General features: G+C 68.1%; 61 protein-coding genes and 3 tRNA genes (1 of these 64 running past the window's edge). 45 read left to right on the top strand and 19 right to left on the bottom strand.

Going from position 1 to position 54763, the window contains the following annotated elements; all coding sequences use genetic code 11:
- Positions 1-60 precede the first annotated feature (60 nt).
- Positions 61-1146 carry an HWE histidine kinase domain-containing protein gene (locus O5O54_RS13230; protein ID WP_279482271.1) on the bottom strand — a complete coding sequence of 362 codons (1086 nt, stop codon included), beginning with the start codon at positions 1144-1146 and terminating at the stop codon, positions 61-63.
- A gap of 325 nt (positions 1147-1471) precedes the next feature.
- Here O5O54_RS13230 and O5O54_RS13225 point away from each other — a divergent pair, with 325 nt between their 5' ends.
- The 10 genes from O5O54_RS13225 (at position 1472) to O5O54_RS13180 (ending at position 10405) form a co-directional block, all read left to right on the top strand.
- On the top strand, positions 1472-1927 hold the full coding sequence (locus tag O5O54_RS13225; RefSeq protein ID WP_279482270.1) for a hypothetical protein: 456 nt from the start codon (positions 1472-1474) through the stop codon (positions 1925-1927).
- A gap of 82 nt (positions 1928-2009) precedes the next feature.
- On the top strand, positions 2010-2474 hold the full coding sequence (locus O5O54_RS13220) for a hypothetical protein (protein WP_279482269.1): 465 nt from the start codon (positions 2010-2012) through the stop codon (positions 2472-2474).
- A 6-nt stretch (positions 2475-2480) separates the two neighbouring features.
- Positions 2481-2696 (top strand): hypothetical protein, encoded by a 216-nt coding sequence (locus O5O54_RS13215; protein WP_279482268.1) that lies wholly within the window; start codon positions 2481-2483, stop codon positions 2694-2696.
- Between the two features lie 166 nt (positions 2697-2862).
- The gene (locus O5O54_RS13210) at positions 2863-4410 is read left to right on the top strand and encodes a DUF6508 domain-containing protein (RefSeq protein WP_279482267.1); all 1548 of its coding nucleotides are present in this window, start codon (positions 2863-2865) and stop codon (positions 4408-4410) included.
- 128 nt (positions 4411-4538) lie between these two features.
- A complete protein-coding gene (locus O5O54_RS13205; protein WP_279482266.1) occupies positions 4539-5132 on the top strand; it encodes a terminase small subunit in 594 nt (197 codons plus the stop codon).
- A 2-nt stretch (positions 5133-5134) separates the two neighbouring features.
- Positions 5135-7273, top strand: a complete 2139-nt coding sequence (locus O5O54_RS13200; protein ID WP_279482265.1) for a terminase gpA endonuclease subunit — start codon at positions 5135-5137, stop codon at positions 7271-7273.
- A 5-nt stretch (positions 7274-7278) separates the two neighbouring features.
- Positions 7279-7521 carry a hypothetical protein gene (locus O5O54_RS13195; RefSeq protein WP_279482264.1) on the top strand — a complete coding sequence of 81 codons (243 nt, stop codon included), beginning with the start codon at positions 7279-7281 and terminating at the stop codon, positions 7519-7521.
- Position 7522: 1 nt separating this feature from the next.
- Positions 7523-9118 (top strand): phage portal protein, encoded by a 1596-nt coding sequence (locus O5O54_RS13190; protein ID WP_279482263.1) that lies wholly within the window; start codon positions 7523-7525, stop codon positions 9116-9118.
- Positions 9119-9244: 126 nt separating this feature from the next.
- Positions 9245-9766, top strand: coding sequence for a PRC-barrel domain-containing protein (locus O5O54_RS13185; protein WP_279482262.1), 522 nt, complete (start codon positions 9245-9247; stop codon positions 9764-9766).
- Between the two features lie 153 nt (positions 9767-9919).
- Positions 9920-10405 (top strand): hypothetical protein, encoded by a 486-nt coding sequence (locus O5O54_RS13180; RefSeq protein ID WP_279482261.1) that lies wholly within the window; start codon positions 9920-9922, stop codon positions 10403-10405.
- A gap of 14 nt (positions 10406-10419) precedes the next feature.
- On the opposite strand, the gene O5O54_RS13175 is transcribed toward O5O54_RS13180, so the two are convergent.
- Entirely contained in the window at positions 10420-11307 is an 888-nt protein-coding gene (locus tag O5O54_RS13175) for a sensor domain-containing diguanylate cyclase (RefSeq protein WP_279482330.1), read from the bottom strand.
- Positions 11308-11336: 29 nt separating this feature from the next.
- Complete coding sequence (locus O5O54_RS13170) at positions 11337-11603, bottom strand: hypothetical protein (RefSeq protein ID WP_279482260.1); 267 nt, start codon at positions 11601-11603, stop codon at positions 11337-11339.
- A 167-nt stretch (positions 11604-11770) separates the two neighbouring features.
- On the opposite strand from O5O54_RS13170, the gene O5O54_RS13165 reads away from it, so the two are divergent.
- The 16 genes from O5O54_RS13165 (at position 11771) to O5O54_RS13090 (ending at position 23762) form a co-directional block, all read left to right on the top strand.
- Entirely contained in the window at positions 11771-12241 is a 471-nt protein-coding gene (locus O5O54_RS13165; RefSeq protein WP_279482259.1) for a hypothetical protein, read from the top strand.
- A 121-nt stretch (positions 12242-12362) separates the two neighbouring features.
- Entirely contained in the window at positions 12363-13493 is a 1131-nt protein-coding gene (locus O5O54_RS13160; protein WP_279482258.1) for a hypothetical protein, read from the top strand.
- A gap of 43 nt (positions 13494-13536) precedes the next feature.
- Positions 13537-13905, top strand: a complete 369-nt coding sequence (locus O5O54_RS13155; RefSeq protein ID WP_279482257.1) for a head decoration protein — start codon at positions 13537-13539, stop codon at positions 13903-13905.
- 38 nt (positions 13906-13943) lie between these two features.
- Complete coding sequence (locus O5O54_RS13150) at positions 13944-14942, top strand: major capsid protein (protein ID WP_279482256.1); 999 nt, start codon at positions 13944-13946, stop codon at positions 14940-14942.
- Between the two features lie 78 nt (positions 14943-15020).
- The gene (locus O5O54_RS13145; protein WP_279482254.1) at positions 15021-15338 is read left to right on the top strand and encodes a hypothetical protein; all 318 of its coding nucleotides are present in this window, start codon (positions 15021-15023) and stop codon (positions 15336-15338) included.
- A 4-nt stretch (positions 15339-15342) separates the two neighbouring features.
- Positions 15343-16119, top strand: coding sequence for a hypothetical protein (locus O5O54_RS13140; RefSeq protein WP_279482253.1), 777 nt, complete (start codon positions 15343-15345; stop codon positions 16117-16119).
- The gene (locus O5O54_RS13135; protein ID WP_279482252.1) at positions 16116-16346 is read left to right on the top strand and encodes a hypothetical protein; all 231 of its coding nucleotides are present in this window, start codon (positions 16116-16118) and stop codon (positions 16344-16346) included. Before O5O54_RS13140 ends, O5O54_RS13135 begins: the two co-directional genes overlap by 4 nt.
- Positions 16346-16696: a hypothetical protein gene (locus O5O54_RS13130; RefSeq protein ID WP_279482251.1), complete on the top strand. Its 351-nt coding sequence runs from the start codon at positions 16346-16348 to the stop codon at positions 16694-16696. The genes O5O54_RS13135 and O5O54_RS13130 overlap by 1 nt, the downstream gene beginning before the upstream one ends.
- A 71-nt stretch (positions 16697-16767) precedes the next feature.
- On the top strand, positions 16768-17229 hold the full coding sequence (locus tag O5O54_RS13125) for a hypothetical protein (RefSeq protein ID WP_279482250.1): 462 nt from the start codon (positions 16768-16770) through the stop codon (positions 17227-17229).
- A gap of 12 nt (positions 17230-17241) precedes the next feature.
- Positions 17242-18054, top strand: a complete 813-nt coding sequence (locus O5O54_RS13120; protein ID WP_279482248.1) for a hypothetical protein — start codon at positions 17242-17244, stop codon at positions 18052-18054.
- Between the two features lie 67 nt (positions 18055-18121).
- Positions 18122-18571 (top strand): hypothetical protein, encoded by a 450-nt coding sequence (locus O5O54_RS13115; protein ID WP_279482247.1) that lies wholly within the window; start codon positions 18122-18124, stop codon positions 18569-18571.
- Between the two features lie 23 nt (positions 18572-18594).
- Positions 18595-18780 carry a hypothetical protein gene (locus O5O54_RS13110; protein ID WP_279482246.1) on the top strand — a complete coding sequence of 62 codons (186 nt, stop codon included), beginning with the start codon at positions 18595-18597 and terminating at the stop codon, positions 18778-18780.
- Positions 18777-21212, top strand: coding sequence for a phage tail tape measure protein (locus tag O5O54_RS13105; RefSeq protein ID WP_279482245.1), 2436 nt, complete (start codon positions 18777-18779; stop codon positions 21210-21212). Before O5O54_RS13110 ends, O5O54_RS13105 begins: the two co-directional genes overlap by 4 nt.
- Complete coding sequence (locus tag O5O54_RS13100) at positions 21209-21736, top strand: hypothetical protein (RefSeq protein ID WP_279482244.1); 528 nt, start codon at positions 21209-21211, stop codon at positions 21734-21736. Before O5O54_RS13105 ends, O5O54_RS13100 begins: the two co-directional genes overlap by 4 nt.
- On the top strand, positions 21733-23532 hold the full coding sequence (locus O5O54_RS13095; protein ID WP_279482243.1) for a hypothetical protein: 1800 nt from the start codon (positions 21733-21735) through the stop codon (positions 23530-23532). The genes O5O54_RS13100 and O5O54_RS13095 overlap by 4 nt, the downstream gene beginning before the upstream one ends.
- On the top strand, positions 23529-23762 hold the full coding sequence (locus O5O54_RS13090; RefSeq protein ID WP_279482241.1) for a hypothetical protein: 234 nt from the start codon (positions 23529-23531) through the stop codon (positions 23760-23762). Before O5O54_RS13095 ends, O5O54_RS13090 begins: the two co-directional genes overlap by 4 nt.
- Positions 23763-23786: 24 nt before the next feature.
- Here O5O54_RS13090 and O5O54_RS13085 read toward each other — a convergent pair whose 3' ends face one another.
- Entirely contained in the window at positions 23787-26141 is a 2355-nt protein-coding gene (locus O5O54_RS13085) for an EAL domain-containing protein (protein WP_279482240.1), read from the bottom strand.
- A 233-nt stretch (positions 26142-26374) separates the two neighbouring features.
- Here O5O54_RS13085 and O5O54_RS13080 point away from each other — a divergent pair, with 233 nt between their 5' ends.
- Positions 26375-26716, top strand: coding sequence for a hypothetical protein (locus O5O54_RS13080; RefSeq protein WP_279482238.1), 342 nt, complete (start codon positions 26375-26377; stop codon positions 26714-26716).
- Here the strand turns inward: O5O54_RS13080 and O5O54_RS13075 are convergent.
- The gene (locus O5O54_RS13075; protein ID WP_279482237.1) at positions 26682-27044 is read right to left on the bottom strand and encodes a hypothetical protein; all 363 of its coding nucleotides are present in this window, start codon (positions 27042-27044) and stop codon (positions 26682-26684) included. The two genes, O5O54_RS13080 and O5O54_RS13075, sit on opposite strands and share 35 nt — an antisense overlap.
- Positions 27045-27426: 382 nt before the next feature.
- Between O5O54_RS13075 and O5O54_RS13070 the strand changes: the two genes are divergently transcribed.
- The 7 genes from O5O54_RS13070 (at position 27427) to O5O54_RS13040 (ending at position 32611) form a co-directional block, all read left to right on the top strand.
- The gene (locus O5O54_RS13070) at positions 27427-27747 is read left to right on the top strand and encodes a hypothetical protein (protein WP_279482236.1); all 321 of its coding nucleotides are present in this window, start codon (positions 27427-27429) and stop codon (positions 27745-27747) included.
- 186 nt (positions 27748-27933) lie between these two features.
- Complete coding sequence (locus O5O54_RS13065; protein ID WP_279482235.1) at positions 27934-28188, top strand: hypothetical protein; 255 nt, start codon at positions 27934-27936, stop codon at positions 28186-28188.
- Entirely contained in the window at positions 28188-29924 is a 1737-nt protein-coding gene (locus O5O54_RS13060; RefSeq protein WP_279482234.1) for a hypothetical protein, read from the top strand. Before O5O54_RS13065 ends, O5O54_RS13060 begins: the two co-directional genes overlap by 1 nt.
- 93 nt (positions 29925-30017) lie before the next feature.
- Positions 30018-30275, top strand: coding sequence for a hypothetical protein (locus tag O5O54_RS13055; protein WP_279482232.1), 258 nt, complete (start codon positions 30018-30020; stop codon positions 30273-30275).
- Positions 30272-31405 (top strand): N-acetylmuramidase domain-containing protein, encoded by a 1134-nt coding sequence (locus O5O54_RS13050; protein ID WP_279482230.1) that lies wholly within the window; start codon positions 30272-30274, stop codon positions 31403-31405. The genes O5O54_RS13055 and O5O54_RS13050 overlap by 4 nt, the downstream gene beginning before the upstream one ends.
- Positions 31406-31582: 177 nt before the next feature.
- On the top strand, positions 31583-31789 hold the full coding sequence (locus tag O5O54_RS13045) for a hypothetical protein (RefSeq protein ID WP_279482229.1): 207 nt from the start codon (positions 31583-31585) through the stop codon (positions 31787-31789).
- A gap of 63 nt (positions 31790-31852) precedes the next feature.
- The gene (locus O5O54_RS13040; RefSeq protein WP_279482228.1) at positions 31853-32611 is read left to right on the top strand and encodes a hypothetical protein; all 759 of its coding nucleotides are present in this window, start codon (positions 31853-31855) and stop codon (positions 32609-32611) included.
- A gap of 108 nt (positions 32612-32719) precedes the next feature.
- Here the strand turns inward: O5O54_RS13040 and O5O54_RS13035 are convergent, their stop codons facing one another.
- Positions 32720-33274 carry a hypothetical protein gene (locus tag O5O54_RS13035; RefSeq protein WP_279482226.1) on the bottom strand — a complete coding sequence of 185 codons (555 nt, stop codon included), beginning with the start codon at positions 33272-33274 and terminating at the stop codon, positions 32720-32722.
- A gap of 268 nt (positions 33275-33542) precedes the next feature.
- Between O5O54_RS13035 and O5O54_RS13030 the strand changes: the two genes are divergently transcribed.
- The 4 genes from O5O54_RS13030 (at position 33543) to O5O54_RS13015 (ending at position 36359) form a co-directional block, all read left to right on the top strand.
- Positions 33543-34160 (top strand): hypothetical protein, encoded by a 618-nt coding sequence (locus O5O54_RS13030; protein ID WP_279482225.1) that lies wholly within the window; start codon positions 33543-33545, stop codon positions 34158-34160.
- Between the two features lie 121 nt (positions 34161-34281).
- A complete protein-coding gene (locus O5O54_RS13025) occupies positions 34282-34461 on the top strand; it encodes a hypothetical protein (RefSeq protein ID WP_279482224.1) in 180 nt (59 codons plus the stop codon).
- Between the two features lie 379 nt (positions 34462-34840).
- Positions 34841-35356: a hypothetical protein gene (locus O5O54_RS13020; protein ID WP_279482222.1), complete on the top strand. Its 516-nt coding sequence runs from the start codon at positions 34841-34843 to the stop codon at positions 35354-35356.
- A gap of 70 nt (positions 35357-35426) precedes the next feature.
- Positions 35427-36359: a nucleotidyl transferase AbiEii/AbiGii toxin family protein gene (locus tag O5O54_RS13015; protein WP_279482221.1), complete on the top strand. Its 933-nt coding sequence runs from the start codon at positions 35427-35429 to the stop codon at positions 36357-36359.
- 250 nt (positions 36360-36609) lie between these two features.
- On the opposite strand, the gene O5O54_RS13010 is transcribed toward O5O54_RS13015, so the two are convergent.
- The 7 genes from O5O54_RS13010 to O5O54_RS12980 form a co-directional block, all read right to left on the bottom strand.
- Entirely contained in the window at positions 36610-36939 is a 330-nt protein-coding gene (locus O5O54_RS13010) for a hypothetical protein (protein WP_279482220.1), read from the bottom strand.
- A gap of 97 nt (positions 36940-37036) precedes the next feature.
- A complete protein-coding gene (locus tag O5O54_RS13005; protein ID WP_279482219.1) occupies positions 37037-37165 on the bottom strand; it encodes a hypothetical protein in 129 nt (42 codons plus the stop codon).
- Between the two features lie 161 nt (positions 37166-37326).
- Positions 37327-40575 carry an N-6 DNA methylase gene (locus O5O54_RS13000; protein ID WP_279482218.1) on the bottom strand — a complete coding sequence of 1083 codons (3249 nt, stop codon included), beginning with the start codon at positions 40573-40575 and terminating at the stop codon, positions 37327-37329.
- Between the two features lie 134 nt (positions 40576-40709).
- A complete protein-coding gene (locus tag O5O54_RS12995; protein ID WP_279482217.1) occupies positions 40710-41750 on the bottom strand; it encodes a DUF433 domain-containing protein in 1041 nt (346 codons plus the stop codon).
- A gap of 607 nt (positions 41751-42357) precedes the next feature.
- Positions 42358-42681, bottom strand: coding sequence for a hypothetical protein (locus O5O54_RS12990; protein ID WP_279482216.1), 324 nt, complete (start codon positions 42679-42681; stop codon positions 42358-42360).
- Positions 42682-42785: 104 nt separating this feature from the next.
- Complete coding sequence (locus O5O54_RS12985; RefSeq protein WP_279482215.1) at positions 42786-43091, bottom strand: hypothetical protein; 306 nt, start codon at positions 43089-43091, stop codon at positions 42786-42788.
- Between the two features lie 457 nt (positions 43092-43548).
- Positions 43549-43625: transfer RNA gene (locus tag O5O54_RS12980), tRNA-Pro, on the bottom strand.
- Between the two features lie 118 nt (positions 43626-43743).
- On the opposite strand from O5O54_RS12980, the gene O5O54_RS12975 reads away from it, so the two are divergent.
- Positions 43744-43818, top strand: a tRNA-Gln gene (locus O5O54_RS12975).
- Between the two features lie 9 nt (positions 43819-43827).
- On the opposite strand, the gene ade is transcribed toward O5O54_RS12975, so the two are convergent.
- Positions 43828-45543 (bottom strand): adenine deaminase, encoded by a 1716-nt coding sequence (gene ade, locus O5O54_RS12970; RefSeq protein WP_279482214.1) that lies wholly within the window; start codon positions 45541-45543, stop codon positions 43828-43830.
- 148 nt (positions 45544-45691) lie between these two features.
- Here ade and O5O54_RS12965 point away from each other — a divergent pair.
- Positions 45692-45764 (top strand) — tRNA-Ile (locus O5O54_RS12965).
- Positions 45765-46228: 464 nt separating this feature from the next.
- On the opposite strand, the gene O5O54_RS12960 is transcribed toward O5O54_RS12965, so the two are convergent.
- The 5 genes from O5O54_RS12960 to O5O54_RS12940 form a co-directional block, all read right to left on the bottom strand.
- Positions 46229-47572 (bottom strand): AarF/ABC1/UbiB kinase family protein, encoded by a 1344-nt coding sequence (locus tag O5O54_RS12960; RefSeq protein ID WP_279482213.1) that lies wholly within the window; start codon positions 47570-47572, stop codon positions 46229-46231.
- A gap of 4 nt (positions 47573-47576) precedes the next feature.
- Positions 47577-48071, bottom strand: coding sequence for a DUF427 domain-containing protein (locus tag O5O54_RS12955; protein ID WP_279482212.1), 495 nt, complete (start codon positions 48069-48071; stop codon positions 47577-47579).
- Entirely contained in the window at positions 48068-48430 is a 363-nt protein-coding gene (locus O5O54_RS12950; protein WP_279482211.1) for a DUF393 domain-containing protein, read from the bottom strand. Before O5O54_RS12950 ends, O5O54_RS12955 begins: the two co-directional genes overlap by 4 nt.
- 379 nt (positions 48431-48809) lie before the next feature.
- Positions 48810-49424, bottom strand: coding sequence for a class I SAM-dependent methyltransferase (locus O5O54_RS12945; RefSeq protein ID WP_279482209.1), 615 nt, complete (start codon positions 49422-49424; stop codon positions 48810-48812).
- A gap of 12 nt (positions 49425-49436) precedes the next feature.
- Positions 49437-50351 carry an NAD(P)/FAD-dependent oxidoreductase gene (locus O5O54_RS12940; RefSeq protein ID WP_279482208.1) on the bottom strand — a complete coding sequence of 305 codons (915 nt, stop codon included), beginning with the start codon at positions 50349-50351 and terminating at the stop codon, positions 49437-49439.
- A 129-nt stretch (positions 50352-50480) separates the two neighbouring features.
- Between O5O54_RS12940 and O5O54_RS12935 the strand changes: the two genes are divergently transcribed.
- The 5 genes from O5O54_RS12935 to otnC all read left to right on the top strand — a co-directional run.
- Complete coding sequence (locus O5O54_RS12935; RefSeq protein WP_279482207.1) at positions 50481-50978, top strand: Rrf2 family transcriptional regulator; 498 nt, start codon at positions 50481-50483, stop codon at positions 50976-50978.
- Between the two features lie 314 nt (positions 50979-51292).
- Entirely contained in the window at positions 51293-52039 is a 747-nt protein-coding gene (locus O5O54_RS12930) for a FadR/GntR family transcriptional regulator (RefSeq protein WP_279482206.1), read from the top strand.
- A gap of 22 nt (positions 52040-52061) precedes the next feature.
- On the top strand, positions 52062-52970 hold the full coding sequence (gene ltnD / locus O5O54_RS12925) for an L-threonate dehydrogenase (RefSeq protein WP_279482205.1): 909 nt from the start codon (positions 52062-52064) through the stop codon (positions 52968-52970).
- Positions 52971-52973: 3 nt separating this feature from the next.
- On the top strand, positions 52974-54245 hold the full coding sequence (gene otnK, locus O5O54_RS12920) for a 3-oxo-tetronate kinase (RefSeq protein WP_279482203.1): 1272 nt from the start codon (positions 52974-52976) through the stop codon (positions 54243-54245).
- Positions 54242-54763: the 5' portion of a 3-oxo-tetronate 4-phosphate decarboxylase gene (gene otnC / locus O5O54_RS12915; RefSeq protein ID WP_279482202.1), read on the top strand. 126 nt of this gene lie beyond the right edge of the window; the window shows 522 of its 648 coding nt (coding positions 1-522); the start codon lies at positions 54242-54244; its stop codon lies beyond the right edge, outside the window. Before otnK ends, otnC begins: the two co-directional genes overlap by 4 nt.

Genomic DNA, 54763 nt, shown 5'->3' with positions numbered 1-54763 from the left:
CCCTAAGCCGTCGGGAGGTTAAAGAGTTCAACTGAAAAGGAAATCTTCGCCTCCTGCGTCTCACACGCTACCTTCGAGGCTGTATTCTATGCCCTCAACCGGATACGCAAGGTTAGCGGTGCCGGAGAAATATGTGGGCACGACACGAGCGGTCAACCGCGACCCGAACCCTTGCCTTTCCGGAGCAACGACGGGCGGGCCGCCGCTTTCCCTCCAAGTGAAGCGGAAGCGGTCCGCACCGTCCTCCCACGCGATGAAGACGTGCCCGTGCTCGTTCGACAGGGCGCCGTACTTCGTGGCGTTGGTCGCCAGCTCGTGGATGGCAAGCGCGAGGCCCATCGCCTGCTGCGCCGTGAGGGCGACAGGCGGCCCGGCGACCGTGAAGCGATGCCCGCCGTCGTGATGGGGTGCGATGGCTGCGGAGACGACGTCCGCCACCTGCGCCGTCTCCCAGTTCGTCTCCGTCAGCATGTCCTGCGCCCGGCCGAGAGCTTGGATGCGCTCGGTAGCCCGACGCGCCGCGTCGTCAAGCGAGTCCGCGTTGCGCAGGCTCTGCGTCACGACGGCCTGTACCATCGCGAGCGTGTTCTTCATCCGGTGCGACAACTCCCGCTGGAGGACTCGCTGACTGCGCTGCCAGTCGCGCTGGTCGTCCAGCAGCCGCTGCATGGCCGCCACCTTCAACGCGGAGTCCAGATGGTAGGCGATGAGTTCGGCGAACAACTTGAAGCTGTTGATGATCTGCGGCGTCTTCAGTGTCCGGGGGTTTGGGTCGATCACACATAGCGTGCCGTAGACGGTCCCGTCGGGCAGCACGATAGGGAACGAGGCGTAGCTCTGGAAGCCGTACATGACGGGCGACGGGTGGTCGCAATAGGCAGCGTCCTCCGCAGCATGCTCGATGATCACGGGCTCTTTCCGCAGTCGGATCTCGCGGCAAAAGGTGGTGTCGATCTTCAGCTCGCTGCCCGGCACTAGGCCGAACCCCGCCTCGTCGCGCGTGGAGCACGCGACCCAGCGATCCGCCGTCACCCGAGCAACGACGCCGCACCCCATTCCCGTCATCTGGCACACGACGTCAAGGATCGACGGCACCGCCGGGATGCTGGCGATCAGGTCGAGGTCGGGCTGGAAGTCGTGGGACACTCGATGCTCCGGAGGGAGTTTGCTGGCCCATGCATAGCAAATCGAGGGGGATTCGTAAGCATTGCCATCCCCTGCGGGTCGGCATTCGGAAGGGCGTCGCCCCCTTTCTCACATTCCGAAAAATCCATCTGGCGGACTTTTCGGAATGTGAGACCCGGCACGGCTCGGTCAACGGATTGCGCGGCGGACCCACCGGGCCGACGTGGTCGCCTTCTCAATGGGCCGAACGTCATCACGGCGTCGTGATGGCTCCCGTCCCATCCTCGTTTGCACTCGGCTTCGCCGGCAACCACGCTTGTCTCCTGTCGAGATGAGGGAGACATCGATGAGCGAGAACCACGTGTACACCTGGGACGACGGCAGCGTCATCACCGAGAGCGCGACCGTGACCATCATGGCCACCATCCGGGGCGTGCCGCGCGCCTTGATGACGACGAGGCTGGAGGTCGGTTCCTCCTTCCTGCACTACGTCGGACGGGCGGCCTCAGAGGACTGCTACGGGATCAGGACGATCCGCGAGGCATTCGCCGCCCGCCTTGCCGCCAAGTACCCCGGCGCCGGCCCGGTCGAAACGTCGGCTCGTGCCAGTCTCGTCTACGAGGGGTTCGGACCGCCTCGGGCGGACGGCGGAAGGCTGTCCGCATACGTCTACGAGCACCTGGAGGTGCCTTGCCTCGCGCGTGAGGTCGAGGCGGCGCGCAAGCGGCTGGACGCGGCCTTCGTCGCGCAGCTCAAGACGGCAGCTATGGAGCGTAGCCGAGAGGTCCGCGAGGCGGCCTGATGCAGCACGCGCCGCAGGCCGGGCGCCGTTGCGCCAGCCTCCGCCGGCAAGCAGGCTTGATCCTCAAGACGAGGACGATGCCATGGACGACCTGACCGCCATTCCCGACGACGCCGCCGATGAGGTCTCGCAGGAGGACTTCATCGATTGGCGCACGCGCTGGGCGAACGCCGACCGCGTGTGGGACATTCCGGTCAACCAGTTGTTCCCCGATGCGGGCAGCTTGATGGGGGACGACCGCATGGTTCTAAGCGGTCGCCCCCTCGTCCATTGGCAGCGCAACCATGTCGTCTGCGCCGACGGCTTCCGCATGTCCGTCCAAGACAGCCCGATGATGTACAGCGTCTACGACAATGACCTCGTGTGCACGCACGTCGAGGTTGGCTTCCCATCGGAGCCAGAGCCCCTACTGGCGAGGTGGGCAGACGACGAGACCGCCCCTACCCAGACGGTCTACGGCTACGTCTCGATCCAGACCGTTCTCGCCGTCATCGAGAAGCACGGCGGCCGTGTCCGGTGGTACAACCCGCAGCGGGTCGAGGGTTGAACGCGGATGAGAGCGACGAGCGAGGGTGTTACCGACATCGACTGGTGGCAACGGTTCGGCGCCGTCCCAAGGCACAGCTTCATCCCCGTCAACGGCGTCGTCCGGCGGGTCGATGACCGTTGCGGCGCGTGGATCGCCCAGCACGAGGCGGCCGAGATCGTGGACGGGATGCTCGACGAGATCCGGGAGCTGCGCGCGGCGCGGGACGGCGCGTCGGGGTAGGCGCCGGGGGTCCCTGGATGGGGGCGCCCGTGGGGGTTAGTTTGCGGCGGCACCCGGTCGCCGTTCAGAAATTTTGGAAAACTGTTCCAGCATCAAGGTCGCCGCCGGAGGCTTCCCCGCCGTCCTTCCGTCCGTAGAATGTCCCGCAACGCAAGGGGATGACGGCATGGGCGAGGCGACGGACAAGCTGATCGAGTTCTGGGGCGGCTTCGAGGGCGGCCGCCACTGGGTCCATCCCACGGATGAGGCAGTCCTTCGGCAGGCGCGTTACGTTGAGCGCGTGCGCTGGGACGCCCCGGAGAACCAAGCTGCCGTCATCGCCGAGTTCCGCCGCGAGCGGTCCCGGCTCCAGGCATCGCTCGTCCCGCAGCCGTTCGTCGGCGACCTCCGCCGCGCGGACATCGTCCTGTGCCTCTTGAACCCCGGCCTCGATCCCGGCAACTGGCTCGATGAGGGCGACAGGACGGTGACGCGCGCCCTGAAGCTGGCCGGGCTCCGGCAGTCCCCTCTCGCGTCGCCCTTCTGGTCCATCGATCCCGAGATCGCGAACGCGGGCGCCTTCAGGTGGTGGTGGCCGAAGTTCGCCGCGCTCGCCGACGGGCTGGTCGCCGACGGCTGGACGTTCGACGAGGCGATGTCGTCCCTCGCGCAGCGCGTCGCGTGCGTCGAGATCGTCGCCTACCATTCCCGGACGTCGTCCCCCATCACGGCAGACCTCATCGCGGCGCTGCCGTCGTCCCAACTCGCGATCGAGTTCGTCCGGGAGCGGGCGGCCGAGGGCGCGCAGGTCGTCTTGTTCCGCAGCCACGCCGGCTGGGGCCTCGCGGACGACGGCGACCGGATTCGGCTGGTCACCGACTCCATGCGGTCCATCAACGTCGGGCCGGACACCCAGGCCGGCCGGATCATCCGGCGCCGCATGAACCCCGACCTGACAGCGCTCGCTCCGTTCGCCGAGACCTTTGCGGCCGACGGCTTCCGCTTCGGCGATTGGGGCGGCGGCCAGCCGATGGACGGCGGCGCGATCCAGATGCCGTTCTTCTCGCTGTCGGAGCCAGCGCAGGCCTTCGTGCAGGCGGCGTACGACGGCGGGTGGGTGCCGTCCGACTTCTCGTGGGGCGACTGGCATGGCGGCGAGGAAGCGACCCGGCTCCGGCGCGACCCCGGCGCCGTGGAGGCGGCAGGCGTCCGTCAGCTCGCGAAGCTTCTGACGACGCTGATCCGGGGCGACCGCTTTTCGGAGGGCACGCTCGCGTCCGCGTTCGAGAGCGGGCTGCTCCCGCGCATCCTCCGACGCGTCGCGGAGCTGGCAGCCCTCACGGGGCAGACGCCCATGGCGCTGCCCGACCCGTGGTTCGCGCTGACCGTCCACGACGGGGCGTCGCTCGAGATGCCGGGCATCTACGAGTGGATCATCGAGGGCGTTGGAAGCTACGTCGGTCGCTACACGCGCGGCACCCGGCCTACGCGGGAGTACAGCCGGAACGTCGGCAACCTGTTGGGCGGGCGGGGATACCGCGCGGGGAACGCGACCGGGTTCCGGCGCATCCATGTCGCGTTGGCGGACGCCGTGCGCGCCGGGCGGGGCATCGAGCTGCACATCCTCGAGAACCCGGCGGCGGGGGACATCGGGGCGCGGGAGATGGCGTTGATCGCGGAGAGAGGGACGCTGAACGGTACGGGGCGGCCGAGCGGGGGCGCGGCGCCGGAGTAAGGGGTAACGGGCGCCCTCACCCCGTCGCCGTCAACATTCTTGGTTTCGGCGGTTCGGCATCAGCACCCCGCCGTCGAATGTTGCACGCGGACGTGTCGGCATCCCCTGAGAACAGGGGATCCCGCCGCATGCCCAAGACCGCCAAACAGCCCGAGGGGGTGCTGAACCCGACCGACGTCGGCACGCACGCGGCACCCTCCCGCCGAGACGCCGCGCGCGGCCGGCAGATGTCCCTCTCGCAGATCGCCGGCGCCCTCGACCGGGACCGCAACACGGTCAAGAAGTGGCTTGACCAAGGCTGCCCCTTTGTCGAGAAGGCGGACCGCGATACCGGGCGGGAGTGGGCGCTCGATGTCGCTGAGGTCGTCCGCTGGTTGGAGCGCCGTTCCGCCGAGGCCGCCGCCGAGAAGCTGGGCGCCGGGCCGGATGGTGCGGTCACCGAGGGCGAAGCCAAGCGGCGCCGGGCCGTGGCGCAGGCCATCATAGCTGAGGCCGAGGCGGCGGAGATCATGGGCACCCTGTCGCGCACCAGCGTCATGCTTGATCGCGTTGCCGCCGACTACGCGGAGATCCGGGGCCGCCTGACGGGCATCGGCGACACCGCCGCCGGCCAAGTCGAGCGCAAGGTCGCCAAGCGCGTGAAGGAGATCGTCGACGAGGCGGTGTCCGGTGCCCTATCCGCCCTGCGCACGGACGGCGGGGCGGCCCCGTCCGCCGGGTGACCATGTCGGCGGTCGCAGACGAGATCCGGCTCGAGAGCCTCCCCGTGCACACGGGCGAGGCCGCGTTCGCGCGCGCCATGGATTCGTTGCGCAACGACGTCCTCCAGATCCCGCCGCCCCTCCTGCCGTCGGAGTGGATCTCGCAGAACGTGCGACTCGCGAACGGCGAGTCCTCGAAGTCGGGTCAGGTCACGCTGCGCGGCTACCAGCGCGAGCCGGCCAACAGGCTGATGGACCCCGACTGCTCGCAGGTGACTGTCCGAAAGGGAACGCAGGTCGGCTGGTCCATGCTGACCAGCTTCCTCACCTGCTACTCCGTCACCTACCTCGGCTCGCGCGTCATCTACGTGCAGCCGACGGACGACGACGCGCAAGGGTTCTACGACGAGAACATCGACCCTCGGACGAGGGACATCCCGGCGTTCGCGGCCATCATCCGCACGCCCGCGCGCGGGCAGCCGCAGGACAAGTGGGATCTCCACATGTACCGGAACGGCGGCATCCTCTACATGCGCGGCGCCGCGTCCGACGACGCGGCCCGGCGCATCAAAGGCAGGCATATCTTCTGCGACGAGGTCAACGCCGAGGCTTGGCAGGGTCGCGGCGGCGAGAAGGACCAGGGCAACAAGTTCGACCTGTTCCGCGAGCGCGGCACCGACTTCTGGGACTCGAAGGTCTACGCCGGGTCCTCGCCGACGCACCGCGACACCATCGGCGAGAAGGCGTGGCAGGAGTCGACGAAGGGCGTCTACCACGTTCCTTGTCCGCACTGCGGCCAGTTCCAGGAACTCGTCTGGGGCGGTCCGAAGATCAAGCACGGGTTCAAGTACGACGTCGACGCGCGCGGCGTCGTCACCCGGTGCTGGTACGTCTGCGTCCATTGCGAGAAGGACATCGACGAGACCGAGAAGGTCCGGATGGACGACCTCGGCCATTATGTCCACCAGATCCCCAAGGTGCCGGGCAACTACGGCTACCACTGGCCGCAGTGGCTCTCCCAGGCGCCGAAAGCGAACTGGGCGAACATCGCGCAGCGCTGGCTGGCGGCGCAGGGCGACCCGGAGAAGCTGAAGGCGTGGATCAACAACTTCGCCGGGGAGCCGTGGGATGACCTGTCCGGCGGCGGGATGGACGCCGACGCCGCCCACGCCATGACGGTGCCGTACCCCGCCGAGGTGCCGGACGACGTCGTGGTGATGACGGCCGGGGTCGACACCCAGACGAACAAGGAAGGTTCCGAAATCGAGACGATCGCCTCCCGCGAGGTAACCGTGGTCGGCTGGAGCCGTCACGAGATGCCGCGCGTCATCGGACACTGGATCGTCGCCGGGGAGCCGGGAACGCCAGATGCCGACGCCGCGCTCGACGCGATCCTCCAGCGCGGTTTCCGGAAGCGCGACGGTTCGGAGCACTTCGTTCAGGCAAGCGCCAACGACATGGGCGGCCATTTCGGGGACGCGACCAAGCTGTACGCGCACCAGCGCATCAAGCGAAACGTCTGGGCGATCAAGGGGAAGAACAACGCCTTGGGCAGCCGCTCTCCGGCGGTGTGGCCGAAGAAGGTCTCGCGCGACAAGGCCAAGGGGATGTCGTTCTACATGATCGACACCCAGCTCGCGAAGGACGCCGTCGGGCGCAAGCTGAAGGTGACGGGGCCTGATGGTCCGACGTTCCCGTCGTCGCTCCCCGAGGATTACTTCAAGGGGCTGACGGCCGAGAAGTTCGTCGTCGACAAGCGCGGCCGCAAGTTCTGGATGCGGAAGTCGAAGGCGAACACCGGGGAGCCCTGGGACTGCCTCATCTACTCCTACGCCGCGCTCTGCGGGCTGAAGCAGTCCTTCCTGCGCTGGCGCGACTTGAATGTCGCAGCGGACCGAGCCGGGATCAGCAGGGATCCCGCCCACGACCCGGAGACGGGCGAGATCTCCGACGCCTACGGAGGCCCCGACCGTAGCGCGCAGGCCGAGGCGACGGACATCGAACCCGCCACCGAAGCGCGCGATGCGGCACCTGCCGCGCCGCCGATGGCACCCGTCCGTGTCGCGGCGTCGGAGCCTCCGGCACCGCCGCCGCCACCGCCCTCCCGACCGCCTCCGGTGGTCCGCCGCCCGCGCGCGATGCGCGTCTCGAGATGGGGATGACCCGCATGCGCCTGTTCAGAACCTGGACCCGAGACGAACTCGTCGTCGCCATCCGCGGACTCGAGGAGGGCCTGACGACGGGTGCGCAGTCCGTCGGCTACTCGGCGGCCGGCACCGTCGTCTACGTCCGACGCGCCGACGCGATCAGCGTGCTGCGCGACCTCTACGAGCGGCTCGACGAGTGTGACGGCGCGCAGCCGCGTCCCCGCGTCCGGCACGTCCGCCCCATTCCCCTGAGAGGCTACTGACATGGCGAAGGCCAACCGCTCCATCGGCGAGGCCGCTTCCGCTCCGGTCGCTCCGTCCCCGCCCGCCCGCGCGACCCGCGTCGCCAGCCGGGTGATGTCCTCCATGCGCTCGGCGTTCTTCGGAGCGTCGGCGATGTTTCGCGCGGGTCGGACGGCGTACGAAGCCGCCTCCCGGTCGCCGCGCGTTGAGGCCTCGGCCGACGTCGGCCCGAACGGCGCGCTCGGAGAGCACGAGGTCATCCGGCGCCGAAGCCGCCACACCTACCGGAACGACCCGCTCTACCGACAGGCGATGCGCCAGGTCGCGAACAACGTCATCCACTACGGCGTAAAACCCATCATTCCGTACCCCGACCTCGCCGAGCTTTGGGAGGACTGGGTCGAGCAGGCGGACTCGCGGGGGCAGCTCGATTTCTACGGGATGCAGTGGCATGCCGTGTTCACCGCCTCGCTGTCCGGCGAGGTGCTGTTCCGGTTCCGCGAGCGCCGCGACGACGACATGGACGCCGTGCCGCTTCAGTTGCAGATGATGGAAGGCGACCACCTTCCCCTGACGCTGACCCAGCAGGCGGCGAACGGAAACTGGATCGTCGGCGGCGTGGAGCGCGACGCCATCGATCGCGTGACGGCCTACCACATCTACCGTCACCACCCGTCCGACTGGACCGGGCGCACCAACGCACTGATGCCCGAACCTGTCCCGGCGCGCGACGTCATCCTAATGTACCTTCCGGAGCGGCCGGGCGACACGCGCGGCGTGCCGTGGGCGGCCCCGGCATTGAATACCTTCGACGCGCTGCGGACGTACGACATCGCGGAGCTGGAGCGGAAGAAGGGCACCTCCACCTACGGCGGCTTCTACGAGCGGCCCATCGATGACGACGGCTCGGTGCCGGGCGCGCTGCCCGCCGACGACGAGGGGGCGATGCTCCAGCCGCTCGAACCGAACACGTGGGTCGAGCTGCCGCCCGGCTACAAGGTCACCTTCTCGCAGCCGCCGTCTTCGGACGCAAACTACGGGCCGTACCGCCGCGAGAACATCTCGATGGCGGCCGTCTCGGTTGGGCTGGCGTACGAGCACCTGACGCTCAACTTCGAGAAGGTGTCGGACCGCCAGTACCGCGCGATGATGCTGGAGGTCGGGCGCCTGATCGAGAGCCTCCAGTACCACATGGTCGTGCAACAGCTTTGCAAGCCGACCTGGAGGCGGTTCGTCGAGACCGCGATCACGTCCGGCAGGTGGACGCCGCCCGTGAACGCCCGCAAGCGCGACTACATGCGCGTGGAATGGGTGTCCCCGGCTCGCGGTCACATCCACCCGGTGCAGGAAGTCACCGCCGTCGCCGCCGCCATCTCGGCCGGGCTTCTGTCGCGCAAGCGCGGCGTCGCCCTCATGGGGGACGATGTCGAGAAGATTGACCTCGAGAACGCGCGGGACAAGGCGCGGGCCGACAAGCTGGAGCTGGCCTACACGGTGTACCCGGGAGCAGATGCGGCGGCCCCGGCGCCATCGGATCCCGGCCAGCGGGTCAAGGACATCGTCGAGGCGGAAATCTCCGAGACGGTGGAGAGGATCGAGGAGGCGGAGGCGGCGTAGCGGCAGGGCGCCGGACGGCCTCCCGCGTCCGTCGCCTTGTGGCAAAAATGTGAACCATTCCGCCGCGCGTTTGTTGACGAAGGGAAGCCGGGCCACAAGCGATCCGGCCAACCTTTGGAACTCACGATGAAATTTGCCCTGACCGCCGCCGCAGCAATCCTCGCCGCCTCGTCCGCGATGGCGCAGACGGCCACCCCGGCGGCCCCGGCGACCACCACGACGCCTGCCGCTCCTGCCGCGACCACGACGCCCGCCGCCCCGATGGCGACGGCTGCCCCGGCACCCGGAGCCACCACGGGCGAGATGTCCGGCGGCATGATGATGGGCACCTCGGCCACCGTCGCCCTGAAGTACGTCACGATCTCGGAAGCCGACATCATGGCGTCGCGCCTCGAGGACCTCGACGTCTACAACAACCAGAACGAGGACATCGGCGAGATCGAGGACCTCGTGATCAAGGACGGCAAGACGATCAGCGGCGTCGTCGTCAGCGTCGGCGGCTTCCTCGGCATCGGCGACCGCTACGTGCTTCTCGACCCCTCCAGCATCGTGCTGGCTGACCAGAACGGCACGCTGCGCGCCATGGTGAACACGAACAAGGAGGAGCTGACCAACGCTCCGACGTTCTCCTACGAGAACCGCGACTGACGTTCCCCGATGGGACGCGTTGGACGGGCGGCATCCGATTGGGTGCCGCCCGTTTTCGTTTGAGGGAGAGAAGCCGGCAACTTGATGGATTGCGGAAACACCGCCTTACGACGTCCCGGGGCAAGGTCTGACAAACCTTTGCTCGGAGTCTCAATGCGCGCAGCCGTCGTCCTCCTCGCCCTCGCCACCCTCGCTTCCTCCATGCCGGCCTCGGCCGCGTCGATGAAGTCCACCTACACCGACGTCGCCTCCTGTCGCAGCGTCGACATCCGCGAGGACGAGTTTGCGCACTTCTGCCGGGGTCCGGACGGGCTGGCGGCCGTCCTCTACTACGCCGACGGGCGGGCGGCAGCGACCTTCGGCCCGGCGGCCAAGGGCAAGCGCGATGAGGTCCGCGACGGCGCGGGCGGAGAGATGGAGCCGCTCGGCATTGGGGCGACGGGCGCGCCGTTCGGCGGCAAGATCGAGTGGGTGTCCGCCGGCGGCGGCGCGCCGTGCGCCGCGATCGTACGGATGTCGCTGGAGGCGGGCAGCCGCCTTGTCGTCACCTCGCTCGGCGGCACGCCGGAGCGGGTCGCCATCGTGAAGGCGAATCGTGAGGCACAGGCGGCGGCCGCGAAGGCTTGCGGCGATGGTTGATAAAACAGATCGGGCTAGACGCGGCGACGGCGCCCATCAAAATCGTGACGGCCCGAGTTTGTCCCTCGGGTTGGGCCAGGCGACGACTTCCGCGCCTTCTTGGCCCGGTACATCTCGACGTCGGCATCGACCAAGGCGGCGTCCAGTTCGGTGCCGGGGCGCCAGATTGCTCCGCCGACGCTGACGCTGATCGTGTCCGGGTGGTCGATGGAACCCGCGCCGGCGGAGACGGCCGCGACGATCGCCTCGACGCGCGCCGACAGCCCCGTCGACGTCGTCTCGCGGAGCAGGAGGTGGAACTCGTCGCCCCCCACGCGGGCCACGGTTTCCCCCGCTCGGCAGCAGGACGCAAGCGCGTCGGCGACGCACCGGATCGCCTCGTCGCCGACGCGGTGGCCGTGGGCGTCGTTGATGCCTTTCAGGTCGTCCAGGTCCGCGACGAGGAGTGCGAACCCGGCGTTGGTGTACACGGCCTCGGCGGCCGCATCCTGCGAGATGACGTCGAAGAGACGTCGGTTCGCCAATCCGGTGAGAGGGTCTTGGTGCGCGAAGGCCGTCAGCTCGGCATGCCGCCGCTTGATCCCTGTGATGTTCTGGGACACCGCGACGATGCGCACGACCTGCCCTGTGACCGGGTCATGCTCCGGAGAAAGGGTTGTGCGAAACCACCTCCGGCCGTCGATCAGGTCCGCGTAGTCCTCGAACTCGCATGCCACGCCCGACCTGACGCATGCCTCGTAGCGCGCGGTCAAGAGGTCGGCCACTCGGCCGCTGAGGCAATCGCCGAAGAGCTGCCCGATGATGCGCGAGGACGAGAGTCCGAACTCCCGCTCCGCCGCCTCGTTCATGTGGGCAAACCGGAAACGCGCGCCATCCTCGACGTCGACGACGAACAAGGGCACGGCCAATGCGTCTGGATCGAGAGAGGGTTTCAACGCGAATTGTCTCCGTGTCCGTCCATCAGTTTAGGCGCTAAATCGTTAACGCTTCCTGATGGATTCTCTTTGCTGAGTTTACGCCCCTCTGATGTCAGTCCGACCGTACCGTCCGGCAGGTCATCCGCGAGCCCCCGCTCCCCGGCATCGCGGATGGCGCCTTCGAACCCGGCTCCGTAGACCTCTTTGATCTTGGAGCGCTTGGCGCGGCCGTCTCGCTCCTCGTAGTCGACGATGATGCCTATCAGTCGTTCGACGGTCATCGAGCCCCTCACGCCGCATCCCGATGGAGCGACACTAGATTCCCGTGTTCCACTTAAAGCAAGGACACGCCCATGCCCGTCGTTTCGGTAGCTAGCGATCGCACGCTTGTGATTAGGTCCCTGCCCGCCGGCGCCTGACGCTTGAGAAGCGACAGGGGAGACGCACCATGCTCACGACATCCACGACCACGACGGCCACCTTCGACCTCGGACTCTTCCTCGCGGACGACGAGTACGACGCGCACATGGAGTCCATCGCGGCGGAGATGGCCGCGTTCTCGGGCGGCGTCGAGAAGAGCCGCGACGTCCACTTCCACATCCCCGGCAACGAGGACGGACAGGAAGCCTGCAAGGCGAGGCTCGCTCACCACGGGGTAACCCTCGCCGCCGCCGACACCGAGGCGGCGGAGTGGCCGCAGGAGCTGCGCGACGTCCTCTTCGCCATTGTCGAAGACGTTCACGCTCGCCGCCTGCTGGGCAAGCGCTGGCAGCGCGTCGGCGAGGCGGTTACCCGGCTCCCTGCGGCCGTGCGCCAAAAGCACCCCGGCTACGCGCAGGTGGCCTTCGAAGTGGTCGAGGGGCACCGGAGCCGTCTAAACGTTGACCACCGCAGAGCGATGTACGCTTTCGGCTTCTGAGGCGCCGGGCGGCCCCGCGCACGCCCTCCGAAAAAATATGACGGCGGCCTCGGGGTCGCCGTCGAAAGTTGCGCCGGGCGGCGGCTGACTGGCCTCACGATCCCTTCGTGAGGCCTTTTTCGTGCCGCAGCCCGCCACCCCGACCGCCGCCCTGATGTCGACCCGCGCCCTCTCGCGCGGGCCGTCGAGCGTCGTCGTGGAGGCCCGGACCTTCCAGGCGATCCTCACCAGCGAGCATCCGGTCAGGACTTGGATCCCGGCCCCGACGGGCGACGACTACATCGAGGTCGACGAGGTCCTGCTGACCTCCGGCGTGGACCTCTCCCGCGCGCGGGGGATGCCGCTCCTCGACAGCCACTGCTCGTGGGGCATCGAGCATCACCTCGGGCAGGTCGACGAGATCCGCGCGGAGACCGTCGCCGGGCTGGGCGACTGCATCGTCATCTCGGCGCGCGTGAAGCCGAGCCGGGCTGAGATCGTCGCCGAGATGGCCGAGGGTTTCCACCCGAACCTGAGCGCCGGGTACGTGGTGCATGAATACGAGCTGGTTGCCCGCACGGGCGACGTTCCGCTGGCGCGCGCGACGCGCTGGACGCTGCTCGAAGCCAGCCTCGTGCCCATCGGTGCCGACCCGAACGCGAGCGTCCGTTCCGGGGCGAAGCCCGCCCATTCCCCGCCGACCGTGCGCATGCTCGCAGACCCGGCGACAACTCCCAAGCAGGAAGACACCGTGGACCTCGAAGCCCTTCTCGCTGCGGCCGAAGCCGCCCAGACCGCCGCCGACGAGGCCGTCGCCGCCCTTCCCGCCGACATCCCCGCCGGGACCGACGCCGCCATCTCCGCGCGCGCCGCCGCCGTCCGCCTCCGCGCGCTCGGCGCCGCCGAGCCGAAGGTCGAGAAGACCGACGAGGACGAGACCGACGAGGAGAAGGCGAAGGCCGCGAAGGCGAAGGCCGACAAGGAAGCCGCCGATAAGGCCAAGGATGCCGAGACGGCCGACGAGAAGGCGGAGCGCTCGCAGTTCGCCGCGATCCGGTCGGTCGCCCAGTCCTGGGGCGCCGACGTCCTGAAGCTCGCCGACGACCTCGCGGCTCTCGGCACCCGCAGCGCGGAGATCCGCACGGCCGTCCGCGCCGAGGTCCTCAAGCGTGGCGCCTCGACGCCCGCGCCGGAGGTCAAGCCCGCCCCGAAGCAGGCGGCGACCGAGATCCTCGACACCCGCGCGCTCTACGCCGCCCTCAACAAGCGCTGACCGCCAGTCGCGCTGAACCCCTTTCCCCCGGAGATATCATCACATGGCCGACTGGCTCACTCCCTACAACCCGGACGAAGCCTTCCTCCTCGCGGAGGCCAACGGCTTCCGCTCGCGCGGCAAGGTCGTCCTCAAGGCAGGCGCCGACTACCAGGCGGGCACCGTGCTCGAGGCCGAGGAAGTCGCTGGCGACCCGACCGGGTTCGCGATCCCGTACGTCGGCGCCGAGACGGCTTTCGTCCTCTGCCGCCACGTGGACGCGACGGACGCCGCGCCGCTGACGGGCGTCGAGGCGGCCGTCATCGAGTCCGATGCCGAGGTCAAGCGCCACGAGCTGACGCTCCCGACCGTCCCGGCGGCCGCCGCCTCCGCCGTCGCCGCCCTCGCGGCCGTCGGCATCAAGGTCCGCTGAGCGCGGTCCTCCCCCACATCCTTCAGGAGACGCACGCCGTGCTCAACCATTCCGATCTCTTCACCTTCACCACGCTGACGAACTCGATCAACAAGCTGCCGAACGCCCCCGAGGATCTCGGCCGCTGGTTCAAGTGGCACGCCCAGGGCATCACGACCCTGACGGCCACGATCGAGGAGCGCGACGGCGTCATCGGACTCGTCCAGTCGCAGCCGCGCGGCGCCGCCCCTCAGTCGACCAGGCGCGACACCCGCCGGGCGAAGGCCATTCCGGTCCCGCACTACCCGCTCTACGACTCGGTCCTCGCGACCGAGGTCCAGAGCGTCCGCGCCTTCGGCTCCGACAGCGAGATGGAGACGGTCGCCGGGGCGATCGAGGACAAGCAGATCGCCATGCGTCGCGACATGGAGACGACCCACGAGTACCAGCGCGCCGGCGCGCTGAACGGGCTGCTCCTCGACGCCGACGGCACGGTGCTGGCCGACTGGTACGACTTCTTCAAGAAGCCGAAGACGACCCACGTCATCGACCTCACGAACCCGAACACCGATGTCAGGTCGGAGGTCATCAAGGCCGTCCAGAAGGGCGAGCGCGCGTTGGGCAACCTCCGTCCGCGCCGCTGGAAGTGGATCCAGGGTTCGGACTTCCACCTGGCCTGCATCGGCCACGCGTCGGTCAAGGCGTCGTACGACCGCTGGAACGACGGCGCTGCGCTCCGCGAGGACCTGCGTGAGGCGGGCTTCATGCTGGCGTCGAACGTCGAGGTGATCAGCTACCACCGCGGCTACATCGTCACGCCGAACGGCGAGATCCGGTTCATCGCCCCCGATGAGTCCATCCTGGTGCCGGACCTCGACGGCCTGCTTCAGGTCCGCTACGCGCCGGCGGACACCGTAGAGGCGGCGAACACCATCGGCCTCCCGCTGTACATGTCGGCTGAGCCGAAGCCCTTCGGGCGCGGTGTCGACCTCTGCGCCGAGTCGAACTCGATCCACTACTGCACCCGCATCGAGTCGATCGTCCACATCCGCAGCTAACGGCTGCGGATCGCCCGGGGCGGCGCGCCCTCCTCCAGCGCCGCCCCACCTGATCTTCCGACATCCGGAGCCTGACCGATGGCCGCGTCGCCCCGCGCAAAGCTGGCTCTCGCCGGCCCGAACTTCTCCCCTGTCCCCGCGATGCCGCTCGGCGGCCCAGTCACCGTGTTCGACGTCGCGTCGGGCGCGGCGACGTCGCATGCCGTCGGCACGGAGACGACCCTCGTGCAGCTCACCACCTCGGCCGACGTCTACTACGGCGTGGGCGGCCCGGCGAACGCGGGCAGCCTGCTGCTCTACGCCAAGGGCACCGCCACGCACGCCGTCTCCCGCAACGCCGAGCTGTCGTTCCGCGCGGTCTCCGGGTCGGCGACGGTCCGGCTGCTGGAGGCCTGACGCGATGATGAATCCCAGCTATCCGCCGGGTGGCGACGGGGGCGGCTCCGGCCCGGCGCCCGGCGGCGGCTTCATGCGCCGCCGCTTCCTCGGAGCCGAACGCATCCTGTCGTCGGGCACGTGGGACAAGGCGACGGCCCTAGCCGCCCCCTATCTCGTGGGCATCCCGTCGACCGCGCTCGAGATCGAGGTCGAGTGCGTCGGCGCGGGCGGCGGCGGCCAGAAGCTCCGGCAGTACGGCGGCGCTGGCGCGACGCCCGGCACCATTGCCGTCGACACCTTCTCCGCCGACGACTTCGGGGTCACGGAGCCCGTCAGCATCGGTGCTGGAGGGGTCCCCGGGGCCAACGGCGGCTGGACAAGATTCGGGAACTTCGTCCAGGCGGCGGGCGGGCTTGTATCTGGCGGCCCCGGCCAGGCGATGCCAGGGTCTGAGCAACCTGTCGGACAGAGCTACAGCGCGGGGTTGGCATACGGCCCTCGCGGCCCCGGGGCGGGCGGCGGCACCTACTACAACCCCATCGAGCAGACCTTTGGAGGCGCGTCCAACTCCTACCGCCCGCGGCACTCGCTCAATGGCGGGGTCAACGGTCAGTCCGGTCTCGATGCCCGCGATCACTGGGAATACGGTTCCGGTGGCGGCGCCGGACTCGACAGCTATGCGGCGGGTAACGGCGGCGCGCCCGGGGGCGGCGGCGGAGCGTCGTCGTACGGCATGCCCGGTACGGGCGGCCGAGGCGAGGTCCGCCTACGCTACTACGTCTGGGAGACAGTCCAGTGAGCGGTACCGTGTACCTCGTCGTCGACCGCGAGAGCGGCCTCGTCACCAACGCCGTCGTCGGCCGCGCGCCGTCCGACGACGAGACGCTCGTCACCCGCCGCACGGGCAAGGCGGCAGACGCCTGGATCGGGTGGACCCGAGCCGCCGACGGCACCTACTCGCCGCCACCCCAGCCGCCCCAGCCCGAGGTGCCGGGCGAAGCCCCCGCCCCGCAGGCCACCACCTGATGCCCGCCACCGTCCTCCAGCCGATGGCCCGCATCTTCCTGGCCGCCTTCCGAGACCGGGCGGCCCCGCCCGTCCTCTGGATCCGCCACGACGACCCGACGCCCGTCAGCATCCCCGCGCTCTTCAACGCGGAGTACGCCCCGGTCGACCTCAGCGGCGCGCAGATCGCCGACGCCCGCCCGACGCTGTCTGTCGCGGTCGCGGACGCCCAGCGGCTCGCGCCGGGGCGGCCTCTCAAGTCGGTATTCGACAACCGGGACTTCATCATCGTCGGCGGGGTTTCGTACGGCGTGAGCGACTGCGAGCCGGACGGCGGCGTCATGATCTCGGTGCCCCTCTACGCGAAGTAGCCGCGCGATGTCGAAAGTTGCGCCGGGGCAAGGTCACCATCCGGAGACCAGACACCCGACCCCGGCCGCCCTTGCCTCACCTTCGCACCCTCGTCCGCACCGCCGTCATCGACCGCTTGAAGGCGGCCGTGCCGTCGGTCGGCGGCCGCGTGCATGCCGGGTCGCGCAAGCTGCGGGACTTCCAGGCGCACGACTTGCCCATGGCGGTGGTCGTCGTCTCCGAGACCGCGCCGTCGGATCATGTCGGCAACCGCCCGCGTCGGGTTCGCCGGAACATCGTCGTCGAGGTCGAGCTGGTCGTCGACGTCGGCACGACGGACGACCTCGAGGCGGCGCTCGACGACGCGTCGGTCGAGGTCGAGGCCGCGCTCGCGGGGCCGGACTTCCTGCCCTTCACCGTCGCCGAATGGCGGCTGACGACCACGTCCCCCGGCTTCGGTGCTGGGGGCGGCGATGCCGTCTACGGCGTCCTCACCCTTTCGTACGCCCTCGCGGTCACGTCGACCGAGGGGCGGCCCGACACCCACCGCTAAAGGACTTCCCGCATGGCCGTCAGCTCTGGTTCCGCTGTCTTCACGCCGCCCCCGATTGAAGGTCTGTTCTGCCCGCGTGGGCAGCTCACCATCAAGCCGCTCGGCTCGGACCGGGAGTTCGTGTTCTCCGAGGTCGTGGAGTTCTCCTCGGAGACCGAGCTGACCGAGTCCGAGTTCAGGTCGAAGTCGTTCCCGCGCTCGCGGCTCCGGAAGAAGACCGTCTTCGCCGACAGCCTGACCCTGTCGATGACGCTCGCGACCATGAACCGCTACACGCTGGCGGCGCTCTTTATGGCATCCGCCGAAAGCAACCTGGTCCAGACCGCCATCGAGTCCACGACCCTCGAGTTCGAGGACCCGCGTGTCGGCGACATCTTCGACCTCGAAGCCTTCGACGCGACGGTCGCGTCGGTGACGGACGGCGCGTCCGGGACGCCGAAGGCGTACGAGCTGAACGTCCACTACACCTTCGACGTCGCCTCCGGTCGCCTCGAGGTCATCCGCATCCCCGACGGCGCGGTCACCACCAACATCGCCATCACCTTCTCGGCGGCGGCCATTCCGGAGTCGGCGGCCCGGCAGGCATTCGGCATCCTTTCGACGCAGGGGCTCCGGTGCAAGCTCACGTGGCGCGAACTCGGCGCGGAAGGCCCATTCAACTGGCTGGCCGAGTTCTGGGATGTCGAGCTGCGCCCGTCCGAGGGCTTCGCCTTCGTGGGCGGCGACGAGTTCTCGAACTTCGGCTTGAACGGCTCCGTCTACGCCGTGAACGGCAAGCCCGCCGGGCAGGAATACGGCCGCGTGGTCGTCATTCCCAAGACCTGACCGCCGCCCACCGCCGGGCGGAGCGAACCGCCCGGCCCGACATCATCACCATCCTGGAGGGGATACCTTGACAGACGACCTTCTCGCCCAGCTCGAGGCCGTAGCCTCGTCCGGCTTCCAGCCCGTCACGGCCGGCGCCCTGACCGTGCCGCTGCGCCCCGTCACGCTCGTGGAGTGCCTGCGGATCCTGCGGCGCTTTCCGGCGCTCAAGGCGGCGCTCATCGGAGGCGAGGCCGATGAGGCCTCCATCCTCGACGTCCTCCTCGACAGCGGCCCCGAGGCGGTCGCCGCCCTCGTGGCGGCGGCGGCGGGCAAGCCGTCGGCGGACTATGAGGCGGTCATCGCGCGCCTGCCGGACGACGTCCTCATCCCGCTCGTCCACGCGACGATCCAACTGACGGCACCGGAGGGCATCGAGCCTTTTTTCGCTCGGCTGACCAAGCTGGCGGGCGTCGCCGGGATGGCCGAAGCCCCGGCAGCGGCGCCCGCCGGCAAGCGTATCCGCAAGGCCGCCTAGCCGACGACACGCTAACGGTCCTCGTGTCCGTCGCCTCGCGGCTTCGGGCGGCGGGCATGCCGGACCCCGGCTCTCTGTCGCCCAAGCAACTCGCTTGGGAAGCCCGCCGCCGGGCGGATGACGACCGGGCGGACCTGTATCTCGCGGCCGTCGCCGCCGCCGTTGGCACCAACGGCGACAAGGCAGCCTGGAAGGCCATCACGCCGTGAGCATCTCCTCAACCATCAGCGCGCTCCTCCAGCTCACGGGCCTCACCCAGGCTGCGGCGGGCTTGGTTGCGTTCGCGCGGAAGGTCAAGCAGGCGGCGGGCGCCGTCGCGAACGCCGCCCGCGCGGCTGGCCGTGCCCTGAGGCATGCCTTCGGTCCCGCGACGCAGTTGATGATCCGCGCGACGGCCGCCGCCCTGAAGAAGGTATCCGGCGCCCTCGACCGCGTGACGCGAGCGGCGACCCGCGCGGGCGTCCGCATGGCCGTGACGGGAGCGAAATTCCTAGCCATCCTCGCCGCGATTGCCGTCGCGGGCACGGCGGCGGGCGTCGCCGTCGCGGGCGTCGCCGGGCTTGGCGCGGGCGCCCTCGTCGGAGGCGGCTCGGCGGCGATTGCCGTCAACACCGTCAACAACCAGCAGGTCGCCGAGACCGAGACGGGCGCGAGCCGCGAGAACGCGACTGGCCTGTCCGGTGCGGCGACCACATTCGGGTTCGAGGCCGGGAAGGCAGAGGCGGCGGTCACCTCCCTCCGGGACAAGCTGCGCGACGCGGCGGCGGGAGGCGAGAGTGCGGCCCTCTTCGAAAAGATGGGCGTCGAGGCGACGGACGCATCCGGAAAGGTGCGCGACACCGTCGACGTCCTAAAGGACCTCGACCTCGCCACGAAGCGGCTCTCGGCGAAGGACCGGACCAAGGCGTTCGCCGATGTCTTCGGTGACGACGGCGCCCAGATGCAGAAGTTCATGGATGGAGGCGGCGCCGCCAGCATCGCGGCCGCGTCCGAACGGGCGAAGGGATTCGGCGCCATTGCGACCGATGCCGACGTCAAGATGGTCGGAGAGTTCAAGTCCGCCATCAACGACCTCGTGCTCAGCTTCCGCGGCCTCGCGCTGGCGGTCTCGCGTCACTTGATGCCCGGCTTCACGCAGACCACGAAGGCGCTGGCCGAGTGGATCTCGAAGAACCGGGAGGTCTTCGCCAAGCACTTCGCTGGCGGCTGGGACCGCGTGATGAAGTCCATGCGCGGCGCAGTCGGCGTGTTGCGGATCATTCCCATGATGTCCGGCTACGTCGTCCGGTCGATGCACACGCTGCTCGGGGTGTTCGCCGACGTCGGCCGCTACCTTGCGGGCGACTACATCAGCATCGAACGCTCTTGGGTGTACGAGGTGATGCGCGCGATCCACGCGACGATCGCCGTGCTGACGACGCTCGTGGGCTCCGGCGGGGGCGGCCTCGTGGGTGCCCTCGCTCGCGGGTGGGTCGGCTTCTTGTCGATCCTCACCCAAGTCTGGGCGGCGTTTCTCGGGCTGGACCACGTTGTCCAGCACGGTTGGATCATCGTAATGCGCGACGGCGTGATGGCGATCGTGGGCATCGTCAGCAAGCTGCCCGCCTACATCGCGGCTCTCCCGCCCCAGTTCGACGCCGCGAAGGCCGTCGTCCTCGCGGTCGTGGAAGTCCTGAAGCAGGCGGTCATCGACAGCGTGGCCGCGCTGCTCGCGTTCTCGCAGCTCTCCGCCGAGCAGGCGATGGCGCTGATCGAGGCGAAGATCGCCGCCTTCCAGGCCCGCGTCGCCGAGTTCCTGCGCCCGATCCGGCAGGCGTTCGCCGACGTCTGGGAGGTCCTTCGCGACGGGGACAGCGCGCAGGTCGAGTCGCCGACGATCGCGAAGTTCAAGGCCGAGCTGGTGCTCCTCCGGACGGCGGCTCTTCGCTTCTGGGAGGCTATGAAAGGCGCTTGGGAGAAATTCCGGGGCGTGCTCGACTGGGTCATCTGGGCGACCACCCCGGTGCGCGCGCTGCTGGGCATGGACCCGTTGCAGTTCGCCCTGTTCCTCGGCCTTCTCCGGATCTCTGGTATCCTCAACGTGATGGTGACGACCATCGGCCTGCTCATCACCGGGTTCGGGCGCCTGTTCGCCATGGGCATGGCAGGTACCCTCGGCGCAGGGATTCAGGGTTTCTTGACGGGCATCGTCGGCTCCATGACCAACCTCGCACGCATGATCCCCCAGATCGCGCTGCTTGCGGGCGCCGCGTGGGCGGGTGCGCAGGTCGGCAAATGGGCGGGCCAGAAGTTCTACGAGTACAGCGGCATGCAGGCCCGCGACGACGCGGAGTTCAACGACGCGCTGACCAACCTGCGGAACAGTAACAACGCTCTCCACGACCGCCACCTCGCCGCGCTAGCCGCCAAGCCCAAGGCGCCCGAGATCCCGGTCCGCACGGGCGACGCACTTATGTCGGACGGCCGCACGCTCGACATGGACAGGATTTGGGAACTCAAGCGCGGCGGCGGCTCGACCGACACCGTGAACGTGAACTTCAACGTCGGGAGCCGGACGGCTGCCTTCCAGGGCACTCGCAGCGCCGTCGACGACCTCAACCGCGCGCTCGCCGAAGCCCGCACCGCAGGAGGCCTTCGGTGAGCACGCCTTCGTCCATCCTGTTCCCCGCGCTCGGCCTCGGCGAAGGCTCCGGCCTCGCGGTGCGTGAGAGCCTGCGCCCCATCGAGAACGGGCAGCGGCGCCGCACGATCAACGGCCGCCTCCGGCACACCGGAAGGCCGGAGTTCAATCTGTACGAACTCGAGATCAGCTCCGACGACGTCCAACCCCCGGCCCTCAGCCGCCTCTGGGCGGGCACCATCGTCACCATCGTCCCCGTCTCGGAACTCGGCGACTACGTCGGGAACGGCGGCACGACGGTGACGCTGGTCCGCGACCCGCACCCCGGCTCCGTCCGGACGCGCGACAGCCAAGGTCTCCCGGTGCCTCTCAGCGTCGTTGGCCGCGTCGTCACGTTGGCGAAGCCCGCTGACGGGCTGGTGCGCCTGCACTACCGCCCGGTGCTGACGCTCATGGTGACGGAGGCGTGGACACAGGACGAGGCCGAGACGGGCGGCGCGGCGTCGACGAGCTGGAGCATCTCGCTCGCGGAGGTGGGCGGATGAACTTCATGGCTTGGCTATCCCGCTGGGACGAGCCTTTCGATCCCGCGCGGCACGCGATCGAGGACTTCGAGGTCTATGGCCTGAAGATCCGCGACACGGCCGGGCAGGCATCGGTCGTCGAGGTGGAGATCGACAACCCCGGCGTGGGCGGCTTGCTCGCGCGGCAGGACCGCTACGCCGTCTTCTCCGAGCGCGGGCCGGACGATGCCGTCGCCGTTCAGCTCGCGCGCGGCAGGATCAACGGCGTGCCCAGCGAGTTCGGGACGGACCACATCGTCTGCCAGTTCCTCTGTCTGCCTCCGTCCGACGACGAAGTGCAGCGCGCGTACGCCGACACGCTGCGCACGGACGACGACCGTTACGACCCGCTCTTTCACGGGCGCGACGCCTCCGAGGATCCGTCGACGGCCATTAGCGCGCGCCCGGTCGACTGGTACTGGGACAGGCGGACGCTCGAGCTTCGGACGACCAATTTGATCCGGGGCACGCGGACGTTCGACATCGGCAGCGAGGTGTTTGACGACAGCCTGTCGATGAGCCTGACAGAGAGCCCGGTGCCTATGCTGCGCCGGAGGCTTGTTTTCGATTTCACCCAGTCGTCGCAGGACAAGCAATCGTCCCCCGTTCAAGGCGGCCCCTTCGTCGTCTCCACGTATACGTGGCCGGACTTCATCGCCTCCTTCCCGAAGCCCGGCGACTCCATCGGCAGCGACACCGGGTGGAGCTGGGCCGAGGCGACGGTCGAGGACCTCGGCCCGGGCGGCGCCACCAACGTCGAGGCGCCCGGCACCGGGGTCGAAGGAGCCAGCCTGACCGTCCGGCCGCATACGCTACGGTGCCTCCTGCATGCGCAGCACGACTACTCGCAGCAGCGCGAGGAGGTCGTTGAACTTTTCCTGCCGCTCGGCCTCCAGCCCGTCGTGGGGGACGACCGCCGGGAGACCGTGGAGACCGTGCAGATTTCGGGGCTAACGACCGACGAGACGACGCCGGAATGGGCGTGGGAAGATGAGGAGACGCTGGAGTCCCGCAAGTACGACGTGGGCGACCGGGCGCTCGCGAACGGCAAGGCGTGGTCCTGCGTCCGTCCGCACACCGTCGAAGGGACGACCTTCCGCGCCAAGACGACGGCGGGCGTGGTGCTGTGGGAGCGCGCCGAGAAGGACGTCCCCCTCGACGCGCGGCGGTCCAGCTACGTCGACACCGACCGAGGTGCGAGGACCGTCAACGTCGCGCTCCACATGCTCGAGCGGGAAGCGCTCCTTCAGGCGCAGTGCGTCCGGTTCTCGGGCGAGATCCCTTGGGAGCTGGCGCGCGAGATCACCGTCGACGACGAGATCCGGGTTGCCGGAAGGTACATCTCCGGCGCCGCGCTCGTGGGGAAGGTCATGGACCTTGAGCTGTCCGCCGACGGGGACGGCAACCGGGTCGCCTCGTTCACCGTCGGCTGCGTGCCGGGCGACGGGAAAGCCGCGCTGCCTCCGGACGAGGAGTTCGACGAGCAGACGGGCGACCTCGTCTATAAGGTGTCGGGCAAGTCGGCGTCGACGCCCGTCAACGCGATGGCGTTGCGGATCGCGACGCCGCGCGTGTTCGAGTGGAGCAATCAGGCGGCCGGGCAGTTGGCGGCCATGTTCGTCGCCGACGATCCGGAGGCGGCGTTGTCGACGCGGGCGACGCAGCTTGTGGTGGGCTACGATTTGCTCCGGCAGGAGGACCTGCTGTCCCGGAGACTGCGGGTGACGTGCCGACCGCTCGCGCTGCCCCGCCAGATCGACTTGGAGTCCGAAGCATGAGTTCGTCGTCTACCCGCCAGCTCGTCCGCGCGTTGAAGAAGGCGACCCGGCCTACGAGCGTCCGCGTCCTTCGCGCAGCGGACATCCGCGCGGGCCGGGGTGAGTCCTCGCAGGATTTCACGGTCATCGGAAGCGCACCGGGCACCAAGATCGATGTCAGCGCGGCGTTTGTGTCGGTGACGGTGCCGGACGCGGAGGCGGCCGAGCCTGCAAACTCGGCGGGGACGTGACGTTCGACCCAGCCCTTCCGCTGGTCAGGCAGACAGGCGTAAGTTGTCGTCCTGCGACATCCGCTCGGGCCGCCCCACCAGATACCCCTGGATCGCGTCGCATCCGATGTCACGGAGCAACTCCAACTGCGACGTCGTCTCGACGCCCTCGGCCAGGATCGCGATGTCGAGCTTCTTGGCGATGTGGGTGATGCCCTCCAGCACCGCCATCGAGTGGCGGTCCGTCTCCGCCGTCGCGACGAACGAGCGATCCACCTTGATGCGGTCGAGCGGGAAGTCGCGAAGGTGCGAGAGCGAGGAGTACCCCGTCCCGAAGTCGTCCATGGCAACCGACACCCCGAGGCGCCGGATCGCCCCGAGCATCTCAGCGATCTTTGGCCCGTCCTCGACGATCGCCGTTTCCGTCAATTCGATCTCGAGGCGGCGGGCGGGCAGCCCGCTCGAGCTGAGTGCCTGCGTCAAGTGGGATAGCAGCAGTGGGGAGCGGAACTGGACGGGCGAGACGTTCACCGCGACGTAGGCGTCATCGGCAAGCTCCGCGGCCTGTCGGCACGCTTCACGCAGCACCCACGCTCCGATCTCGACGATCTGCCCGGTCTCCTCCGCCAGCGGGATGAACCGGGCGGGCGAGACGGACCCGAGTTGCGGATGGTCCCACCGGATGAGGGCCTCGTAGCCGATGACGCGGTCGTCGGCGAGCGCGAGGACGGGCTGGTAGGCAAGATGTATCTCGCCCCGCTCGATCGCTGTCCGCATGTCGGTCTCGAGCTGGACGCGCTCGGAAACCGCTTCGAACATACCACGAGTGTAGCAGCTTGCTCGTGCACGCCCGCCGCGCTTGGCTTCGTACAGAGCGATGTCCGAAAGCTGCATGAGCTCGGCCGGATCCTTGGCGTCGTCCGTGCAGCACATGCCGATGCTGCATCCGATGCTGACCTTGATGTCCCCGATCTCGAATGGGCGACTCATAGCTTCTAAGATACGCTCTGCGACATCGGTCGCCTGATAGAGATCGCCGTAGGCGAGCACGGCGAACTCGTCGCCCCCGAGGCGCGCGGCGGCTCCGTCGGTTCCGGCGATGGCGGCCAGCCGTTCGGCGACCTGCACCAAGAGCAGATCGCCGACGCCATGGCCGTAGGTGTCGTTCACGGGCTTGAAGCGGTCGAGGTCGATAAGGAGAAGCTTGAAGCGCTGCTTGGGGTGGAAGTCGCGTTCCATCCGGGCGTTGAACGCACGGCGGTTGGCGAGCTTGGTCAGCGGGTCAAGAAAGGCGAGTTCGGCGATCCGGCTCTGCGCCGCGCGATCCTTCGTCACGTCGTCGAACGTCAGGACGACGCCGCCGGCCTCGACGTGGCGGCACGTCACTTCGATCGTCCGGCCGTCTGCCGTGACGTGTTCGACCGCCTCCTCCTCGACCATCGTGGACCAGTGGGCGATGAGCTTCTCGATCTTGGCGCGTCGTTCGGCGTCCCAGCCATTGGCTCCGTCGAGCGCGTCGATGAACTCGAGGCGGCTCATGCCGGCACGCAGTCCGTCCGTCGGCAGCTTGCAGATCTCGAGGAACCGCCTGTTGAAGAGGCCGAGGCGTTGCTCGGCGTCGATGAAGGCCAGGCCGTTCGACATGTTGTGGAGCGCCGTCGAGAGGACGGCCGAGTGCGCCCGTTCCTGCGCCTCGAAGCGCTGCGCCGTCAGAATCGTCAGGAAGGCGCCGAGGAAGAGGACGGCGGCGCCGACGGCGGTGATGACGCTGAGCGTGACGTTCTCGTGGGCGAGGATTCCCTGCCCGGCGATCGTCTCGAGGTTCGTCCCGGCAATCCCTGTGAAGTGGGCGCCGCAGACCGCGAGCGTGAACAGGCCGCAGACCACCCGGGGAGTGGCAATCCGCGAGGGCAGCCCGGAGGCCAGCGCGAGTAAGAAGGAACCGATGAGGGCAGCCAGCCCCGCCGCAACGGGCGAATGGGTCTGGAGGCACCCTTCGAGGGCCATCATGCCCGAGTAGTGCATCGCGCCGACACCGAGGCCGGCGACGGCTCCCAGAACGGCACGCCACCGCCAGGAAGCCAAGAGAGGCGTGACGGCTAACGGAACACCAACCGCCAGGACAGCGACGACAGCCGACACGGTCGTGGTCAACCCGTCGTACGACAACATCATGTCCGGACGGTAGCCGAGCATGGCGATGAAGTGGGTGGTCCAGACCCCGAGCCCGGCTACGATCGCGGTCCCTGCGAGCCATTGCGGCCTGCGCGCGGGCTTCGCATCGGCAACGCGACCCATCAGCTTGCCGAGCAGCCATCCGGCGACGAGGCAGATGACGAGCGACGTGAGGACGAAGCCAACGGAGTGGCTAGAGGCGAGCTGAAGAAGCGTAGCGGTCATGCCCACATTTTATGCCGAGGCGATGAGAGCCCGGTTAAAACGGGACCCCGGACTCGAACGGCAGCATTCGGGACTCGTCAACCTTGCCGAGGCGATCCTACGGCCGCAGACACGGCCGTAGGATCGCCCTCTCCAAATCCGCCGCCTCGTCTGCCCGAATGCGAAGCCGACGGCATCCGAGCCCACGACACTTTAACCTCGGCGTGCTCTCCTCTCCCGGGAAGGAGCCTCCCATGCTGAAGTTCGCCTTGGCGGCCGTCGCCGCTCTCGTCCTCGCCGCCGCTCCGGCCGCCGCGAAGCCCGTGAACCTGCCCGGCACCATCAAGGGCGGCGCGGTCCTCTGCACAACGAAGGCCAACGTCGGCTACGACGCCGGGCCGGGTTGCATCGAACTGGAGTACGAGGACGACGTCCGCGTCGAGGTGCTCGACTTCGGCGGGGAGACGACGCTGGTTCGGATGGGCGGCAAAAAGCTTTACGCGCTGTCGAACATGGTCATCGTGACGTTCAAAGGCGTCGACATGACTGTGTACAGCTACGTCAGCGGGAAGTGGCCGCCGGGGTTGAAGCGGTAGACCGACGCAACGGCCCTTTCCCGACGAGTTCGACGAACAGCCTCTCGCGTAGTTCGCTTTCAAGGATCCACGCCAGCGGACCACCTGCCTCGGCAACCTTGGCCCTCACCTTCTTCGGCGAATTGCCGGGGAGGACCATCGGGTCGAACTCACCTCGGCGTTCGGCCTTCGCGCATTGCTGCACGAACATCTTGTCCATGGGGGCGAGCGCGATCTCCGGCCTCGGCTTCTCCGGCAGGAGCTTCGCGCTGCCCCAGCGCTTCTCGGGCTTGGGGTGGGCGCGGAACACCGCCGTCGGGTCAGTGCTTGCGGGCGACAGGCTGCTCATGTCTCGGCGCGGTCGACTCCAGTTCAAGCGTGCCATTTCCATCCCCCCGACTCCCGCCGAAGATCTGAGAAGAAGCTACGGCGCCCGTCAATCCCGAACCAGCCGCAGCCTAGGCCGCAGAGTCACCCTCTCCAGATCCGCCGCCGCCTCATCCAGCCGCCGCACCGCGCTCGCGAGCGCCGGGTCGCCAGTCGTGTGGTGCAGGCGGTCCGCCAACGCGCGGGCGTCGTACGCGCAGCCCAGCAGCTCCCCGAGCTGGTCCTCCCGCCGGAGTGCGGCAACGGATTTTGGCATCGGAAACCTCGAATGTTGCGGCGACATCGCGCCCTCTCGGAGTCAACGCGCCCCGGCGCTCCTCGATCCCCTGAAAGCGACCCGCGCCGTGGAAGCCGAAATCCTGAAGTTCCTGCCCTGGGGCACGCTGCTCGCGATGCTCGGCGTCGTGGCCTACGTCGCTCGCACCGCGATGAACTACTCGCGCACCGCCGAGTCCGCCGCCGCCGCGAAGGCGAAGTCGGACGTCATCGAGCGCGAGCTGGGCGCCTTCAGGTTGGAGGTCGCAAGCAAGTACGTGCAGGCCGACGCGCTCCGCAGCATGCGCGACGAGATCTCGGCATCGATGAACAGGCTCGGCGACCGTCTCGATCGCATCGTCGAGCTGTCGCAGTCCCGGAGCGACCGCAGCGGCCCGCCGCGCACCTGATCACGCACACGCGATCGACAAACTCCGTTGACCGACGCCGACCACCTCATATCGCGTCCCCTCGTTTGGCGTGATTTCCCTCTAAGTCGCTGTTGCGATTTGCCTTTACGCGGTCTCCGCCGGCGACAACGCTTGAACTGCGACCACTTTAAGCAGTGGCGCGGGGGCGAGCGGGGAGAACGCGCGATGAGAAGAGAGCTGGGATCGGTCGGGGATCAGAGGGAGCTGTCGCCGCTCCTCGTCGCCGGACACACGTATCGGGAGTGCATGCGCCTCCTCGGCTGGCCGTACGGACGGGTGTCCGAGGCGGCACGGGCCATCAAGGGCCTCGACAGCGACGCGGTCGCCGGACGCCGCCGCCGGGACGACGCCCGCGTCAAGCGCGCCCGCGTCACCGAGAGCCTCCGCCAGCACCTGCGCGCCGCCGGGGTGATCTCCTGATGCCCGCCGCCTCATTCATCAGAGGATCCCTCGAGGATCAGGCAGCCGCCCAGCCGCTCCACGCGGCGGGCACCCCGCTCAGGCAGATCGCGGCCGCGCTGGGGTGGTCGTACGGCCGGGCGTCCGAAGCCGTTCGGGCGATCCGGGGGTTGCCGTCGGACAACGAGCTGCGGCAGGCGCGGCGGGGTAAGACGGCGCCGGAGGTCGTGCCGGAGGCTCCGAAGGCGGAGCCGGCGGCCGAGGGGAAGCGGAAGCCCATCCGCATCAGCAAGGTCGCCACGCGCTCGGTCGACGTACCGCGCGGCGTGGTCAGCCGCCTGATCCTGACCGCCGCCCAGGACGACACACCCGTCCACGAGGGCTTCTGGCGCAACCTCACCGCCTACGCCGCCCACCTCGACGCGCAGCTCGCAGTCGGGGGTTTCACTTACCAGTTGGGTTTGTTCGAGGACCACGCGGTCGCGACGGGCGTCTATGCCGCCGAACTCCAGCCTTACCTAGAGTTCGGCCGCGTCCAGCTCGGGCCGGACCTCCTGATCGTCGGCGACGCGAACATCCTGCCGACGACGGCCAACCCGCTCGCGGGCTGGCACACCGTCAACGGCGGCGGTCACGTCGTTATCCCGCACGCGCGCAGGGCCTTGGAAACGATCCCCCGGATGCCCGGCCGCCCGCCGCGCTACGTCCAGTCGACCGGGTGCTGCACGCTGCCGAGTTACACGCCTCGGGCATCCGGTCGCCGGGCGCTCTTTCATCACACCTACGGCGCGCTCCTCATCGAGATCGACGTCGATGGCGAGGTCTTCATCCGCGAACTCGCGGCCGAGGACGACGGCAGCTTCCAAGACCTGACCGCCCGCGTGGACAGCGGGGTGGTCACCTACGGCCACGCGGTCGCCGCCCTCGTCTGCGGGGACGACCATCAAGCGGCCATGGACCCCAACATCGCGCTGGCGACGTGGGGCATCGACGTCCGCACCAACCGTCAGGTGACGAGCGACTGCCTCATCGACCTCCTGCGGCCAGCGCACCAGGTCCGGCACGACGTCCTCGACTTCCGTCGCCGGAACCACCACGACCGGGGTTCGGTCCACAGCAGGGCGCGCATGCTCGCCGCCGGGACGACGAACGTGGAGGAGGAAGTCCACGCGGCGGCCGCCTTCCTCGTTGCCACCTCGCGCCCGTGGTGCCAGACGCATCAGGTGGAGAGCAATCACGACGATGCCCTCACACGCTGGTTGCGCGATCTGAAGGCCGCCGAGGACGAGGAAAACGCCTACTACCACGCCGAGCTGAACGCCGCTTGGCTGCGCGCAATTCGGCGACGGGACGACACCTTCAACCCGATCCGGCACGCGATGGGCGCCGTCGGCGGGTACGACAACGTCGTCGACTTCGTGGGCTACGGGCGCGGCCTCCGGATAGCCGGCGTGGAGTGCGGGCTTCACGGAGACATCGGCATCTCCGGCAGCCGGGGGTCGCCGAACCAGTTTCGGCGCCTCGGCGACAAGGTGGTGTCCGCCCACACTCACTCACCCAAGATCGTCGAGGGCGTCTACGTGGCGGGCGTCTCCGCCTCGCTGTCGCAGGGCTACAACGATCGCGGACCCGGCGCGTGGGCGAACGGGCACGTCGTCATCTACCCGTCCGGCAAGCGCGCGCTCCTGTGCATGCATCCCGACGGCCGGGCGTGGGCCGAGGCCCGTGGCCAAGAAGGAGTCTCGCTCGCAGCGTGACTCCTCGCCGCGAGCGCCCGGCGTACTGGAAAGTTGCACGGCGCAACCGCCTGAATCCTCGAACGATCCCCGCACGCCGAGCCGCCACCGCCCATGTCCAAGACGACGCCCACCATCCCGGACAAGTACACGCCGAGGCAAGCGCTCCGGGACCGCGAGGTGCTGGCCGCCGCGATCAGGGAGAAGATCCAGCGCGAGAAGATCGCGACGGCCGACATCGCCCGGCGGCACACGTCGATCCGCGCGGCAGACATTGCGTCGATCATGCGGGACGACCACAATTTTGGGATCAACAGGTTGCACGCGATCGCCGAGGCCATCGGGCTGCGCGCAAGGCTGGTGATCTCGTGAGCGCGCCGTCCAGCCTCGCGGCCATCGTCGACCGCCTCGCCGAGCGGCACTCCGTCCCCGTCGCGCACGTCCGCGCGGTGGTCGACGTCGAGTCCGGCGGGAAGGCCTTCACGGAGGTGACCGACCGCTTCGGCCGGAAGCTCCTCTGGCCGCTCTGCCGTTTCGAGGGCCACCTTTTCTATCGCTTCCTGTCCGGGGACCAGCGAGACCGCGCCGTCCGACAGGGCCTCGCCTCGTCGAAGACCGAGGCCAAGGGCGGCATCAAGAATCCGAAGTCGCAGCAGGCCCGGTACGATCTCTGGCGGCGCGCCTGCGAGATCGACGAGGACGCCGCGACGGCCGCATGCTCGTGGGGCGTCGGGCAGGTGCTGGGGTCGCACTGGCGCGTGTTCGGCCTCAAGTCCCCGCAGGACATCCTCGCGAAGGCGACGGCGGGCCTCGAAGGGCAGCTCGAGCTGATCTTCGACTACTGCGCCGCCTTCGGCTTGGTCGACGAACTCCAGCGCGGCGACTGGACCGCCTTCGCGCGCGGCTACAACGGCCCGGCATACCGCCAGAACAAGTACGACACCAAGCTCGCGGCCGCCGCCGAGAAGTACGGCGCCGACACCCCGGAGGTGTCGGCCGGGATGCTGCGCATGGGTTCGTCGGGCGCCCGCGTCCGCGAACTCCAGCGACTCCTCAACAGGACCGGCGCCCGGCTCAAGGTGGACGGCGACTTCGGCCCGAACGTCAAGCGCGCAGTGGTTGCCTACCAAAAGGCGCACAAGGCGAAGGCCGACGGTGTCGTCGGGCCGGAGACCTGGAGCCACCTTGAGAAGCACCTTCAGGGCGAGCGCGAGAACCTCACCTCCACGCCCGTCGCCGAGCTGCCGAACGTCGGCAAGGTCGCGACCGCCACGGCGGCCGCCGTCACGCTCGGGCAGGCCAAGGAGCAGCTCGAAGCCGCCGCCGCGCAGGTGGGCGGCCTCGCCGGGAAGGTCGCCGGGATCCCGTCGCTGGCGAACGCCGCCGAGGTGTTGGCCTCCGGTCTTGTCGCCGTGGCCGGGCTGGTCGGTGTCGCCGCCCTCGCTTATGCCGGCTACGAGTGGCTGAAGTCCCGCCGGACCTATGAAGGCGTCGCCGCGTGACCGCCGCCCTCGCCTGGCTCACCACCACCCGCGCCGGCCGCTGGCTCACGGCCGCCGGGGCCGGAGCCCTCGTCGCGCTCGGCATTGTTGCCCGCGTGTATGGCGCCGGGCGTGCCGCCGAGGAGTCTCGGCAGACGCGAGACTCCCTCGATGACCTCCGAAGCCGGAACCGAACCGATGACGAAGTTGACGCTCTCGGTGCTCGCGCTCGCCGCGATGAGTTCGCTGGCTGGGTGCGCGACGACGGGTAACCCGTCTGGCTGCGACGGCTGGCGGGCGATCCGGCCGTCGGCGGCGGAGGTCGAGAGCGCGTCGGACGACCTCGTCAGGCAGGTCGTCGAGCATAACAGGCACGGCGCCGCGCGGTGTGGATGGCGGGCGTAGCAGTCTCGCACCAAGACGTCCGACGGTGCATTGTGGCCACCCCTCCATCGGCTGGCCTACCGCATGTCCGACCTCCCTCTCGACGACGTCCACCGCCTTCTCGACGTCATCGAGCGGGGCATCGCGGAACTTGACGATCTCGACGGGCAGACGATCGACGTCGAAGACATCCCAGAGATCTGCGCTGCGGTCATCGAGTTGAACGACTGGCAGCAGACGGCATACAACGGCAACCCGCTCGGGCTAGAGCCAGCCGTCCTGTCGAAGTTCGTGAAGATGCGAGGACAGGTGTCGCGGCAGACGGCGCGTGTCGTCGCTGGACGCGTGCGAAGCTATCTCCGCAGCCAAGACCAACTTACCGACAGCCAGGATCCCGTCGACGAGGCGGACGATATCGAAGTGGACGATGCCCAAGCCGGGTCTCCCCCTGCGGATGCGCCTACCGACAACGGACAGGCGCTCTCCCTCGCGGTGACTGCCGAGCGGTGGGTGCCCGTCCCGATGGGGAGCGACATCCGTCGGAAGATCGAGATGATCGCATCCCTGCTGGACAGCATCGTCGCGCAGGTCGAAAGGTCCAATGCGCCGCCCGACGAGCAGGCCCTGACGCCTCTCGAGAAGGCGCAGCTCATCGCCATCCTCGAGACTACCTTGGCCATATTGAAAGCCCCTCTCGTCGAGAAGGGCATGCTGAAGAAGGCGGGGGACGCGCTGGGCCGCGCCGCCGGGAAGGCGGCTGAGAAGGGCATGCAAGAGGGAATGGGAACGCTCGCTGGGGTGGCTCGGCAGAAGATCATCGAGTTGCTCGGGCTGTTCTTCTAGCCTCCTTCAGCGCAGGTAGGCACGGCACCACGCTGTGTGGATGGCGGGCCTGAGACGACGAAGACCCCGGCATTTCCACCGGGGCCTCCTTCAGTTAGATTTCAGTGGCTATCGGAACGCACGCGTCGCGAGAGCCACTTCTTCGATGTCCCAGGGCGACATCGGCTGCGGGTCGGGACCGAGCGCCGTCATGGACGCCGCGAGGCCCTTGCGCAGTTCCGTCTGCACGTAGTCGTGTGCCCACTGGTTCCATACGTAACATCCGGCGAGGCGACGGACTTCAGCCGCCAGCGTCGGGGTCAACAGCGGCAGAGCGTCCAGCTCGTCTCCCTCGCGCGTGGCGAGGACAACGGCCAAACGGATCGCCTTCACGTCCATCCTGGCGAACGCCGGCGTGTTCACCAGCTCCGGAGCGCCCAGGACGTTCAAGACCTCGTCCCGGAGGACCTTCTCGAATTCCTGCTTGCTCCACCCCACTCGTACGGAGTGCAGGTGTCCGCCGACGGACAGCACGTGCGACGGTGCCTCGTCGTTTCCGACGAAGGCGGCCATCGGGTTGGTCGTCTCCGCGTGCACCGTCTGCACCGCGTAAAAGTGGGTGCGTACGGCGTCGCGGACGGCCGGGTCGTCCGAGGTCACCTCGAACGTCGGGTCGTGGACCATTTAATTCTCCTTCCGTTCATTCCGCAGCCACCGGAATGGGGGCTGCGTCCCTTGCGGGAAAGGGGCTTGAATGACGGGACGCTTTTCGAACGGAAGGTCGGCGTTGGTTAGAGGATCCCCTTTCTGGTGCGACCACCATGGCAGCCGAATCCCCAGGGCTCCTGAATCCTTTCACTCAAATGCGATCGACCTCATGGATTCCTCGGTCGCCTTGTCCCTCGCGTCGCCTCCCACAACGCTCGACGCCTACACGAGGGAGACACCACCCATGCTCGCCGCCATCATCAACGCCGCCCGCGCCTTCGCCTCGGCCGCCGCCCACCTCGCCGCGAAGGGCCTCGAACTCGCGTGGTGGACTGTCCAATGGACGTGGTCCCTGCCAGGCCGGATGCTCGGCGGCGGAGGCGGCGCCTCCATCCCCCTGCCGCCCGAGCCGGAGCCGACGCCCGACACCGCGTCAGAGATCGCCGAGCTGGTCGCCAAGCGCGGCAAGGGGCGCGCTCTCCCCGGCGCGCTGCCGTCCGACCTGGAGCCGAGGCCGGACGGTACGGACCCGGTGTCCGCGACCGTGTTCGCCTACGCCCGCGCGTCGGCGACGGACCGCAGGCAGGTGTCCCTCGAGGCGTTGTCCCCAGACCAGGTGAGCTGGCTCCTGCGGCTGCGCCCGCACGACCTCGATCGCCTCGCGGCGGCCGGCGGCCTCACCTGTGGGCGGCTGGCGCGCGGGCTGGGCGGCGGGGCGCTCGGTGTCGAACCGTGCAGGCGTCGGGAGCCGGAGCTGTCCGAGGCGGAGCTGGCTGGGCGCGAGGAGGTGTCGGTGGTCGAGGGGTTCGCCGAGCGGGTCAGGCGCCGGAAGGGCGACGGGCTGCGGCTGGTGATGGGGTGATGTTCGCGGGGTCGGCGGGTCTGCCGGCGGATTTCGTCCGGATTTGACGCCAGCCCGCCGGCGCCCAACGCTGATTGCAGGATGTCGCTGGGGAGCGGCTCCGATCCGAGGGAGAGAGACAATGAACGAGACGCACGAATTCATGATGTCGGCGATCGACAGCCAGATCGAGGCCCTCCGGCAGCTTCTGGTCAGCGCAACCGAGTCCGTCATGAACTCGCGGAAGGCGCTGGCCGAAGCGCAAGCGGCTTTCGAGGCAGAGTTCGGGACCGTGATGGGCGAGGCGCTCCGAGCAGCCTGATCGCCGACATCATCCAGAGAGAGACACCCAAAGCCCCGGCCATCGAGCCGGGGCTTTCGTTTGCCTGGCGCGCGTCGAACGATCGAACGAGGGGGCGGCCCAGCGATGGGTCGCCCCCTTCGCCTTGGGAAGAGTCTAGGGCTAAGCGAGACTCGTAGCGGGGCGGGGTCGCCGGCGGGGCGGGAGGCGCCGGGGTCCCGGGAGGGGGGTGCGGGCTGGGGGTTCATTAGCGGCGGCACCGGGCCTCCGTCTGAAAATTTTGGAATCGAGAATCAGCATCAGTTGCCCCAGCCGGGCCACCGCCCGCCGGCGGTTTGACGCCCCCCGAGATGTACGGGAGTACAGTACCCGAAGGGGCCATCCCTTCGGGGAGACCACCATGCGACACCAGCCGCTGCCCGGCACGACGGGCGCCGACACCGACCTCGTCTACACACCCGGTTCTTATGCCGACATGGCGATGCGCCTGCTGCCGCTCTACGGCCGGGTCCTCGACCCCGCGCGCGGGCGGGGAGCCTTCTTCGACCGCATTCCCGCTCACTGCGAGCCGCTCTGGTGCGAGGTCGCCGAGGGGCGGAACTTCTACGACTGGGTGGAGCGCGTCGACTGGGTGGTGACGAACCCACCGTGGTCCGAGATTCGGCCCTTCATGGCGCACGCCATGACAATCGCCGACAACGTGGTGTTCCTCGTCACCGCGAACCACGCCTACACCAGGGCCCGAGTGCGGCTGGCGCAGGACGCGGGCTTCGGTCTCCGGGGCATGCTCCACATGCCGACGCCGCCCAAGCCGTGGCCCGCATCGGGTTTCCAGCTCTCGCTCCTCTGGTGGCAGCGCGGCTGGCGCGGCACGACCGAGACCTACCACGCCATGGACGACCTCGCCGCCGCCTGATCCGCCGGCGGTTCGTCACTTGCTCCCCCGGCCCGCACGCTCACCGCGTGATCAGGGGAGCACGACCACGATGACCACCACTTTCGAACTCGGCGCACGGCTGTCGGACAAGTCCAACGCAATATCGCGCAACCGGGGCATTGCCCCCGACCGTTTCCTGAGCATGCTGTGCCGCGAGCAGCTCCTCGCCGCCGTCGGGCGCGTCGCCGACGAGGGCGCCGTCGCGCTCAAGGGCAGCGCCCTCGTCCTCCTCGACGACCGGATCTCCGACTGGGTCCGTCCGTCCAAGGACCTCGACCTCCACCTGCACCTCGACCGCCTCGATGATCTGCGCGATCTCCTCGACCGCGCCGCCGCCGAGGTCGCTGGTGTCGGCATCCGCCTCGAGTTCGGCGCCCGCAAGACCCTCTGGCGTCCGGACGGTGAGCCCGGCGGCGAGAAGGTGCGCGTCGTCGCGTGGCTCGGGCGGACCCGCGTCAACTTCGAGGTCGACTGCTGGGTCGGCGGCGAGCGGTCGCCGGGCATGCGTCTGGTCGAGCGGCCGTCCATGCTGCCGGGCCTGCCGGCCGTGAAGATGTTGACCTATCCGCTGGAGGCGATGGCCGCCGACAAGCTGCACGCGATCGTCCAGTTCGGGTCCGCGAACACGAGGATTAAGGACTACTACGACCTCCTTTGCCTCTCACGGGCGGACCTCGACATGCGGCTGCTGTCGGTATGCATCCAGACGACCTTCGCGAACAACTGCCGCCCCATCCCGTCGACGCCTCTCACGCTGCCGGGCCTCAGCCGTGAGTACGCGCTCGCCAACCAGGATGCGTGGATCAAGTTGCTGGTCGACGCCGGGCGGGTGGACGCGGCGCCTGCGGCGTTCCCGTATGTCGTCGCGACGGTGCGGGCGTTCGCGAACCAGGCGTTCTCCCCGGCCCCGGCACAGGAGGAGTCTCGCGAACTCGAAGACTGGTTCGGGGCTCCGGCACCGAGGCCGATGGCCTACGCCTGACGAGTCTCGGGCGACCGAAGACTCCTCCCCGCAGCCCGGTACCTGTGCCCATGTCCCCGACGTCGCTTCAGGAGTCTCGGCTGGTCCGAGACTCCTCTTCGTTGGGGGGGTGCCGATGACCCGCCCGCTTCGGCTTCGCGCCTCTCGCGGCCATCCCTGCGAGCCGCCAGAAGCGCGAGGGCGGCGTCCTGCGCTTCCGGCCACTCGTGCAGGGCGTGGAGGCCGTAGTCGACGAAGAGATCCGAACGCATCAGGCGGCCAGCGAACGAATGACATCGTCGCGCTGGTCGACGGCGCGGCGCAGGCGGGCGACCTCGGCGCGGAGCGCGTCGGCTTCGTCTTGCGCGTCGAGCGCGGCCTCGACGGCAGCCTTGGCAAGGTTGCCCATCTGCGCGGCGCTGTGGCGGGCCTCGCCGAGGGCGCTGTCCCAAGCGTGGTAGGCATGCGCCTCGGCGCGGGCGTTGCGCGCGTCACGGACGGCTTCAAGCAAGCCGAAGAGGGTCTGGTGGGCCACGAAGGCACCCATCGCGCCGAATGCGAGAGCGCTGCTCTGAACTGCGCTGGGGTTCGTGAATGCCATGGTCGCCTCCTGATCTGGATCGGGAACCTGGAGGGCCCGGCACTTGGCGTCAACGCTGGCCTTCGGACATCGCCGGCGAACCGTTAACGCGCGGCGGTCAGGCGTCGGCGAGTGCATCGACGTCGTGCCAGTCGTCGTCGTCCGGCAGCTCGCCTAGGACGGTGCGCTCGAGGCGATCGAGTTCGGCTTCGACGGGGTCGTAGAGGGGGTGGGCGTCGTCGGTCATGGGGGCCTCCTGCGTAAAGGAGACGGCCGCCGGCGGCTGACGACAAGCCACCCGAGAGCGCATGCAACATTCTCAGATGGGTCGCAACGCGCCTCCTGGCGGCCATCGATGCCGCCCGCAGCGCGGCGCCCGGCGAACTGAGGGCGGCTTGAAGCCGGCCGTCAGTCGAAGAGGCCAGAGGCCCTCGGGCGCCGCTTCGATGGCCGGGCGGGCTTGTCCCCTGCTTTCGACTTGTCCTGCCCTCGGGAAAGGCGTTCGACGAGGCGGTCGACCATGTCCATCTCGTCCGCCATCTCCCTCCTGATGCGCGAGCGGATCCGGCCCAGCGCCCTGGGCTGGAGGTCGGTGTCGTCCTCGGACTTCACGACCCGCTCGGCGATCGCGGCGCAGGCCCGTCCCAGCCTAGCCAGCTCGGCATGGTCTGCCTCGGACGCCTTGAACCGCGGGAACGGCACCTTGACGATGGTCTTGTGGATGTCGCGCGGGCCGAACAAGCCACGCGACTGGAATTCCTTGATGGCCTCGTTCGCGTAGCCGGAGTTGATGAACGCGGCGAGGTAGTGGGCTTCCTGCGCGGTCTTCGTCTCACACCAGTAGGCCTTGTGGTCGATGACGAACGGGTGGTCGGACGCTTGGCGGTCAAGGACCACGGCGGAGGCGTCCGTGGCCGACGACGTGTAGAGGACAAGGTAGCGCGCCCTCGGGTTCTGCCCTGTGAGCTTGGATTGCCAGTTCAGGTAGCTTCCCAACGTGTTGCCTGCGTTTCGCTCCGTCCGCTCGGCGTTCCAGTGCTCCTCGGCGGCCGAGAACCAGGAGCTGGCGAACCGGAAGCCCTTCGCCATCAATGCGTCGGGGTCGAGCACGGCGAACTTACCATCCTCCTCCACGACAGGCAGGAGGACCAACGGCGGCGCCACCAGCGCGAACGGCACGATGTTGCGAGAGATGGCGGTCCGGAACAGCAGCGAGCCTTCGGCCCGCTCCCGGATCTCAAGCCCCTTCCACGGCTTCTTGGCCTCACGCTCGGCCGCAGCAGCCGTCTTGAGGGCGAGAACGCGGTCGCGAAGGTCCTCGCCGTCGTCGACGCGCTGGTCGAGGTCGACGAAGAAAAAGTTGCGGGGCACGATCGTGGCGCCCTGCGTGAACTTGGAGGTGTACGCGTTCACTCCCGCGAGGGCATCGCCCGCCGTCGCCGTCAGCGCGGACTTGGTGCGCCTCTTGGTGCTCTGGAGCCGGGAGTAGTGCCACCGCCGCTTCGTCCACTTCAGGGCCGCACGCGCTTCAGAAAGGTGGACCTGCGCGCGGCGCAGGCGCCCCGACACCGAGTAGCCCTCGATGCCGACCTCCGGAAGGGCGTTCTCCCCCTTGGCTTCCGCCCCGTGCAGGGCGAACAAGACGCAGCACGGCACGCGGAACAGCGGCGCGACGTCGTTGAGGTCCCACACCGCCGAGAGGCGCAGGCCCGCGACGTTGCCCGCCCGCGTGGCCTCGTGCTGGTCAGCGGACATGAAGCTGCGCGGCAGGACGAACGCCAGGCGGCCGCTCCGCTTCATGAAGTAGTTGACCGCATGCGCGAGGAAGATCGCGGCGATCTCGAGGTGGGGGAAGTTGGCGCGGTTTTCCGGCGTGACCCGGTAGTGGTCGGAGAGCGTGCGGAGGAGGTTCTGGTAGTCGCCGTTCGTCACCCCGGCATAGGTCAGCCACGGGGGATTGCCGACGACGAAATCGAAGCGGCCCATCAGGAAGATGGGCTTGTAGGAGTTCTGGAGGATGAATTTCCAGATGCTGTCGCGGCCCTCGTCACGGGCGACCCACATGGCGTGGTAGATGTCGTAGAGCTGGCCGGGAAGATCCGCCGACTGCCCGGCATTGAAGATCGAGGCGCCGAGTCGGAGGAACCGCTCGCGGGGCAGCGCCTCGGGGTATCTGTCGACGAGGTCGTCGCAGAACGTGATGAGGGCGTCGAACGCCTCCGGGGACGACACGCCGCGCGTGTCGATGGCATAGGTGCCGTTGTCGACGGAGACCTGGAAGGTGGACTCGAAGAGGTCGGCCGTGCCGCGCGGCACGAGCAGGCTGTTGGCCAAGTAGATGTGGAGCGTCACGGGACGCCGCGCCCGCCGGACCGAGTCTCCCAGCGACAGCAGGACCGTGGTCTTAGCGATCAGTACCGACAGCGGGTGGATGTCGATGCCGACGACCTGTTCCGCCAGCTTCTCCGCGCCGACGTCCGGGAACTGCTCCCGCATACGTGCGATGGCGGCCCGCAGGAAGGAACCGCTGCCGCACGCCGGGTCTAGGATCGAGGAGGTAGGCTCGAGCGGCAGCTCCTCCATGACCCGTTCGCAGAGCCAGTCGGGCGTGTAGTACTCGCCGAGGGCGTGGCGCGTCTCGAGGTCGATCAGCTCTTGGTAGACACCCTTGAGTATGTCCTCGCGAACGTTCGTGAAGTCGTACGAGTCGATCTGCCGACCGATCTCTCGGAACATGGGGCGAAGGGTGGCCAGGAACTCATCCGACGCGACCCAGTGGAAGAAGTCGTCCTCGACGAACCGCTCGACGTTCAGGCGGTCGAAGATCCTCCCCGACAGGACGTCCCGGATCGTGTCGTCGTCGGCCGCGGTCTCCTTCGTGATTACGGAGTAGGCGATGAACTTGGCGAAGACGGACAGGTAGGTGTGGACGAGGAAGAGCTTTGGCGAGTTGTCGAACTGGCCGTAGGCGATCGAGAGGAAGCGGTTCCACTGCTCGTAGGCGACCTTGAGCTCGCTCTGTCGCTCGAGGGCGGGCAGGCATCGGTTCAGCGCCGTCATGGAGTTGATGAAGGCGCGCGACGTGTCGCCGAAGTCGGCGCGGATGTTCTCCAGCGTCGCCGCCTTGGCCTCGTCGGCGAACAGGACCTCGTCGAGGAAGAAGGGGAACTCGCCGAAGTTGGATGGCGCCAGTTCGAACGACTGGACCTCTCGAAGCTGGAAGCTCTGCCCCATGAGGTCGTCGACTGACACGAGGGACCAGTCGGGGGCATAGCGGCGCCAGCGCACACCGTCCGTGGACAACAGGGTGAACTTGTACTCCTGCCCGGATCGCCAGTTGCCCTCCAGGTACTCGCGGAGCTGCTCCTTCGCGTGGTCGCCCGTCCGCGCGAGGTCCCTCTCCCATTCGATGATGACCGTGTCGGTCTGACTGTCGGCGCGCCCTCGGGCAGCCCTGCCGTCCCGCGTGATGTTCGCGACCGACGTCTCGGCGCCCATCGCCATGTCGCGGATGAAGTCCTGCACCTTGGCGTCGTCGCGGAAAACGTTGGTGACGTAGGTGAGGAACCGCTCCTTCTTGGCCGCCTCCGAGTTCGCGCGCCGCAGGTCGTGGTAGAGTTGCTCGGTCTGGGCGGGGTCGAAGATGGTGTCGAGCACGGGCAACCTCAGGAGTTCTGCACCGAAGGCGTAGCATCCGTATCTACCGCGTGACCATCGCTGGAATTGATAGGAGCCGCGCCCCAGCAGCGGCGCGACGCCCGGCCGCAGTCTCCCCTAACCCGAGACTCCTACTACTCGCCCCGGTCGTCCGCCCAAGCCCGCACGGCGTCGACCCCGTCCTCAGGCAACGTAGGGAACGCCGAGCGGACCTCGAAATCGAGCTGACCATCTCGGATCGCCTCCAGCACGGCACGGGCCGGCACCGCCGTCCCCGACACGTGCGGCTCGCCGCCCATCACTGCCGGGTCCATGACCACCGTCGTCTTCCGGAGCCCGAGCAGCAGCGCCACCCGGTTGGCCTCCGCCTCGGCCGCCTCCTCGCCGCGGCCCGCGAGCGCGTCTGCGGCCATTCGCTGGAGGTAGGCGGGATCGCTTGTGTCGTAGCCCAGCGGATCTGCCGGCTGCTTGAACAGCTTCGTCCGCAGGCCGACCTCCAGCGCTTGGTCGTAGTCGCCCTCCCGGAGGTTTCGCAGCTCGTCGCCCGGCTCCGGCGAGACGTTCGGCGCGCGCCGCAGGATCTCCAACGCGGCCGATGGATCCCCGCGCGCTGCGCGCTCGCGGAACAGCCGCGCGACCTCGCGTTGACGTTCGAACTCCTCGAACTGCCGCTCCAACGTCGGGCGCAGCTCTTCGAGCGTGACGGGCCTGAAGTCCCAGCAGTCGACGCCGACGTCGAGGCTGCGTCCGAGGCCGGGCAGCGCGCCGTGCGAGTGGCCGTACAGGTGGACGGCACCGTAGTGCGACTTGGGCCACGCCCGCATGCTGTAGTGGTCGCACACGACGGGCAGCGCCTCGCCCGGCACCTTCACGTGCCGGCGGTCCTTCGGCTCCGAAGACCAAGGGAGACGGCGCACGTGCTTGTCGTCGTGGTTACCGACGATCAGGTGCTTGCGGCCTCGCAGACGGCGGAAGACGCGCTCCAGCGCCCCAGGCTTCATCCGGCAAGCGAAGTCGCCAAGGTGCCAGACATCGTCGTGCGGGCCAACGACTGCGTTCCAGCGGGCGACCAGCTCCTCGGTCATCTCGTCGACGGACGAGAACGGGCGCTTGCAGTGGTCGATGATGTTCAGGTGGCCGAAGTGGTGGTCCGCCGTGAAGAAGATCTCGGGCATCGTCTCGCTCTCGTATCAGGGTGCGCGTGGGCGCGGCCCCGGGAGCGGGGCCGTCAGGCGATGCGGCGGCGTATGAGCGTGCGCGAGAACATCACGCCTTGTGCGGCGTCGGATGGGCAGGCGTCAAGTCAGGGTGTCTCGCGTGGTGTGAGACTCGTAAACGCGAAAGCCCCGGCACGGTGGCCGGGGCTGGTGGTCGTCGAAGGCATGGGTCAGGGTGCCCAAGAAAGCCATCTTGCGAACGTAGGTTCATGCATGGAGGTCAGTGCGGCGTTGGCCTGCGCCATGCTGATCTCACCCCATCTGGCTGACCGAGCTAGGTTCGCGGTATCCGTCTGGTACTGACCCCAGTCACCGTTGATCTGTATGAGGGCCTGTTCGTATGCTGCTTTGGCTTCGACCAAGGGCTTCAAAGCGTCTGTGTTGTCCGCTCCAGTTTCGATCCAAAGGGACGTAGCCTTCGAGCATGTCTCCCCATACCGACGCTTCGCGAGGCCCAGAGCCTCGGAGTAGTTCTTGAACTCTATATCGCGGTAGAAGCACACCCGCTTCCATAGATCGTCAAACATCCGCTGATCTCGGCGATCTCGTGCGCACTGACCACCCATTACGCAGCCCTCCGGGCCTTGCGGACGTCGAACCGCAGCTCGGACACCTTCTCCTCGAGCCGGGCGACGCGGGTCTCGAGGGCGTCGATGTAAGCGGCGGCTTCGACCGAGCAGCCGAGCAACGCGGCGATCCGACGGACGCTGGGCGGCACCGCGTCGACCGGGGCGGCCGCGACGGGTGCGCCGTGGTCCAGCGCGGCCAGCGTGCGGGCGACGCTGGCGGGCATCGGCTCCGCGTCGGTCGAGGTGGCCGCCTCCGGCGCGCCGAAATCCAAGGCGGCGATCGTGCGGGCGACGCGGTCGGAGATCTGGATGGTGTTCATGGATTTCGCTCCCTCGTGGAGGCCGCTCCCCAGCGGCCTACTGAGAGCGTGAGGCGCCGGCGGGCTGGCGTCAAAAAACGGGAGTGATCCGCCGGCGGGAATCATCAGGCTGCCTGAGGTGCGGACGCCCGCCCGTAGCGTTCGAGGAACTCGTTCGGGATCTCCAGCGCGGCGCACCAGCACCGCCACAGGAAGCCGCCGAAGTCCTCGTCGATCTGGCCGTGCTGGAGTTCATCCATGAAACGCCCAGCGAATTCGTCATCGGCAGAGGGTAGACCGACGGCTGCGAGTGCGGGGTTGATTCGAATCCTGGACATCACACTCCCGTCGGGGAGCGGCCAGCCGTGAATCGGGCCGCCGAACTCGCGTTCGAGGGCGGCGTATATGGCATCGGAGTTCGGGTCGGGCATGGTGCTCTCCTTCAGGGGTGGAGGACCAGCATGGGGCGCCGGGGCGCGTGCGCAAAACCGCCGGCGGGATCCGAGAACGAGAAAGCCCCGGCTCGATGGCCGGGGCGTTGGCAGTAGAAGCGGCTCGTTAGCTTGAAGGGTCCGATCCCACCCGAGGTGTCCTGCCGACGGGCCGCCTGTCCGGCCCGGTCGCCCTGGCGGTCGGGCCTCGACAGGGGCGGACGACCAGAATGCTCTTTGCGACATTGGGAATGGTAGCGACGGTTGCAGCGAGAACCAAGCGGCCGCCGTCGAATGTTGCGTGGGAGGGAATCACGATGCCGGAAGCATGCCCTGGCTTCGAAACTGACCGTTTCGACCGGGGTTTCCGGCGTTGTATCTGTCGCGGTTTCTGTCGCGGTGCCGCCCCAAGCTCTCGGGAAGCTTTCGAAAACCGCTTTGTTTTCAGGGGGTTGGCTGGTCGGAGTGGCAGGATTTGAACCTGCGACCCCCTCGTCCCGAACGAGGTGCGCTACCAGACTGCGCTACACTCCGTGGCCGAGTGGGTCTATAGCGGGACAGGACGCCACGTGCAACAGGATTCCGCGCGATCCCGCTTCCTTGCGCCGGGCGCAGCGAGCGACTATAGAGGCGCTCGCTGATCGTTGGTTCTTGGGGCGTAGCCAAGCGGTAAGGCAGCGGTTTTTGGTACCGCCATCCCCTGGTTCGAATCCAGGCGCCCCAGCCACCCCTCCCGTCAGGCCTCTTCTGAATACACGAACGCGAAACGATCGACATCGAAGAGGCCGCGATCGGTGAGCTTGAGGTGGGGGATCACTGGGAGAGCCAGGAAAGCCAGTTGGAGGAAGGGCTCCGGAAGCGTGCAGCCGAGCGCACGAGCGGCAGCTACGAGCGTTTCGAGGTCATGGACGACAGCTTCGAAGGATTGGAGGCTCATGAGGCCGGCCATCGGAAGAGCGAGCGCGGCCGTCACCCGCTCCTCATCCGCGACCGCGAAGCCGCCGCCGCGTTCGATGACGCCGTTCACTGCAGCGGCCATATCTGCGGCATTGGTGCCGACCACCGTGATGTTGTGGCTGTCATGACCGACCGAGGATGCGATCGCGCCCCGCTGTAGGCCGAAGCCGTTGACGAAGCCGAGCCCCACATTGCCGTTCCGCCCATGGCGTTCCACGACGGCCAGTTTCAGAACGTCGCCGGAGAGGTCGGGCTGCCATTCGCCGTCCAATTCCGCAAGTGTCGCCTCCAGCGCCGCGGTAAGAAGGAGGCCCGCCTTGACGCCGATCACCGGAACGGCCCCATTGCCGTGCCCGGCCGGCTGACGGAACTGCTCCGGCGATACCGGAGCCGCCTTCATCGAGTCGAGCCCCACAGGCGCCACAACCCCTCGCGCCGCGAAAATCGCCGGCTCCACCAATCGCCCGCCGGCGATGACGCCTGACACCCGACAGGCCTTCAGATCATCGAGCAGCACCATATCGGCACGCCAGCCAGGCGCGATCATGCCGCGATCGGATAGGCCGAAGATGCGCGCCGCGGAAAGCGATGCCGCGCGATAAACATGGTGCGCAGGGCAGCCCTTGGCGATGAGTCGCCGGATCATGGCGTCCAGATGCCCCTCCTCGACGATGTCGAGAGGACTGCGGTCGTCGGTGCAGAGGGCCACGAAAGCGGATGTGTCAGCATTGAGAATTTCGGCCAGGGCGTCGAGATCCTTGGAAGCCGACCCCTCGCGGATGAGGATCGCCATGCCCTTCCTTATTTTCTCCATCGCCTCGGAGGCGCTGGTCGCCTCGTGGTCGGTGCGGATGCCGGCGGCAAGGTAACCGTTCAGCGCGGCGCCGCGCAGGAGAGGTGCATGACCGTCGACATGCCGATCCGAAAACGCTCCGAGCTTGGCGAGGATACCGGGGTCGAGATTGAGGACGCCGGGGTAATTCATCATCTCGGCAAGGCCATGAACCTTTGGATGGGCGAGGAACGGCAGAAGATCCTCGATCTCAAGCCGGGCAGCCGCCGTCTCGAAGGGCGTCGCGGGAACGCAGGAGGACAGGTTGATGCGGATGTCCATCACGCTCGCCTCGGCGCAGGCGGCAAAGTATGAAAGACCTTCCGCGCCGAGCACGTTGGCGATCTCGTGGGGATCGCAGAAGACTGTGGTGACCCCCCGCGGCAGCACGCATCGATCGAATTCCAACGGGGAAACCAGCGAAGACTCGATGTGGAGATGCGTGTCGATGAAGCCGGGAACGGCGAAACGCCCCTGCCCTTCGATCACTCGCTCGCCCTCGTAGCGTCCGAAGATCCCGACGATCCGGTCGCCGACGACCGCAATGTCGGTTGTCTCCACCGCACCTGTGACGAGATCGAGCAGCCCCACGTCGCGGATCACGAGATCGGCGGGCCGACGCCCCTGGCCGGCGAGAATGCGGTGGGATAGATCCGATACCATGGGATTTCCTCGTTGCCGGCGCCGGCGCCAAGCACCGACTGTTTCCCGAAGCTCTAACCTGCCCGGCGGGGGCCGCGAAATAGCGTCCATCGTCTGGCCGCCCGCTTGAGCTACTGCCGCCTTTACGATAGGCCTTCCGCCTCGGGTCGGGCCTGTAGCTCAATGGTTAGAGCCGGCGGCTCATAACCGCTTGGTTGCAGGTTCGAGTCCTGCCGGGCCCACCCGCTCCGCCATTATTATATCCATCCAAAAAGCATTCGAGTCAGATCCATACAGTTCGCGAGTCGGATCCAAACGACATGCGAGTCGGGCTGCGTCGCACGAATTTCGCTCGGCGTCGCAAAGGTTCGCTTGATCCCGCAGGAAGTTCGCTCACCTCCAGCGGCGTCCGAAAGGTCGCAACCGGACGGCAATAACGAAAACCGACCGCCGCTCATGGGGCGGTCGGAAATTGTTGAGGGAACATTTCGCGAATTTGAGGGAAGAGCCCGGATGCCGATGACCCTGCGCCACCGCTGCCCGAATTGCGGCGAACGCTTGGAGACGTCGATGCGCCGCGCCTCCGATTGGCCGAAGCTCGGTCCCGGTTACCGCCGCGCTACACAGTGATTTTGGCGACGCTGCGCGTCCTACAGCCGCCGCCTCACGCTGGGAGACGATGCCATTCAATCGAATGGGGCGGTTGTCAAACCCCTGTCGGGTCCACGCCGATGTGCCTGGCGACCATCGACCGCACGTCGACGCGGGCCTCCAGACGCGCCGCGAGAAGCGCGATCCCGCTGATCTTTCGTTGCGCGAAGAGCGTGTCGGTCGGCGGGACATGCCAGGTCTCGCGGTCGCCTGCCACCGTGGCGGCCTGATCGCGAAGGAGGGCGAGGACGCGCCGGTCGGAGAAGTCGAAGGCCTCACTCTTCGACGCTTCGGCCAGGATGAGCCCGATCATGCGATCGATCAGATCCCCGTGTCGCCGGACGGCCGCCGCGCCGAGGAAGCCTGCGTCCACTGCGGCCTTCTTCACCGCTCCGCCGTCTCTGGAGAGGCCGGCAGCCAGCAGCCAGCGATAGGCCTGCGCCGTCGCTGGCGAGACCGGGCGCGTCGCGCCGAAATCGAGAAGGACGACCCTCCCCGTCGCCGGCTGGTAGCGAAAGTTCGCGAAGTTCGGATCGGTCTGCATCACCCCGAAGCGGAAGAGTTCGTCGAGAACCAGATCGATCAGGAGGGCGGCGATGCGATCGCGCTCGGACTGCCGGGCGCCGACCATCTCCTCGATCGGCACACCCTCGACGAACGACATGGCCAGGATGCTGTCGGTCGTGAAGTCCGGCGCCAAAGCCGGTACCACGTAAGCGTCGCTGCCAGCGAGGAGATGCCCATAGGCTTCCATCTGGACGCCTTCACGCCGATAGTCGGTCTCCTCGTGCAGTTGTACCTTCGCCTCGGCCAAGAGCGGAGTGATGTCGAGCTTGGGCGGCAGGAGGCCTGAAACGCGCAGGAGTGTCGCAACATTGTCGACATCGGCGTCGATGCTCCCGCGAACGCCGGGATACTGGACCTTGATCGCCAGCTCGCGTCCGTCCAGCGTCACCGCGCGGTGGACCTGCCCGATGGATGCCGCGGCGATGGGCTTGTCGTCGAACCTCTGGAAGCGGATGCGCCACTCCTGACCCCATTCGGCAGCGAGCATGCGCTGAAGCTGAACCGGCGGCATGGGATCGGCCTGGGCGCGAAGCCGGGCCATGAGTTGGGAGAGTTCGACGGGCAGCGCGTCGCCCGCGTCCATCGAGATCATCTGCCCGAGCTTCATCGCCGCGCCGCGCAGGTGCGACAGACGGTCGGCGACGCGCATGAGGTTGCCGGGCGTCAACAGCATGTCACGCATGGCGGGGCGCTCGCCGTCGGCAAGACGCCGGGCGCCCTCTGCGAGCAGGCCGCCAGCAAGACCGCCGGCGAGCCGCCCGAACTGTCCGAGCCGCGACAGACGACCGCTCGGCACCGGCCGCCCCTTCGTGCCGCCGTCTCTTGTACTCATCGTCTCACCATCCCGCGCTGCCAGCTCCGCCCTTGAACGGGCCTGCGAAGCCGTCGGTGATCCATCCGCCATAGAACCCGCCGGCCTGCGGCGTTACGATCTGCCCGTCGACGGAGCAGCGGTCGAACGGCCGCGCGTAGAAGGCGACGTGATCCTTCAGGATGGCGAAGGAGGGTGTTGGCGACGGATAGCTCCATCCGACGCGCTCCAGCACGTGGCCGTCCACCACGACGTCCCAGTAGACCGCCGCCCCCTTCCATTCGCAGAAGGAACTGCCCTCAGCCCGGCGCAAGATGCCGGGTTCGATATCGTCCGTGGGGATGTAATAGCTGGGCGGATGGCTGGTCTCGAGCGTTCGGATCGTCCGCCGGCTGTCGGCGATCCGGTGCCCCCGATGCTCGATGACGATGCGGGCTTCGGTCGGCTGGGCGATGGCGGGTCTGGGGAAGGACCAGACGCTCTCCTGGCCCGCGGCGATCGGCTCGGGCTTCGGTCTCATGGGCGCTCCAGACGGTGGGCAAATTTCTGCAGCGACGGGCGCGCTCGCAGGAAGGCCCGGTAGAAGCGCTCAAGCAGCGCGGATGCGAACGGGCCCCGGAACGCGAGCCCGAGCGGGCGAAGGATCGGAATGGCCCGCCACATGGCCGCAAAGGCTTCCGCGCCGCTGAGCAGGCGTCCGTTCTCCGATGCGTGGAAGCGGTCGAGGAGTTCGCCCCGGTCGAGCGGGCATGTCGCCGACTCGGCCTGGTCGACATCGACGAAGCGGATCACGCCCCGCCGATCGAGGCGGCGCATCAGCGCGATCTCCCGTCTGCACAAAGGGCAGGATCCATCAAACCAGACTGTCAGCTCCGACATGAAAAGGAGATGGTGCGCCCGATCCCAGAAGTCGCGCCCCTCGACATGCGGCAGATCGCGCTTCCTACCCCTCTACAACCCGAACATTATGCACCCTGCTGCCAGAAGGCTCCGGGTCGTCGTCGCGGAATGGTGTCCACATCCATGGTCCGCATGGTCGATACATCGCTGTCCGGCAGGGACGAGGCCTGGACGACGCACTCGCCTTCGGTTCCGCCGCGTCCTACGCCAGTTCGACCGCTCCACATCGCTCCCGGCTGCGGGAAAACTGATCGGCTTAACGCCCCCCTTGCCATCAGTTGAGACGCGGAAGCAGGCCTCTTCGAACTTCACCTCGACATAGCCCCTGCCTTGCCGAGATGGGGACTTCCAGAAGGTGTCAGATCCTGCGCTGCAAGAAGATGACGTTGTCGACCAGCGTGGCGCTCGTCCCGTCCGGCCACTCCGCCATGCGTGCGATCGGGCACAGGCCACGGATCCGCCATGCGCGGGGCGCAAGCCGCAACGCCGCGAAGGTCTCGTCCGCCGTTGCGAACCGCTGATCCTCCGACGCGGCGGACCAGGATCCGCGCGATCCGTGCTCGATGACGAGGAAGTGCCCTCCCCGCGTCACGGACGTCGCGGCACGCGCCAGGGTTTCGGCACGGGGCCATTCTTGTGGGGATTGCAGGAAGCTGGCGACGACGAGGTCGAATGCGCCGGCCGGGAACGACTGGGCGAGATCGTGCGCTTCGAAACGAACGCGCCCCGCCATGCCGGCCTTGTCGGCGTTGCGCCCGGCCAGTTCGAGCGCCACGGTCGAAACGTCGACCGCCGTCACGTCCCAGCCCTGACGCGCCAGCCAGACGGCGTCGTCCCCTTTGCCGCAGCCGAGTTCCAGTGCCCGTCCGGGTTGGAGCGGTCCGGCAAACAGGCTGAACGCCAGTCCAGGCCTTCCGGAAGACAAGGGCGAGCCCTGGCGGTAGCGGTCGTTCCAAAACGCCTCCGTTTGCATCGACGCCTCCATTCAGGCTGCGGCCAACGCGGCGTCGAACACGAGCGAGCGATGTGCAGCGCCGCCGGCCAGAACGCCGGCAGCCGAGGCGAGGGTCGCGTTCGGCATGGGGCTGGCGAGGTCCCCGGCGGCAAAGACGCCCGCGACAGTCGTCGCCTGCATGGCGTCGACCTCCACATAGGGTCCCGTTGGCCCCTCCTTCGTCCTGCAGCCGAGTTGGCGAGCGAGATCGCCGGCGGGGGCCGTCAGTGGAGCGACGAAGAGCCCGGCGAGCGGGATCGTCCGCCCGTCGGCAAGCTGCACCGCCTCGAGATTGGGAGAAGTGCCGATCAGGCCTGTCACGGGTGTCGTCTCGATCGTCACGCCCCGTAGGCCGAGCAATCGGAGTTCATCCGACGTCGGCGTGAATGCCGCTTGCGTGAGAAGCGTCGTGGCGCCCCAGTCGGGAAGAAGCATCGCCTGATGAAACGCCGCTTCACTTCGCGCCAGAACCCCGAGGGGTCGCTGGCCGAGTTCGTAGCCATGACAGTATGGACAATGCAGGACGCTGACACCCCAGCGCTCGGCCAGCCCCGGAAGATCGGGCAGCGTATCGCGAACACCGTAGGCAAGGACGAGCCGGCGCGCCGCGACCTCGTCGCCCGCGGCCAAAGAGACCCGGAACTCGCCATCGCGCCCTTCAGCGGCGACCGCCGCTTCGGTGCGGAACGTCACGGTCGGATAGGCAAGAAGGTCGGCGCGCAGGGTTGCATTGATTTCGGCCGGGCGCCGACCATCCTGCCCCGGAAAGCCGTGCGAAGTCGCCGCGTAGCGGTTGCGCGGGGCATCCGTGTCGAGGACGAGGACCCGGCGCCGGGCCCTTGCCAGTTGCATGGCCGCGGACAGGCCCGCGAAGCTTCCTCCGATGACGACGACGTCGTAGTCCATAATCCCGGCTCCTTCGCTCGTCATGCCACAAGACGAGTTACATGATCACGGAAAGCACGGCAAGACATGAAACTTTCCACGTTGCATGACGCCTGTTAGGACGGACGGCGGCAACGGAAGGACTGACCCATGCCCCGCGACCTTCGCATCTCCCGCATCCTGCACGTGCTGATCCATTTGGACCGACACGTCCCTCGTGCGACGTCCGACGAGATCTCGACCATGATCTCCACGAATGCCGTCGTGGTTCGACGGATGATGGGGGGACTCCGGGATCGAGGAATCGTCTCGTCCGAGAAGGGGCATGGCGGAGGCTGGCAGCTCACAAGGCCGCTGGCGGAGGTGTCCCTGCGCGATGTCTACGAGGCCGTCGGGGCACCACCCCTGTTCAACATCGGCCCAGGCGTCGATCCCTCCGAATGCCTCGTCGAAAAGGCTGTGGACGCGCGTATCGACGCGACACTCAAGGAGGCGGAGGCTCGTCTCCTCGATCAGTTCTCGCGGATCTCCGTCGAGGACCTCGCACAGGATTTCGAGCGGGCCGCCGCCGATCGCCTCGTCGGATCGCAAGGCGTCCCATACAGTTTCGATCATGTCGGACGCAGATCCGCCCCTCGAGACCACTGATCCGAACGATCGGCTGCGGCGTTGCAAGGTCGCGCAGGAAGTCTGACAACTAGGTCATTTCCCCGCCCGACATGGGCGGTCGGGAGCACGATGGTGCTCCCCGAGAATGGCGTCAATTCAGCGGCAGTTCTGTTCCGATAAGGCTTTGCCCGGCTCGTTGGCCGGCAGAGCGCTTCGCCGTGGGCTGGTCAATCAGCGACGCCTGCAGAAAGCCCTGGCTCAAGAGGCGCTCTGCCGCTATGTTGTCTTACAACTCGGAGTTTGAGAGGCGAGAATGTCTGAGTTGAGTGGCGGTGCCTATGATTGGGGCGACCATGAAGACCAAGCGGACGGAGCCGCACGAGGGATCGAAGGCCCAGTCGCAACGCCTCGCGGCCGAGTTGCGCCGCGAGATCCTGGCCGGTGAGCGGAAGGCGGGCGCGAAGCTCCCGACCGAGGCCGAGCTGAGCGCGCAATACGGGCTCAGCCGCCCGTCCGTTCGCGAGGCGATCGCCATCCTTCGGAGCCAGGATCTGGCCGAGTCCCGGCGCGGTTCGGGCTCTTACGTCACTGCCCAGCCCCGGCTGGAACTGCGTCTTGCTCTGCCGACCGACTCCACCGAGACCGTGGTGCGGATGATCGAACTGCGCCGAGCGGTCGAATGCGAGGCGACGCGACTGGCGGCGATCCGCCGCTCGACCGAGAAACTGGACGCGATGCGCGCGGCGAGCGAGGCCGTCATCCATGCGGAACGGGAGGGCCGGGATGGAGTCGCGGAGGACATGCTCTTCCACCGCCTGATCGCCGAGGCGGCCGACAATCCCTACCTCCTTCAGATGCATGAGGCCTGCCAGAGCGTGCTTCTGCAGGCCATGCGCTCCACCCGCGCCAACGAGCGTCGCGACCCCGCGCTGCGCGACGAAGTGCATCGGGAGCACCGGCGCATCCTCCTTGCTGTTTCGGCGGCAGAAGGCGACTGGGCCGCCGGTGCGATGGCCGCTCATCTGGCCGGCGCCGAGCGGCGGCTTCGAGCCTGCGCAGGTTCGATCGCATCGCCGGCAAGCCCCCCATTCCAGGATTGAAGACAGCAAGGGACTGAACGCCATGTCTGACCAGCATGTGCCAATCCGCGCCGGCGTGATCGGCCTCGGCTCGATGGGGCTCGGCATGGCCCTGTCGCTCGCGCGCGCGGGCATCGAGACATGGGGCTGCGACCTGAACCCAGCCGCCTGCAAGGCGCTGAAGGGCGAAGGCGGCCACATTGCCGCCTCGCCCGCCGAGATCGGCAGCAAGGTCGACGTCCTGTTCTGCGTCGTGGTCAACATGCAGCAGGCGGAAGCCGTGCTGGCGGGCGCCGGCGGCGCGGTCGGCGCGATGGCACCCGGCTCCGTCGTGATCCAGTGCGCCACCTGTGCGCCCGACGCGGTCAAGGCGCTGGCCGCCGAGATCGCGGCGAGCGACGTCCTCTTCATCGACGGACCGATCTCCGGCGGCTCGGCCAAGGCCCATGCCGGACAGATCACGGTGATGGCGTCCGGTCCGCCGGCAGCTTTCGAGAGGGCTCGTCCCGCCTTCGACGCCGTCGCCGCACGGGTCTTCAACCTCGGCACCGAGATCGGAGCCGGATCCCAGGTCAAGCTCGTCAACCAACTGCTTGCCGGCGTCCATATCGCCGCCGCGGCAGAAGCGATGGCCTACGGCATCTCGGGAGGATGCGACCCGAAGGCGCTGTTCGAGGTCATCACCGCGAGCGCCGGCAACTCTTTCATGTTCGAGAACCGCGTTCCCCATATTCTGGAGGATGATTTCGCACCGCGCTCGGCGGTGGACATTTTCGTCAAGGATCTCGGCCTCGTGCACAACAGCGCGCTGGCCCGCAAGTTCCCGCTGCCTCTGGCCGCGCAGGCGCTGACCATGTTCACCCAGGCTTCGGCCATGGGCCTTGGCCGAGAGGACGACGCGGCCGTCGTCAAGATCTTTCCGGGCGTCGACCTGCCGCGGAAGGGGAACTGAGCCATGACCGTCAGAGTCCGCCTCGGCTGCATCGCCGACGACTTCACCGGCGCCACGGACCTCGCCAGCCAGCTCGTCTCGGCCGGCATGGCGGTGGTGCAGACCATCGGCGTCCCGGCCGATGCGCTCGCCGCCGATTGCGATGCGGTCGTGGTGTCCCTCAAGACCCGAACCATCGACCCACGGGAAGCCGTACGACAGTCGCTGGACGCCTTGGAATGGCTTCAAGCGCAGGGCGCAGACCGATTCTACTTCAAGTACTGCTCCACGTTCGATTCCACCGATCGGGGAAACATCGGCCCCGTGAGCGACGCCCTTCTGGAGGCGCTTGGCGAGGACTTCACCATTGCCGCGCCCGCGCTGCCGGCCAATCGCCGAACGGTCTACAACGGATATCTCTTCGCCAACGACGTCCTGCTCAACGAAAGCGGAATGCAGGATCATCCACTGACGCCGATGCGCGACGCGTTCCTGCCGCGCGTGTTGCAGCCGCAGACGAGCCGAAGGGTCGGCCTGATCAGCCATGATGCGACCGGCAGGGGCGGCGAGACCGTAGCGACACGCGTTGCCGAGTTGCGTCGGGAAGGCTTCGGCATCGCGATATGCGACACGCTCGACCTTGCCGACCTCCGCGCCATCGCAGAGGGAACGCGCGATCTGAAGCTCGTCACCGGCGGCTCCGGCCTTGGCCTCACCTTACCGGCGACGTTCCCGGGGTTCGCACCGCGCTCCAATGCCGATGCGCTGGACAGGATCGAAGGCCGTGCGCTGATCCTGGCGGGAAGCTGCTCGCGCGCGACGCTTGCCCAGATCGAGGCCGCCAGGTCGCATGTCCCGTCAATGGCTGTGGAGGTCGAGGCGCTCTTTACCGACTTCGAGGCGCATGTGGGAGCGCTGGCCGCCTTCGCGAGCGAGAGGCTCGACGGCGGTCCGGTCCTTCTCTACGCCTCCATGCCGGCCGAGCGGCTTCGCGAAGTGCAGTCGCGCTTTGGCGTCGAGGCGTCGGGCGAGATCGTCGAGCGCGCCCTGGCCACGCTCGCGCGGCGCCTCGTGGCCGATCACGGCGTCCGCCGCATCGTGGTCGCCGGTGGGGAGACGTCCGGTGCGGTGGTCGGCGCGCTCGGCGTGACAGGTCTCAGGATCGGACCGACCATCGACCCCGGCGTGCCATGGACGCAGGCCACGGGAACCCGTGAACCGCTGGCGCTGGCGCTCAAGTCCGGCAATTTCGGTGGGCCCGACTTCCTCACCCGGGCGTTCGAGGTGCTGCCATGAGCCTCAGTTCCGAAAGCCGTCTGCGCGAGTCGATCTGCCGGATGGGACGCGAGTTCCGCGCCCTCGGCCTCGCCCCCGGCACGTCCGGCAATCTCAGCGCCAGGCTCGACGACGGCTGGCTGATGACGCCAACCAACGTGGCGCTCGGCAATCTCGATCCAGCCCGCATCTCGAAGCTGGACTGGGGCGGCAGGCTCGTCAGCGGAGACAAGCCGACCAAGGAATCGTTCCTGCATCGCGCCTTCTACGAGAATCGACCAGAAGCTGGCGCAGTGGTGCATCTGCACGCGACGCACGCCACTGCCCTCTCCTGCCTCGAAGGCTTGAACGAGGACTCCTGCATCGAGCCTATCACCCCATACTTCGTGATGCGCGTCGGCCGCTTGCCCTTGCTACCCTATTTCCGGCCAGGCGATCCGGCGATGGGTGAGGCTGTCGCGAAGGTGGCGCCGCATCGCTCGAGCGTTCTTCTTGCCAATCATGGGCCTGTGGTTTCGGGACCGACGTTGGAAGCCGCG

It is taken from the genome of Aureimonas sp. SK2, from assembly GCF_029813115.1.
In the GTDB taxonomy this organism is placed as follows: Bacteria; Pseudomonadota; Alphaproteobacteria; order Rhizobiales; family Rhizobiaceae; genus Aureimonas.
The sequence above is the reverse complement of the archived record's forward strand: the minus strand, read 5'-3'. Positions and strand labels throughout refer to the sequence as shown.

Coding starts and splice junctions, on each gene's coding strand:
- O5O54_RS13225 (WP_279482270.1), top strand. CDS start 1,472: ATGAGCGAGAACCACGTGTACACCTGGGACGACGGCAGCGTCATCACC.
- O5O54_RS13220 (WP_279482269.1), top strand. CDS start 2,010: ATGGACGACCTGACCGCCATTCCCGACGACGCCGCCGATGAGGTCTCG.
- O5O54_RS13215 (WP_279482268.1), top strand. CDS start 2,481: ATGAGAGCGACGAGCGAGGGTGTTACCGACATCGACTGGTGGCAACGG.
- O5O54_RS13210 (WP_279482267.1), top strand. CDS start 2,863: ATGGGCGAGGCGACGGACAAGCTGATCGAGTTCTGGGGCGGCTTCGAG.
- O5O54_RS13205 (WP_279482266.1), top strand. CDS start 4,539: ATGCCCAAGACCGCCAAACAGCCCGAGGGGGTGCTGAACCCGACCGAC.
- O5O54_RS13200 (WP_279482265.1), top strand. CDS start 5,135: ATGTCGGCGGTCGCAGACGAGATCCGGCTCGAGAGCCTCCCCGTGCAC.
- O5O54_RS13195 (WP_279482264.1), top strand. CDS start 7,279: ATGCGCCTGTTCAGAACCTGGACCCGAGACGAACTCGTCGTCGCCATC.
- O5O54_RS13190 (WP_279482263.1), top strand. CDS start 7,523: ATGGCGAAGGCCAACCGCTCCATCGGCGAGGCCGCTTCCGCTCCGGTC.
- O5O54_RS13185 (WP_279482262.1), top strand. CDS start 9,245: ATGAAATTTGCCCTGACCGCCGCCGCAGCAATCCTCGCCGCCTCGTCC.
- O5O54_RS13180 (WP_279482261.1), top strand. CDS start 9,920: ATGCGCGCAGCCGTCGTCCTCCTCGCCCTCGCCACCCTCGCTTCCTCC.
- O5O54_RS13170 (WP_279482260.1), bottom strand. CDS start 11,603: ATGACCGTCGAACGACTGATAGGCATCATCGTCGACTACGAGGAGCGA.
- O5O54_RS13165 (WP_279482259.1), top strand. CDS start 11,771: ATGCTCACGACATCCACGACCACGACGGCCACCTTCGACCTCGGACTC.
- O5O54_RS13155 (WP_279482257.1), top strand. CDS start 13,537: ATGGCCGACTGGCTCACTCCCTACAACCCGGACGAAGCCTTCCTCCTC.
- O5O54_RS13145 (WP_279482254.1), top strand. CDS start 15,021: ATGGCCGCGTCGCCCCGCGCAAAGCTGGCTCTCGCCGGCCCGAACTTC.
- O5O54_RS13140 (WP_279482253.1), top strand. CDS start 15,343: ATGATGAATCCCAGCTATCCGCCGGGTGGCGACGGGGGCGGCTCCGGC.
- O5O54_RS13130 (WP_279482251.1), top strand. CDS start 16,346: ATGCCCGCCACCGTCCTCCAGCCGATGGCCCGCATCTTCCTGGCCGCC.
- O5O54_RS13120 (WP_279482248.1), top strand. CDS start 17,242: ATGGCCGTCAGCTCTGGTTCCGCTGTCTTCACGCCGCCCCCGATTGAA.
- O5O54_RS13095 (WP_279482243.1), top strand. CDS start 21,733: ATGAACTTCATGGCTTGGCTATCCCGCTGGGACGAGCCTTTCGATCCC.
- O5O54_RS13090 (WP_279482241.1), top strand. CDS start 23,529: ATGAGTTCGTCGTCTACCCGCCAGCTCGTCCGCGCGTTGAAGAAGGCG.
- O5O54_RS13085 (WP_279482240.1), bottom strand. CDS start 26,141: ATGACCGCTACGCTTCTTCAGCTCGCCTCTAGCCACTCCGTTGGCTTC.
- O5O54_RS13080 (WP_279482238.1), top strand. CDS start 26,375: ATGCTGAAGTTCGCCTTGGCGGCCGTCGCCGCTCTCGTCCTCGCCGCC.
- O5O54_RS13075 (WP_279482237.1), bottom strand. CDS start 27,044: ATGAGCAGCCTGTCGCCCGCAAGCACTGACCCGACGGCGGTGTTCCGC.
- O5O54_RS13065 (WP_279482235.1), top strand. CDS start 27,934: ATGAGAAGAGAGCTGGGATCGGTCGGGGATCAGAGGGAGCTGTCGCCG.
- O5O54_RS13060 (WP_279482234.1), top strand. CDS start 28,188: ATGCCCGCCGCCTCATTCATCAGAGGATCCCTCGAGGATCAGGCAGCC.
- O5O54_RS13055 (WP_279482232.1), top strand. CDS start 30,018: ATGTCCAAGACGACGCCCACCATCCCGGACAAGTACACGCCGAGGCAA.
- O5O54_RS13045 (WP_279482229.1), top strand. CDS start 31,583: ATGACGAAGTTGACGCTCTCGGTGCTCGCGCTCGCCGCGATGAGTTCG.
- O5O54_RS13040 (WP_279482228.1), top strand. CDS start 31,853: ATGTCCGACCTCCCTCTCGACGACGTCCACCGCCTTCTCGACGTCATC.
- O5O54_RS13035 (WP_279482226.1), bottom strand. CDS start 33,274: ATGGTCCACGACCCGACGTTCGAGGTGACCTCGGACGACCCGGCCGTC.
- O5O54_RS13030 (WP_279482225.1), top strand. CDS start 33,543: ATGCTCGCCGCCATCATCAACGCCGCCCGCGCCTTCGCCTCGGCCGCC.
- O5O54_RS13025 (WP_279482224.1), top strand. CDS start 34,282: ATGAACGAGACGCACGAATTCATGATGTCGGCGATCGACAGCCAGATC.
- O5O54_RS13020 (WP_279482222.1), top strand. CDS start 34,841: ATGCGACACCAGCCGCTGCCCGGCACGACGGGCGCCGACACCGACCTC.
- O5O54_RS13015 (WP_279482221.1), top strand. CDS start 35,427: ATGACCACCACTTTCGAACTCGGCGCACGGCTGTCGGACAAGTCCAAC.
- O5O54_RS13010 (WP_279482220.1), bottom strand. CDS start 36,939: ATGGCATTCACGAACCCCAGCGCAGTTCAGAGCAGCGCTCTCGCATTC.
- O5O54_RS13005 (WP_279482219.1), bottom strand. CDS start 37,165: ATGACCGACGACGCCCACCCCCTCTACGACCCCGTCGAAGCCGAACTC.
- O5O54_RS12995 (WP_279482217.1), bottom strand. CDS start 41,750: ATGCCCGAGATCTTCTTCACGGCGGACCACCACTTCGGCCACCTGAAC.
- O5O54_RS12990 (WP_279482216.1), bottom strand. CDS start 42,681: ATGAACACCATCCAGATCTCCGACCGCGTCGCCCGCACGATCGCCGCC.
- O5O54_RS12985 (WP_279482215.1), bottom strand. CDS start 43,091: ATGCCCGACCCGAACTCCGATGCCATATACGCCGCCCTCGAACGCGAG.
- ade (WP_279482214.1), bottom strand. CDS start 45,543: ATGGTATCGGATCTATCCCACCGCATTCTCGCCGGCCAGGGGCGTCGG.
- O5O54_RS12960 (WP_279482213.1), bottom strand. CDS start 47,572: ATGAGTACAAGAGACGGCGGCACGAAGGGGCGGCCGGTGCCGAGCGGT.
- O5O54_RS12955 (WP_279482212.1), bottom strand. CDS start 48,071: ATGAGACCGAAGCCCGAGCCGATCGCCGCGGGCCAGGAGAGCGTCTGG.
- O5O54_RS12950 (WP_279482211.1), bottom strand. CDS start 48,430: ATGTCGGAGCTGACAGTCTGGTTTGATGGATCCTGCCCTTTGTGCAGA.
- O5O54_RS12945 (WP_279482209.1), bottom strand. CDS start 49,424: ATGCAAACGGAGGCGTTTTGGAACGACCGCTACCGCCAGGGCTCGCCC.
- O5O54_RS12940 (WP_279482208.1), bottom strand. CDS start 50,351: ATGGACTACGACGTCGTCGTCATCGGAGGAAGCTTCGCGGGCCTGTCC.
- O5O54_RS12935 (WP_279482207.1), top strand. CDS start 50,481: ATGCCCCGCGACCTTCGCATCTCCCGCATCCTGCACGTGCTGATCCAT.
- O5O54_RS12930 (WP_279482206.1), top strand. CDS start 51,293: ATGAAGACCAAGCGGACGGAGCCGCACGAGGGATCGAAGGCCCAGTCG.
- ltnD (WP_279482205.1), top strand. CDS start 52,062: ATGTCTGACCAGCATGTGCCAATCCGCGCCGGCGTGATCGGCCTCGGC.
- otnK (WP_279482203.1), top strand. CDS start 52,974: ATGACCGTCAGAGTCCGCCTCGGCTGCATCGCCGACGACTTCACCGGC.